This is a genomic window from Nocardiopsis trehalosi NBRC 14201 (assembly GCF_001552555.1).
Classification (GTDB): Bacteria; Actinomycetota; Actinomycetes; order Streptosporangiales; family Streptosporangiaceae; genus Nocardiopsis_B; species Nocardiopsis_B trehalosi.
Genome location: NZ_BCRK01000023.1, coordinates 1 through 49,508, shown reverse-complemented (window position 1 = coordinate 49,508; position 49,508 = coordinate 1). Strand labels below are relative to the sequence as shown.

The following is a 49,508-nucleotide window of genomic DNA, read 5'->3' as shown; positions in this document are numbered from 1 at the left end:
TCGGCGGCGGAGGACGCCGCCGGCGCCCGCCGCCGTGTGCGGCCCCGTCGCGGCTCAGCCGCCCGGCGCGGCCGCGGCCCGGCGCACCGCGCGGCGCAGCGCGGCGCCGCCGTCGGTGTCGGCGGCGTGCCGCCGCACCAGCGCGTCGACCTCGGCGAGCAGCGCCGCCTCGGCCGGGCCGGCGCCCCACCCCTCGGGGTCGCGCCGCACGGCCGGGGCCAGGGCGGTGAACAGCAGGGCGAACTCGTCGGCGCGCAGCCGGTCCTCGGTGAAGGCGCGCAGGACGTCGTGCAGGGACCTCACGGTGCCCGCCCTTCGAGCGCGTCGAGTTCGGCGGCGACCTCGGCGACGCCCGCGCGCAGCTCGTCGGCGCCGATGAGGCCGCCGCCGACCTGGTCGGGGCGGTCGGTGTAGCACTCGGCGAGGTGCATGCCGCGGTTCAGCAGCAGGTAGGGCTCGCGGGCCAGGCCGGAGGAGGTGCGGGCGAGGTCGAAGAACACCCGGGAGAACTCGCCGGGCTCCAGGCGGCCGTCGAGGAAGGCGCGCATGCACGCGCGGAACGGGGCGGTGCCCGCCGGGCCGGCCGGGTCGGCCATCAGAGCACCCCGTCCCGGAGCAGGTACTCCAGCTGGTCGGTTCCGGGGTCGCTCTTCCACGCGCCGAGGACCTTGCCGACCTCGGGGCCGTCGGCGGCGACCGAGACGTGCTGCCCGGTGTCGGGGTCGACGTAGTGGTGGGCCGGCTGCCCGCGGAACGTGCCGGTGATCTTGGTGTTGTTGGGGCTGCGCATGAAGTGTCCCAGGGCCTCGATGTACTCCTGCCTGGTCTGCTTACCCCATTTCCCGGTGACACCGAAGTCGGCGGCGTGCTTGAAGTGGTGCTCGACGCGGTGGGGGTCCATCCAGATGTCCCCGCACCCGGGACCCGCGTTGTGGGTCAGCAGCTCGGCGCCGCCGACCGCGACGTAGTAGGTGTGCGGGTCGCCGACCGACAGGTTGTGGACGGTCGTCGGCACGGTCACGGGCGAGGCGGCGGCCACGGTCGCCCGGCCGCCGTCGGGGGTGCGCAGCAGGTCGCCCGAGCGGAGGTCGCCCGCGGTGGTCCAGGCGCCCGCGCCCGCGTCCCAGAACGGGTGGTCGGCGGTGGCGGTGACCACGCCCGCCGTCCGGCCGCCGGCGTTGACGGTGAGGTGCACCAGGTCCTTGCGGCCGGTGCCGGTGATCAGCGCGGTGACCTCGCGGGGCCCGGTGGCGCCGGTGGCGGGGTCGGTGGCCAGGACGTCGTCGCCGATCTCGACCTCGGCGATGGGCAGCCGGGTGCCGTCGGCCATCAGCACCGGGGTGTCGGCGGTGAAGCTGTTGGCCTCGCACTGGCGGAGCAGGCGGCTGCGCGCGGCCGACGCGTTGTCGAGGCGCTCCTGGGCGGAGTCGAGCGTGGAGCCGGCGCGCCGCCACCGGTTCCACAGCCGCAGGATCTTGGGGCTCTTGGAGACGAGCTTGGCGCCCTTGCCCCAGGGGGCCAGGCCGACGACGGTCCACAGGCAGGCCATGAGGTCGCCCTCGGTGAGGCACTTGCGCGCGTCCTCGATGCCGAGGATCTCGCCGAGCAGGGACAGCAGCTCGTCGTCGAGGCCGTCGTAGTCGGCCTGCGCGGCGGCGTGGGCGTCCTCGGCGTCGCGGAACTCCTGGTCGGCGGCCGCGACGTCGGGGTCGATCATCGGGTCGTTGAAGACCGACTCCGGCTCCTCGGCGCCGTCGGACGCCGACGGGTCGGGCGAGGGGTCGGTTGCGCCCTCGGTGGCGCTGCCGGTGGCGCCGTCCGTGGGATCGGGGGCGGGGTCGGCGGGGTCGCCGGCCGGGCCGTCGTCGGCGCCGGTGGGGCAGTCGTCGTCGCCCGCCACCCGGCACAGCGCGGTGTCGTAGAGGGCGCTGACATCGGTGGGGATGCCCATGGTCACCACGGCCGCGGTGACCACGGCGACGAGCATCACGACGGCGGCGTACTCGGCCTTGAAGGCGCCGGAGTCCGCGCGCCACACCCATCGCACCGGTCCGCCCTCCGTCCGCCGCAGGGGTGATCGTTCACGGAGCGTCATGCACCCGCACCTCAACGTACGGTCCGGCCGGGCGGGTCGTCAGCGCTTTGGCCACATGCGGGCGTCGACCGGGGGATCTCCGGAGCGTAGGGTTCGCAATTGCGAAGACTTTGCAATAGGAGGAGCCGTGACGCGGACCCCGCCCCTGCCCGCTCTGGCCGCGTGCCTGGCCCTGGCGGCCGCCGCCGGCTGCGCCGGCCCCGCCGCGGGCGGCGCCGCCGACGCCACCCTCACCTACGCGATCGGCGACGAGCCCGAGGAGTTCAACCCCGCCCTGGTCGACGAGCACCTCGACCCGGTGACCGAACTCGTCTTCCGCGGCCTCACCGGCCACGACGCCGACAACGAGGTCGTCCCCGCCCTCGCCGAGGACTGGACGGTCAGCGAGGACGAGCGCACCTACACCTTCGACCTGCGCGAGGGCGTCACCTGGCACGACGGCGCACCGTTCACCGCCGACGACGTCGTGTTCACCGTGGAGGCCGTGCGCGACGGGGACTTCGCCACCAGCAACAAGTTCGCCGCCGTCGAGGAGGTGCGCGCCGAGGACGACCACACCGTCGTCATCGAACTCGCCACCCCCGTCCCCGCCCTGCTCGACACGCTGTCGAACGGCGTCCTGCCCGAGCACCTGCTGGCCGGCCCCGGCATCGACGACCCCGCGTTCGGCGCCGCCCCCGTGGGCACCGGCCCGTTCCGGCTGGACGAGTGGCGGCACGGTGAGTACGCCGCCCTCAGCGCCTTCCCCGACTACTACGGGGGCGCTCCCGGGCTCGACGGCATCACGGTCGCCTACGTGCCCGACGCCGCCACCCGCCTCATGCGGCTGCAGAACGGCGAGGTCGACGCCGCCGCCCTGGAACCCCGCCAGGTCCGCGACTTCCAGGGCGGCGACCGCCACCGCGTGGAGGTGGCGCCCACCGCCGACTACCGGGCGATCATGTTCAACACCGGGCCGGACCACTGCTACCTCGACGCCGACTGCGCCGACCCCGCACCGCGCATCGCCATGGGGTACGCCGTCGACCGCGAGGCCGTCATCAGCGCCGTCCTGAACGGCTACGGGACCCCCGCCGCCGGGCCGCTCGACCTCAGCCCCTACCGCGTGGACGCCGCCGACGCCGTCCACGACCCCGAGCGGGCCGAGCGCACCATGACCGAGGCCGGGTACCGCCGCGGCGAGGACGGCGTCTGGGCCAAGGACGGCGAACGCGTCGCCTTCGACCTCACCACCTTCGCCGAGGACGGCGTCCGCACCGCCATGGTGGAAGTGCTCGCCACCCAGCTCCGCGAGCAGGGGTTCGACGTCACGGCCGACCCCCGGCCGCGCGACGCCGTCGACTGGGCCGCCGTCGACGCCTTCCTGATCGGCTGGGGCACGCCCTACGACCCGGACGGCTCCCTCTACGGCCCCTTCCACTCCTCCGAGGCGCTCGCCGAGGGCGGGTCCAACTACGGGAGCTACGCCGACGACGCCGCCGACGACGCGCTCGACCGGGGGCGCTCCACCGCCGACCCCGCCGTCCGCGCCGACGCCTACGCCGACTTCCAGCGGGCCATCGCCGCGAACCCGCCGTACGTGTTCGTCGCCTACCTCGACGCCGTCAACGCGGTCCCCGCCGACCTGCGCGGCGTCGAGCGGCGCACACTGGCCCACCACGGGTACGGGTTCTTCTGGAACGCCGAGGAGTGGTCGTACGAGGGGTGACGGCCCCGCGCCCCCGCCCCGCTGCCGACCCCGCCCCACTGCCGCCCCGCCCCGCCGCCCCCGGGTGCCCCGCACCCGCCCGCTGAGAGGACCCCGCGCATGCACCTGGGACTCGTCGCCCTGCTCGTCCGCGACTACGACGAGGCGATCGACTTCTACGTCGGCCGGCTCGGCTTCGACCTGCGCGAGGACACCGACCTCGGCGGCGGCCGCCGCTGGGTCGTCGTCGCCCCGCCCGGCGCCGGGGACGCCGCCGTGCTGCTCGCCCGCGCCGCCACCCCCGGGCAGGGCGAACGGGTCGGCGACCAGACCGGCGGCCGTGTCGGCCTGTTCCTGCACACCGACGACTTCGCCCGCGACCACGCCCGCATGGCGGCCGCCGGGGTGGAGTTCGAGGAGGAGCCGCGCCGCGAGTCCTACGGCACCGTGGCGGTCTTCCGCGACCTCTACGGCAACCGGTGGGACCTGATCGAGCTGCGGGCGTGAGCGGGGCGGCCGCGCCCCGGGCGGGCGGGCCCGGGGGCGGGCGGCCGTGACCGCGCGCCCGCTCGTCCGCCGCCTGGTGTCGGCGGTGCTGGTCGCGGCCGGCCTGTCGGTGTTCTGCTTCCTCGCCCTGGACCTCGCCCCCGGCGACCCGGCGCGGGCCGTGCTGGAGGCCCGCTCCGGCGGGCGGCCGGTGCCCGAGGAGCTGGTCGCCGCCCGGCGCGCCGAGATGGGCCTCGACGCCCCGCTGCCGGTCCGCTACGCCGACTGGCTCGGCGGCGTCCTCCGCGGCGACCTCGGCGCCTCGTACCTGCACGGCCGCCCCGTGGCGGCCGAGATCGGCGCGGCGCTGCCGTGGACGCTGCTGCTCACGGCGGCGGCCACCGTCCTCGGCCTGGTCGGCGCGGTCGCGGTCGGCCTGGTCGCCGGGTCGACCCGCAGCGCGGCGCTGCGGCGCGGCATCGAGCTGGCGGTCTTCGTGCTCGGCGGCACCCCGGGGTTCGTCGGGGCGCTGCTGCTGCTCTACGTGTTCTCGGTCCGGCTGGGCTGGTTCCCGTCGGGCGGCCTCGGCCGCCCGGGGGCGCCGCCGACCGCCGCCGCCGTCGCGTCGTCGCTGGTGCTGCCCGCGGCCGCCCTCGCCTTCGGCCACCACTTCGGGGTGTACGTGCGGCTCGTGCAGACCGGGGTCGCGCGGGTGCGCGGGTCGCCGCACGTCGTCGCCGCCCGCGCGCGCGGCGTGGCGCCCTGGACCGTGGCGGTGCGGCACGTGCTGCGCCCCGGCCTGGTGCCGTTCGCGGCCCGGTTCGGGGTCGGCACGGCGCAGGCGCTGGCCGGGGCCTACGCGATCGAGGTCGTCTTCGCCTGGCCCGGTATGGGGCGGCTCGCCCTGGACGCGGCGCGCGCCCAGGACTACCCGGTCCTGCTGGGGGTGGTGCTGGTGACCGGCGCCGTCGTCATCGCGGCGAACCTGGCGGGCGAGGCCGCCACCGCCCGGCTCGACCCGCGCGCCGCCGCCGGCCGCCCCGGCGCGGTGCCCGGCTGACCGCCGCGTCCGGCCGCGCGGCGGTCAGCCGGTCCGGGCGTGCAGCACGGCCCAGCCTCCCGCCGGGACCCGCAGGCCCGTCGCGGGGCGGCCGGTCACCAGGTCGACCGCGTCCGGCGGCAGCCCCGCGTCCGCAGCCGCCACCGGGTGCGCCGCCTCGGTGTGGTTGAGCACGAACGCCCACGCCTCGCCGGGGGCGCGGCGCCGCACGACCTCCAGGCCGGGCGGCCGGCCCGGCCCCGGGCCGGCGGCGTCGGCCAGGAGCCGGGCCAGGCCCGCGTCGGACAGGCCGGTCGACAGGTACCAGGCGATGCCCGTCCCGAACCGGTGGCGGGTGACCGCCGGGCACCCCGCGAGCGGGCCGCCGGTGTAGCGGACCACGGCCTCGGCGCCGGTGGTGTGCACGTGCTCGCCCCACCGCCGCCCCGTGCCGTACCCGGGCTCCGACAGCGGGACCTCCTCTCCGGGCGCCGGCGGATGGAACCGCTCCACGCGCACGCCGAGCAGGCCGCGCAGCGCGCCCGGGTACCCGCCGGTGCGCACGGTGCCGCGCGGGTCGGCCAGGCCGCTGAGGTGGGTCACGACGAGGGTGCCGCCCGCCTCGGTGTGGGCGGCCAGCCGCTCCGCCGCCGTGTCGGAGGTGAGGTACAGCGCGGGCACCACCAGCAGCGGGACCCGCGGCGGCACGGCGTCCGGCGCGGTGAACTCGACCGTGCGCCCCGACCGCCACAGGACGCGGTGCGCCTGGGCGGCGGCACCGGTGTGGTCGAGACCGGGGGCCGGCAGCGAGGGCAGGCCCAGCGCCCACTGGCACTCCGGGTCCCACACCACGGCGGCGTCGGCCGCCACCTCGGCGTCGCGCGCCCCGCCCAGCCGGGCGAGCAGCGCCCCGAGGTCGCACACCTCCCGGAACACCGCGGAGCCGGGTCCGGCGTGCGGCACCATGCCGGAGATCCACTGCTCGGCGCCGCCCCGCGACTCCCGCCACTGGAAGAACAGGGCCCCCAGCGAACCGCGGGCGACGTGGCCGAGGCCGTGCCGGACCAGTTCGCCCGGCGCCTTCGGCACGACCCGGCCCCCGGTGTAGACGACGCCCGCGGCCTGCTCCATCACCACCCACGGGTGGGCGGGGCGGTCCGCAGCGGGGGCCGCGCCGTCCGGGGCGCGCGCCGCCGCGCCGGCGCGCGCCCAGGAGCGGGCGAGGTCGGCGGCGAACGCGGTCTGCTCGGCGGCGGCCCGGCCCGGCCGGTCGGGGTAGTGGTCGACCGCCACCAGGTCCAGGTGCGGGGCCCACCGCCACGGGTCGACCGGGACCCAGTCGCCGAACGCGAAGTTCGTGGTCACCGGGACGCCGGGGGTGCGGGCGCGCAGCACGTCGCGCTGGGCGCGGTAGGCGCCCAGCATCGCGTCGGACAGGAACCGGCGGAAGTCGAGCACGTGGCCCGGATCGGACCGGTACTGCGTGGTGCGCGGCGGGAGCACCTGCGCCCAGTCGGTGACGCGGCGGCCCCAGAACGCGGTGGTCCACGCGTCGTTGAGGGCGTCCAGCCCGCCGTAGCGGTCCCGCAGCCAGTCGCGGAAGGCGCGGGCGACGTGGTCGCAGTGGCACCAGGTGCCGTACTCGTTGTGGACGTGCCACAGGGCCAGGGCGGGGTGGTCCGCGTAGCGGTCGGCCAGGGCGGCGGCCACCCGGACCGACGCCTCGGCGTAGGCGGGGGCGCAGACGCAGTAGGCGTCGCGGCTGCCGGGGGTGATCCGGACGCCGTCGGCGGTGACCGGCAGGGTGTCGGGGTACGCGGCGGAGAACCACAGGGGCGGTGACGCGGTGGGGGTGGCGAGGGCGGCCCGCACCCCGTTGCGGTGCAGGCGGTCGAGCACCCCGTCGAGCCAGGCGAAGGTGTAGCGCCCTTCGGCGGGTTCGATCAGCGGCCAGGCGAACACGCCGACCGTGGCCAGGGTGACCCCGGCGCGGCGCATCAGTGCCGCGTCCTCCGCCTGCGCGTCCTCGGGCCACTGCTCGGGGGTGTAGTCGCCACCGAACCACAGGGGGCCGCCGCCGGACGCCGGCCCGGCGGCGCCCTCGGACCGGGGGCGGGGGGCGGGGCGCGGCGCTCCTTCGGGGCGCTGGGGGCCGGACGGCTCTGGACCTCGCATGCGCGGCTCCTTATTTTGGATGGACAACAAACTAATCGGACTCCCCGTGCGCCGGAAGCCCGCCGTCCTCGGCCGGGGCCGGGGCCGCCCGCCGGGCGGTCCGGGGAGCCCGAGGGAGCGGGGAGGCGGCGGCGTGGCCATCGACTGGAGCGGGGCGGCGACCCGGACGCCCGCCGCCGACTGGGAGGACGCGCTCGTCACCGGCAACGGGCGGCAGGGCGCGCTCGTCCACGGCGGGCCGACCGGGACGCGGACCACCCTCGGGCACGAGCGGCTGTTCCTGCCCGTCACGGAGGCGCTGCCCGCTCCCGGGACCGCCCGCATCCTGCCGGAGGTCCGCGCCCTCATCCGCAGCGGGCGGGGCCGGGCGGCCGCCCGGCGCATCTCCGCGTTCGCCGCCGCCGAGCACCCGGGGTACGCGGAGACCCGGTGGATCGACCCCCTCGTCCCCGCCGCCGTACTCACCTTCACCCCGCACCGGCCGCCCGGCGGGACGGCCGTCCGGCGGTGCGACTTCCGGACCGGCGTGGTCGAGGAGCGCTACGCCGACGGCACCCGGCACCGGGTGGTCGCCGCGCGCCCCGGCGACCTGGTCGCCACCGAGATCAGCGCCCCCTCCGCCGAGGGCGCCCCGATGGCCGGGGGCGGCCCACCGGTGCGGGGCGGCGGCGTCCCCGATCGGGCGGCCGGACGGCCCGCCGGGCTCAACGGGGTGCTGCGCCTGGAACCGCCGCCGGGGGAGCCGCCCGTCCGCGTCGCCACCGAGGTGCGGGCGGCGACCGGCCGGCTCGCGCTGCGCGCGGTCTTCCCCGACCGCCCACCGGGCACCCTCCCCGGGTACACCGTCGTCTGCGCGGTCGCCGCCGAGGGCGGGACGGCCCGTGCGGTCGCCGAGGGGATCGAGGTGCGCGGCGCCATCCGGCTGACCGTCCTCGCCCGGGTCCACGTCGCCCGCCCCGGCGACCCCGCCCCGCCGCCCATCGGCACCCCCGCGCCGCAGGCGCCCGGCGATCCGTCCGCGCCGGATCGGCCCCCGGCCGCCTCCGGACCGCCGCCCCGCGCCCGACCGGCACCGGGGGCGGCGGCCCGCCCGGCTCCGGACGGCCGGAACGGTCCGGAGAGTCCGGACGGTCCGGACGGCTTGAGCGGCCCGGACGCCCCGTCCACGGGGCCCGGCACGCCGGGCGGGCGTCCCCGCGACGCGGCCGGTCGGGCCGGAGGGGGAGGGGCGGGGGCGACGGGCGGCACGCACCAGGGTTCCGCCGTCCCGGCCGCCCCACCGGAGGGCGGGGCCGTGTTCGACCGGGTGGCGCGCCGCAACGGCGCCGTGCACGGCGAGCTGTTCGGGCGGTTCCGGCTCCGGCTCGGGCCGCCCGGACCCCGGCCGGGGCCGGCCGAGGGCACCGACCGCCTCCTCGCCGGCCCGCCCGGCCCGGCGCTGGTCGAGCGGCTGGTCGACGCCGGGCGCTACGCCGCCATCAGCGCGTGCGGCGACCTCCCGCCGACCCTCCAGGGCATCTGGAGCGGCGCCTACGACCCGCCCTGGCGGTCGGGGTTCACCCTCGACGGCAACCTGGCCGCCGCGGTCGCCGCCCTGCACACCACCGGCACCCCCGAGCTCATGACCGGCGTGTTCGACCTGGTCGACGGCCTGACCCCCGACTTCGCGGAGAACGCCCGCCGCCTCTACGGCTGCCGCGGAATCCTGGTGCCCGCGCACGTCTCCACCCACGGCCGGCACAACCACTTCACCGAGGAGTGGTGCCTGACCTGCTGGACCGCCGGCGCGGCCTGGCTCGGCCGCCTCTACTACGACCACTTCAGCCACACCGGCGACACCGTGTTCCTGCGCGACCGGGCGCTGCCGTTCCTGACCGCCGCCGCCGAGTTCCACGAGGACTTCCTCGCCGCCGACGGCTTCGTCCCGTCCTACTCGCCGGAGAACACGCCCGGCGGCACCGACGCGCAGGCCTGCGCCAACGCCACCATGGACGTCGCCGCGGTCCGCGACCTGGTCCGCAACCTGCTGCGCGCGCACCGGGTGCTGGGGCTGCCCGGCGCGCGGCGGTGGGCCCGCCTCGCCGCCCGACTGCCCGGCTACCGGGTGGGCGCCGACGGCGTCCTCGCCGAGTGGGCGGCCCCGGCGGGCCCGGTCGAGCAGCGCGACCGGCACGCGCACCGGCACGCCTCGCACCTGTTCCCGCTCTGGTACGAGCGCGACCCGGCGTTCGCCGACCCCCGGCTGCACGCCGCCGCGGTGCGCGCGGTGCGGGCCCGGCTCGCCTGGTGGCGCGGCCAGGGGTCCGACGAGATGGCGTTCGGCCTGGCCCAGCTCGGGCTCGCCGCGGCCCGGCTGGGCCTGGCCGGCGAGGCGCTGGCGGCCGTCGAGCTGATGGCGGCCCGCTACTGGCGGCCCACCCTGGTGTCGACGCACAACCGCGGGGCGCTGTTCAACGTGGACATCTGCGGCGGCCTCCCGGCCGTGGTGGCCGCGATGCTGCTCGGCTCGGCCGAGGGGCGGATCGACCTGCTCCCGGCGCTGCCCGCCGCCTGGCCGGAGGGCGAGGTGCGCGGGCTGCGCGCCCGGGGCGGCATCGCCGTGCACCGCCTGTCCTGGACGCCGGACGCGGTCACGGCGACCCTCGCGGCGGCCGCCCCGCGCCGCGTCCGGCTGACCGCCCCGGGCGGCGCGGTCCGCGTCCGCACCCTGACCCCCGACCCGGCCACCGTGGAGATCCCCCTCCCGGCCCGCCGGACGCGCGGGGAGAGCACCCGTTGACGTTCGTTGGTTGGGAGTCGAAACTAATTCGTGAGGCCGCGACAGCAGTATTCCGAGTGCCCTCACCGAGGAGTCTGATGTGACAACGGCACCCCATCCCCCTCTCCCGCGCCCACCGGGGCGCGGACGGCGCGCGGCGGCCGGTGCGGCCGCAGCGGCGCTGGCCGCCTCCCTCACCGTCGCGGCGTCCGCCCCCACCGCCGCCGCCGCCGACACCGCCTACACCTGGGACAACGTGGAGGTCGTCGGCGGCGGCTACGTCCCCGGCATCGTGTTCAACCAGTCCGAGCCCGACCTGGTGTACGCGCGCACCGACGTCGGCGGCGCCTACCGGTGGGACCCCGGCACCGAGCGGTGGACCCCGCTGCTGGACTGGGTGGGCTGGGACGACTGGGGCCTGACCGGCGTGGCCGGGCTCGCCACCGACGAGGTCGACCCCGACCGCGTCTACATCGCCGCCGGGTCCTACACCAACGACTGGGACCCCGACAACGGCGCCATCCTGCGCTCCACCGACCGCGGGGAGACCTGGGACGCCACCGAACTGCCGTTCAAGCTGGGCGGCAACATGCCCGGCCGCGGCATCGAGCGGCTGGCGATCGACCCCAACGACAACAGCGTGCTCTACCTCGGCGCCCCCAGCGGGCACGGCCTGTGGCGCAGCACCGACCACGGCGCCACCTGGTCGGAGGTCGCGTCGTTCCCCAACCCCGGCGACTGGGTGCAGGACCCGGGCGACGCCTCCGGGTACCTCAGCGACGAACTCGGCGTCACCTGGGTCGCCTTCGACAAGGGCAGCGGCTCGCCCGGGTCGCGGACACAGGACGTCTACGTGGGCGTCGGCGACACCGAGAACGGCGTCTACCGCAGCACCGACGCCGGCGCCACCTGGGAGCGGGTGCCCGGCCAGCCCACCGGCCACCTGCCGATCGAGGGCCTCGTCGACCACGAGAACGGGCGGCTCTACATCGCCACCAGCACCACCGGCGGCCCCTACGACGGGGAGAGCGGCGACGTGTGGCGGCTCGACACCGCCAGCGGCGAGTGGACCAACGTCAGCCCCGTCCCCTCCGACTCCGCCGACAACCACTTCGGCTACGGCGGCCTGACCATCGACCGGCAGGACCCCGACACCCTGATGGTGAGCACCCAGATCTCCTGGTGGCCGGACGCGCAGTTCTACCGCACCACCGACGGCGGGCAGACCTGGACGCAGGCGTGGGAGTACACCTCCTATCCCACGCGCGAGAACAGGTACGAAATGGATATCTCGGCCTCTCCGTGGCTCACGTTCGGCGCCAACCCGGCGCCCCCCGAGACCGCGCCCAAGCTCGGCTGGATGACCCAGGCCATGGAGATCGACCCGTTCGACTCCGACCGGCTCCTCTACGGCACCGGCGCCACCCTCTACGGCACCGACGACCTCACCGCGTGGGACCGCGACGAGGCGTTCACCATCGAGGTCAAGGCCCAGGGCATCGAGGAGACCGCCGTCAACGACCTCGCGGCGCCGCCGGGCGGCGTGCCCCTCGTCTCGGCCATGGCCGACATCGGCGGGTTCCGGCACGAGGACCTGGACACCGCCCCCGACCTCATGCACACCCAGCCGTTCCACGGCTCCACCGCTGCGCTCGACTTCGCCGAGCTCGCGCCGGACACCTTCGTCCGCGTCGGCACCGGCGAGGGCGTGTCCCGCATCGCGATCTCCACCAACGGGGGCGCGGACTGGTGGGCCGGCCAGGAGCCCGGCGGGGTCACCGGCCCCGGCACGGTCGCCGTCGCCGCCGACGCCTCCTCCATCGTGTGGAGCCCCGACGGCACCGGCGTGCACGTCTCCACCGACCACGGCTCCTCCTGGCGGGCCGCGACCGGGGTGCCCGCCGGGGCGCGGGTCGAGGCCGACCGGGCCGACCCCGACACCTTCTACGCCTTCTCCGGCGGCACGTTCTACACGAGCACCGACGGCGGGGCGTCGTTCACCGCGTCCCCGGCCGGCGGCCTGCCCGCCCAGGGGAACGTCCGGTTCGCCGCCGCCCCCGGGCACGCGGGCGACGTCTGGCTGGCCGGCGGCACCGGCGACGCCTACGGCATGTGGCGCTCCACCGACGCCGGGGCCACGTTCACCCCCGTCGCCGGGGTGGACGAGGGCGACTCCGTCGGGTTCGGCGCCCCCGCGCCCGGCGCCGACTACCCCGCGGTCTATACGAGTTCGCGCATCGACGGGGTGCGCGGCGTCTTCCGGTCCGACGACGCGGGTGCCACCTGGACCCGCGTCAACGACGACGAGCACCAGTGGGCGTGGACGGGCGCCGCCATCACCGGCGACCCCGATGTCTACGGCCGGGTCTACGTCAGCACGAACGGCCGCGGCATCGTCTACGGCGAGCCCGCGGCCTAGAGCCCGCCCGCCCGGGACGCGACCCCGACCCGGGCGGGCGCCCCGTCACGGGATGCGGGGGCCGGGGCGCGCCGCCCCGGCCCCCGCACCGGTGTCCGTGCCGCCCGCGCCCGCCGACGCGGGCGGCACGGGGGCCTACCCCTTCACCGCGCCGATGACGACGCCCTTGGTGAAGTGCCGCTGCACCAGCGGGTAGACGAAGGTGACCGGCACCAGCGCCACCACCACGATCGCCATCTGGATGGCGAGGTTGGGCGGCAGCGCCGCGCTCGCCGACGTGTCGACCACCGACGCGCTGGTCAGCGATCCGCCCTGCTGCACGTACTGGCGGAGGATGAGCTGCAGCGGCCACATCCGGTTGTCGTTGATGTAGAGGATCGCGTTGAAGAACGCGTTCCAGTAGCCGACCGCGTAGAACAGGCCGATGACCGCGGTGACGCCCTTGGACATCGGCAGCACCAGCCGGGCGAGGATGGTCCACTCGCCGGCGCCGTCGGCGCGCGCGCTGTCGCCGATCTCGGCCGGGATGCTCATGAAGAACGCGCGCATCACCACGAGGTTGAACGCGCTGACCGCCGTGGGCAGGATCAGCGCCCAGTAGCTGTCGATCAGCCCGACCGAGCTGACCAGCAGGTACAGCGGGATCATCCCGGGGGTGAACAGGAAGGTGAGCAGCACCGCGAACAGCAGCGGGCGGTGCCACAGCGACGTCGGGCGCGACAGCCCGTACGCCGCCAGCACCGTCGCCGCCAGGCTGACCAGGGTGCCGACCGCGGTCACGCCGAGGCTGACGAGCACCGCCCGGGTCACCACCCCGCCGGCGAACAGCTCGGCGTAGGCGGCGAAGGAGATGCCGCGCGGCACCACCACCAGCCCTCCGGCGGCGGTGACGGCCGACGCCGGGGACAGGCTGGTGAGGACGACGACGTAGATGGGCAGCAGGACGACGGCCGCGATCGCGGTCAGCGCGGCGGCCTTGCCGGCGCGGCCGGCCGGGCCGGGGGGTTCCGCCCACACGGGGCGCGGGTGCGGGGTGGTCATGTCCGTCGGTAGATCCCGTCCTCGCCCATGCGGTGGGCGACCTTGTTGGCCACGAGGATCAGCGCCAGCCCGACCGCGCCCTTGACCAGGCCGGCGGCGGCGCCGTAGCTGTAGGCGGCGGTGGTCAGCGTCCGGTGGTAGATGAAGGTGTCCAGCACCTCGGCGGCGTCGGCCCCGAACGCGTCCCGTTGCAGGAAGAACTGCTCGAAGCCGACGTTGAGCGCGTCGCCCAGGCGCATGATCAGCAGCAGGACGATCACCGGGCGCAGGCCGGGCAGGGTGATGTGCCAGAGGCGCCGCCACCGGCCCGCGCCGTCCACGGCCGCGGCCTCGTACAGGTTCTGGTTGATGGCGGCGAGCGCCGCGAGGAAGATGATGGTCCCCCACCCGGCGTCCTTCCAGACCACCTGCGAGGTCACGACCAGCAGGAACACGTCCGGGTTGGACATGACGTCCAGGGCCTCGTAGCCGTTGCGCCGCAGCAGCTGGGAGATGAGCCCGGCCCCGCCGACGATCTGCTGGAACAGCGTCACCACGAGCACCCACGAGAAGAAGTGCGGCATGTAGACGACGCTCTGCAGCAGCAGCCGGAGCCGGGGCGACAGCACGCTGTCGAGCAGCACCGCCAGGCCGATGGGGATGGGGAAGTAGAACACCAGCTGGAACGCCGTGATCAGCAGCGTGTTGCCGGTGGCGTGCCAGAACGACGCGTCGGAGAACAGCCAGAAGAAGTTGTCGAACCCCACCCACGGGCTGCCGAGGAACCCGTCGTAGACGTTGTAGTCCTGGAACGCGATGACGTTGCCCGCGGTGGGCACGTAGTGGAACACCGCGAGCAGCCCCAGCGCGGGCGCGGTCATCAGCAGCAGCGGCCAGTCGCGGCGCAGCCGGGCGCCCAGCGGTACGCGGCGGCGCGGGGCGCGGCGGGGCGGCCGGCGGCCGGGGCGCCGGGGGCGGTGCCCACCGCCGCCCGCGGCGTCCCCGCCGGGCAGCGGGGGCGCGGCGCCGCCGGGGCGGTGGCTAATCACGGCCGTGGTCCTGCAGGACCTGCTCGAAGAACGCCCGTCCCTCGTCGCCGCCGTCGCGCCGCCACTCGCCGACGACGTCCTCCAGTTCGCGCACCTCGCGCCGGCCGCGGATGATGTCCATGACCTTGTCGGTGGTGGGCGTCTCGACGGAGGCGTAGGCGTCGGGGCGCTGGATGCGGATGCCCTGGAACGGGTCCTCGCCGGAGTACCGGATCGCGTCGTTGAACCAGGCGGCGCGCGGCTCGACGTAGTCGGGGTACTGGCTCTCCACGATGGGGGAGGGGCGCCCGCTGAGGAACAGGTAGCCGTTGCCGACCTCCTGCTGGCCGAGCTCGGTGAGCTGCGGGGCGCCGTCGCGGAACTCGTAGTGCTCGCCCTCGGTGCCGTACCGGTAGTTCATGTACTCCTCGGTGCCGAACGGGGCGGCGCAGTAGTCGAGGACGGTCAGCAGCTCCCGCTGCGCGTCCTCGGCCAGGTCCTTGCGCAGGAACACGCAGTGCTCGGAGGGGCTGTTGCGGTGCATGTCGGGGGCGCCGCCGTCGTGGCCGAACACGGGGAGCAGGGCGAGCCGGAAGCCGGGGTCGTCCGCGAGGACCGCCTGGTAGGCCTCGGTGATCGCGCTGACGGCGTCCTGGTCGACCAGGATCCGCCCGGAGTTGAGCAGCTCCTTGTTGTTGGTGCCGCCGGCGGCGATGTCCGGGTGCACCAGCCCGGCGTCGTAGACCCGGCGCAGGAACTCCACGCTCGCGGCGAACTCGGGGGTCTCCACCTGGTGGACGAGCCGGCCCTCGGCGTAGCGCCATTCGCGCGGGGCGCCGAACACCTGCCGCATCACCCGGTAGAAGTCGCCGAACGCCCACCGGTTGCCGTCGGGGTCGTTGATCTCCTCGCCGACGGCGAGGAACTCGTCGGCGGTGGTGGGCAGCGGCAGGTCCAGTTCGGCGAACAGGTCGGCGCGGTACAGGAACCACTCGGCGAACGGGTTGGACGGCCACGGCACGCCCTGGAGCCGCTCGTTGAAGACGCCCCACTTCCAGGCGTCGCCCGCCAGGTTGGCGAGCATGGGGTAGGGCTCGACGGCGTCGCCCGCCAGCAGTGGGGTGAGGTCGGCGAACAGCCGGTCGGCGGCCCGGTCGAAGTTGGGGATCAGGCCGACGAGCCAGTCGGGGATCATCGTGACGTCGGCGACGTCGCCGCCCGCGATGACCGCGTTGAGCTTGTCGATGATGGTGTTGCCGTCCTGGAAGTTGAACTCGACGGTGGTGCCGAACTCCCGGTTCATCAGGTCGTAGTGGGAGTTGTCGCCGAGGCCCGGCGGCACCGGCCCCCACAGGGGGGTCATGGCGGTGTAGGAGCCGCCGGACCCGCGCGGCCCCCCGATCGCGTCGATCATCCGGGGGAAGGACGTGTAGGCGTCCGGCGCGCCGTCGACACCGGGGATGTCGGGGGCGGGGCCCTCGAACGGGATGTACCGCGGGATGAGGTCGTCGAGCCGGTCGGCGGCCGCGGCCGACCCCGCACCCGGGCGCGGCCCGTCGGGCGCGCAGCCGGCGAGCAGGCCGCCGGTGGCGGCGGCCGCGGTGCCGGCGCCGGCGAGGCCGAGGAACCGGCGGCGGTCGAGCAGGGGGCGGGGGCGGGGATCTCTCGGCATGGCACGTCCTTCGCTGAACGCGGACGGGGTCCGTCGGGGGGTAGGAAAGTCGCGGGCGGTGCGCCTAGAATTAGTTTGCCGTCTAGACAAACAAACTACTTCACGGTGACCTGGCCCACAAGACGTGCCGTGCGGCCCGGTCCCCGGAGCACCGGGAGCGGGGCGGATACGTGATCACACCCTCCAGGGACCCCCACCGCGTGGACGCGGCCGACGTCCGCAGCACCAACCTCGCGGTGGTGCTGCGCTGCGTGCGCGAGCAGGCCCCCTGCTCGCGCGCCGACGTCGCCGCCGCCACCGGCCTGAACAAGACCACCGTGTCCAGCCTCGTGTCGGAACTGCTCAAGCGGCGCCTGCTGCGCGAGGTCGGCACCGCGGGCAACCGCGTCGGCCGGCCCGCCGTCATGCTCGCCCTCGACGGCGCCTCCTACGCCGCCATCGGCGTCGAGGTCGGCGCCGACTACCTCACCGCCGTCGCCGTCGACATCGCCGGCCGCGTCGTGCTCTCCTGGCGGCGCGCCCTGCCCGGCGCCGCCTCCGCGCCGCCCCGGGCCGTCACCGCGGTGGCCGCCCTCACCCGCCGCGTCGTCGCCCGCGCCGAACGCGACGGCCGCCGCGTCCTCGGCCTGGCCGTCGCCCTGCCCGGCACCCTCGGCGCGGCCGCGGGCGCCCCGGCGCGGGCCTGGCGCGACGCCGACTTCGCCCGCGACCTCGCCGCCGCGCTGCGCATCGCCGGGCTGCACGTCGAGGTCGGCAACGACGCCGACTTCGGGGTGCTCGCCGAGTACCGGTTCGGCGCCCACGCCGGCACCGCCGACCTCGTCTACCTCACCGGCGGCGGCGACCTCGCCGCCGGGCTCGTCGTGGACGGCGCGCTGCGCCCCGGCGGCTCCGGCTACAGCGGGGAGATCGCGCACCTGCCCGTCGACCCCGGCGGCCCGCCCTGCCGCTGCGGGCGGCGCGGCTGCATGGAGGCGGTCGCCGGCATCGGCGCCGTCCTGCGCCGCGCCGGCGCCGACCCGCACACCCCCGACGCCGGCGGCCGGCCGCCGATCGCCGAGGTCGAACCCCTCATCGACGAGATCACCGCCCGCGCCCGCGCCGGCGACGCCGCCACCCTCGCCGCCCTGGGCGCGGCGGGCCGCGACCTCGGCGCGGGCGTCGCCGTCCTCGCCAACGTGCTCGACCCGCGCGTGGTCGTCCTCGGCGGCCACTACGCCCGGTTCGCCCCGTGGCTGCTGCCCGCGGCGACCGCCGAACTGCGCCACCGCGCCATCACCGCCGAGCACGGCGGCAGCCGGCTCGCCGCGTCGACCCTCGGCCTCGACGCCCCCGCCCTGGGCGCCACCGCCCGCATCCTCGACGCCGTCGAGTCCGGGCGGCTGCCCGGCGACCCCGACGGCGCGGCGCCCGCACGCGGCGGCCGCTCCCCCCTCGGCCTCACCGGGACGGCGCCCGCCGCCGCCCGCGCAGCGGAGCGCGCCGCGCTGCCGCCGTCCGTGACCACCGCGACAGACGGGACGCGTAGATGACCGACTCCGGGACCGCCCCCTTCCGCGACCCCGCCCGCCCGCTCGCCGAACGCGTGGCCGACCTGCTCGGCCGCCTCACCCTGGACGAGCGGATCGGGCTGCTGCACCAGTACCAGGCGCCCGTCGAGCGGCTCGGCGTGGGCCCCTTCCGCACCGGCACCGAGGCCCTGCACGGCGTCGCCTGGCTCGGCCCGGCGACCGTGTTCCCGCAGGCCGTCGGCCTGGCCAGTACCTGGGACCCCGACCTCGTCCGCCGGGTCGGCGCCGCCACCGCCGACGAGGTCCTCGCCTACCACGCCAAGGACCCCCGGGGCGCCGGCCGCAACGTGTGGGCGCCCGTCGTCAACCCGCTGCGCGACCCCCGCTGGGGCCGCAACGAGGAGGGCTACGCCGAGGACCCCTGGCTCACCGGGGTCATGGCCACCGCCTACGCCCGCGGCCTGGCCGGCGACGACCCCGACCGGCTCCGGACCGCCCCCACCCTCAAGCACTTCCTCGCCTACAACAACGAGACCGGGCGCTGCACCACCTCCAGCAACCTGCCGCCGCGGGTGCTGCGCGAGTACGAGCTGCCCGCCCACCTGCCCGCGCTGCGCTCGGGCGCCGCCGTCGCCGTCATGCCGGCCTACAACCTGGTCAACGGCCGGCCCGCCCACCTCAGCCCGCTCATCGAGGACGTCCTGCGCCCCGCCGCGCCCGGCGGCCTGCTCGTCGTCAGCGACGCCTACGCGCCCGCCAACCTCGTCAACGAGCAGCACTACCACCCCGACCTGCCCACGGCCTACGCCCACGCCGTCCGCGCCGGGCTCGACAGCTTCACGCAGGACGACGAGCGCGCCGCCGCCACCCTCGGCCACCTGCGCGCCGCCGTCGACCGCGGCCTGCTCGACCCGGCCGACATCGAGCGCGCCGCCGGCCACGTGCTCACCGTGCGGTTCCGCCTCGGCGAGTTCGACCCCGCCCCGCCGCCCGCCGCCGACCCCGACGCCGTCGACACCCCGGCGCACCGGGCGCTCGCCCGCGAGGCCGCCCGCCGCTCCCTGGTCCTGCTCAAGAACGACGGGCTGCTGCCGCTGGCCGCGCCCCGGCGGGTCGCCGTCGTCGGCCAGCTCGCCGACACCGTCCAGGAGGACTGGTACAGCGGCACGCTGCCCTACGCCGTCACCGCCCTCGACGGCATCGGCGCGCGCACCGCGACCGTGTTCTGCGAGGGCGTCGACCGCATCGCCCTGCGCAGCGGCGGCGGCCACGTCACCGCGGGCGCCGACGGCGCCCCGCTCCGGCTCACCGGGGCGCCCGCCACCGGGCCGTCCGGCGCCTCCGTCGCGTTCGACCTGTTCGACTGGGGCGGCGCCTACGCGCTGCGGGCCGCCGCCGACGGCCGCTACGTCTCCGAGGGGGCCGACGGCACCCTCGTCAACGACCAGCCCGGACCGAACGGGTGGGAGGTCCGCCAGACCTTCCGGTTCCAGGAGCGGCCCGACGGGTCCGTGGTGCTCTTCCACATCGCCACCGGCCACTACGTGGCGGTCGCGGACGACGGGGTGCTCCGGCTGGCCGAGGACGCCGACGCGGCGGCCGCGTTCACCGTCGACGTGCTGCGCAGCGGGGCCGCCGAGGCCGCTGCGGCGGCCGCGTCCGCCGACGTCGCGGTGGTCGTCGCCGGGGACCACCCGCTGGTCAACGGGCGCGAGACCGAGGACCGCCGCGACCTCGACCTGCCGGCCGCCCAGGAGGCGGTGCTGCGCGCCGTGCACGCCGCCAACCCGGCCACCGTGCTCGTGCTCACCAGCGGGTACCCGTTCGGCGTCACCTGGGCCGACGCGCACGTCCCCGCCGTCTGCTGGTCCGCCCACGGCGGCCAGGAGTACGGGCGGGCGCTCGCCGACGTCCTCTTCGGCGACGCCGAACCCGCCGGGCGGCTCACCCAGACCTGGTACCGGTCGGTCACCGAACTGCCCGACCTGCTCGACTACGACGTCATCGCCGCCGACGCCACCTACCTCTACTACCTGGGCGACCCGCTGTACCCCTTCGGGCACGGCCTGGGTTACACCGAGGTCAACTACGCCGACTGCGCGGTGGAGGTCGGCGGCGGCCGGGTCACGGTGCGCGTCACCGTCGCCAACACCGGCGACCGCCCCGCCGAGGAGGTCGTCCAGTGCTACACCCGGCAGCGGCGGTCGCGGGTCAAGCAGCCGCTGCGGCAGCTGCGCGGGTTCACCCGGGTCCGCCTGGAGCCGGGGGAGAGCCGGCGGGTGGCCGTCGCCTTCGACGTCGCCGACCTCGCCCACTGGGACGCCGCCCGCGAGCGGTTCGTCGTGGAGGACGCCCCCCGCAAGGTGCAGGTGGGGCGGTCCGCCAAGGACATCCGGGTGTGTGCCCCGCTCACCGTCCCCGGGGAGGCGGTGCCGCCGCGCGACCCGTTCACCCGGCCCTGGCCGGCGGCCACCCACGACGAGTACCACGGGGTGCTGCACTGCCCGGCGGCCCCGGACCGGGGCGACGCCGTCCGCTCCGCCGAACCCGCGGCGTGGGCGGCGTTCCGCGACACCGACCTCGGCGCCGGCGCCGCCCGCTGCCGGATCACCGCCAACGCCCCGGACGGCGGCACGGTGGTGCTCCGCCTGGACGACCCCATCAGCGGTCCGGTGGCCGGCTCCTGGGCCGTCCCGGCCGACCCGGACCGCTTCGCGTTCACCGGGGTGGCGGCGGACCTGACCGGCGCCACCGGGCTGCGCGACGTCTACCTGGTGTTCGAGACCCCCGACACGGCGGTGGCCACCCTGGCCTTCACCCCCGCCTGACCCGCACCCCGCCGGGCCGGTCTGCGGCGCCCTCCCCGTGCGGAAGGCGGCGCGGCCGGTGGGACCGGTACGGGTCGGCGGCGGACCGTCCCGGCGCCCCGGCCCCCGGCGGCGCGGACGCGCCGGGGTGGGGGTCCGCTGATGCGCGGGGTGCGGGTAGTCGGTGGTGCCCCGGGTCGTGGCGGCGGCAGGGGAACGGTCGGCGCGACGTCCGGCCCTTGGGGAAGGCGGCGCCGTCGGGGGGACCGGTACGGGTCGGCGGCGGGCCGCCCCGGCGCTCCGGGCCGGCGGCGCGGACATGCCGGGGTCGGGGCCCCGCCGATGAGCAGGGCGCCGATGAGCGGGGCGTGGGCGGTCAGGCGCGGGCGGGCTCGCGGTGAGGGGCGGGCAGGGGGAGGCGGCCGCTGTCCAGGGCGTGGATGAGGCCGACCGCGCCGCCCGTCGCGGCGGCGCTCAGCCCCAGCGCGGACGCCTCGATCCGGCACCCGCCGTCGGCGGCGAACGCGTCGGCGCCCGCCGCCGCCCGGCACTCCGGCAGCAGCCACGGCGCCAGCGGCACGAAGTACCCGCCCAGCACCACCGCCTTCGGATCGAGCAGGTTGACCAGGACGGCCACGCCCCGGCCCAGCCAGCCCCCGGCGTCGCGCAGCGCGGCCACGGCGGTGGGGTCGTCGGCCTCGGCGCGTTCGACCGCGGTCCGCACCAGCTCCCCGATCTCGGTCCCCGACAGCGGGCCCTCGGGCGCCCGGTCCGGGACCGCCCGCCGCAGCACCGCCTCGACCCCCGCGACCGCCTCCAGGCAGCCGCGCCGCCCGCACGCGCACTCCGGGCCGTCGGGGGCGACGCGGACGTGCCCGATCTCCCCGGCGAACCCCGTGGACCCCCGCACCAGCTCCCCGTTGAGCAGCACCCCGGCGCCGATCCCGACCTCGCCCGTGAGGTACACCAGGTCGGGCGTGCGCGCCAGGTGCCCGGCCCGGAACTCCGCGACCGCGCCCAGGTTGGCGTCGTTGTCGACGCGCACCGGCACCTCGGCCGCACCCGTCCCGGCCAGCCGCGCCACCAGCCGCTCGCGCAGCGGGTAGGCGTGCCAGCCCAGGTTGGGCGCCCGGGTGACCGTCCCCGACGGCGCGTCGACCAGCCCCGGGACGGCGACGCTCGCCCCGATGACCGCGCGCCCCGCCAGCGCGGGGTCGGCGACGGCCGCGGTGACCGCCTCGGCGATGCGTCCCGCGCACGCGTCGGGCCCGGCCGCCCGCGCGTCGAAGTCGATGTGCGCGCCGAGGAGTTCGCGTTCGAGCAGGTCGACCGCCACCACCGACAGGTAGTCGACGTTCACCTCCACGCCCACCGCGGCGATCGTCGCCGGGTCGAGCGCGAGCATCACCCCCGGGCGGCCGACGCGGCGCTCGGCGGCCTCCTCGCCGGTCTCGCGGACCAGGCCGCGCGCCATCAGGTCGGTGACCAGGCTGGAGACCGTGGTCTTGTTCAGCCCCGTCGCCGCCGCCACAGCGGCGCGCGAGCATGGCGCCAGCGCGCGGACCGCGCGCAGCACCACCCCCAGGTTGGTCTCCCGCACCGCCTGGAACCCGCTGGGCCCCGAACCCCCGCTCACCACGCCGCCCCTCCCCGTCGTCCGCCCGGTCCTGCGCGCCGCGCCGGACGGGCGCGGCCGGCGCGGCGGGGCCGGGAGACCGCGCCGCACGGGGACCGTATCCGGGCGATATCCCTGGTATCCCCCTGTTTCCTCCGTGCGACAACAGTAGGTGATCCCCGCCCCGCCGCACGCCGCTGCGCCGGTTCCGGTCCGCCGCTCCGCGCGGCGGCGTCCGGCCCGGAACCGGGCGCGCGGCCGCCCCCGCGTTAGAGTCGGCGGCGTGCCGGGGGTGCGGAACGGGGGTGCCATGGGTGACGACACCGGCGGCCGGACCGCCGCCCCGGCGGCGCCCCGCGCCGACCGCCCCCGCGGCCTCGCCGTCCTGCGCCGGTCCGGGTGGCGGCCGCCTCCGGTCGGCGGGTCCCGGCGGGGCGCCGCGGCCGGGACCGCCGTGCTGCTCGCCCTGGCCGCGGCCGCCGTGCTGGCGCCCTGGCTCGCCGGGCACGACCCGCTGGCCACCGACACCGGGGCGGTGGGGCTGCCGCCCGGCTCGCCCGGCCACCCGCTGGGCACCGACGCCCTCGGCCGCGACCTGCTCGCCCGCCTGCTGCACGGCGCCCGGGTGTCGCTGGCGATCGGGTTCGCCGCCGGCGCGCTGACCGTCGCCGGCGGGACCGCGCTGGGCGCCCTCGCCGCCGTGGGGCCGCGCTGGTTCGACGCCGCCGTCACCCGCACCGCCGACGCCCTGCTGGCGCTGCCCATGGTGCTGGTCGCCCTCGCGCTGGCCGCGGTCGCCGGGCCCTCCCCGGGCACCGTGGTGGCCGCGATCGCGCTCACCGCCTGGATGCCCGTCGCGCTGGTCGCCCGCGCCGAGGTGAGCGCGCTGCGCGGGCGCCCGTTCGTGCGCGCCGCGACCTCGCTGGGCCTGTCGCGCACGCGGGTGCTGCTGCGCCACCTCGTGCCCAACGCGCTGCCGCCGATCGCGGCCATAGCGGCGTTCGAGGTCGGGCACGCCATCCTCACCGAGTCGACGCTGAGCTTCCTCGGCGTGGGCGTCCCCCCGAACCGGCCCAGCTGGGGCAACCTGCTCACCGACGCCCGCGCGCACCTGCTCACCGGGCAGTGGTACGCCGTCGCGCTGCCCGCCGCCGCCATCGTCGCCACCATCCTCGCCATGAACCTGGTCGCCACCGGCCTGGACCGGCGGGGTGCGGCCGAGGGGCGGACCTGGTGAGCCCCCCGGTGCTCGACGTCCGCGGGCTGGTCGTGGCGGCCGGGGGCCGGCGCGTGGTCGACGGGCTCGACCTGCGGCTGGCGGCCGGTGAGGTGACGGCCCTGGTGGGGCGGAGCGGCAGCGGCAAGAGCCTCACCGCGCGGGCGCTGGCCGGGCTGCCGCCCGAGGGCGTGCGCGCCGCCGGCTCCGCGGTGCTCGACACCGGCGACGGCCGCCCCCGCGACCTGCTGGCGCTGCCCGAACCCGAGCTGCGGCGGCTGCGCGGCCGCCGGATCGGCTACGTCCTCCAGGAGGCGGGGGCGTCGCTCAACCCCACGGTCACCGTGGGGGTCCACCTGCGCGAGACGCTGCGCGCGCACGGGACGCCCCGGTCCGGGTGGCGCGCCCGCGCGGTCGACGCGCTGCGCCGGGCCGGCCTGCCCGCACCCGAGGAGCTGCTCGCCGCCCGCCCCTTCGAGCTGTCCGGCGGGCAGGCGCAGCGGGTGGCGATCGCGCTGGCGTGCGTGCTCGACCCCCCGCTGCTCATCGCCGACGAGGTCACCTCGGCGCTCGACCCGGTGGCCCAGGCCCGGGTGCTCGACCTGCTGCGCGCCCGCGCCGGCGCGGGCGGCGCGGTCCTGGTCATCACCCACGACCTCGCGGTCGCCGGGCGGTGGGCCGACCGGGTGGCCGTGCTCGACGGCGGCCGGATCGCCGAGGAGGGGCCGGCCGCGGCCGTCCTGGCGCGGCCGCGGCACCCGTTCACCGCGGCGCTGGTGCGCGCGAGCGGGATCGGGGGGTCGCGGTGACCCCGCCGCCGGTACCCCCGCCGCTGGTGGCGTGCCGCGGGGTCGAGCGGACGCTCGGCCGCCGGGGGCGGCGGGTGACCGCGCTGCGCGGCGTGGACCTGGACCTCGCCGCCGGGGAGGCGGTGGCCGTGCTCGGCGCCAGCGGGGCGGGCAAGTCGACCTTGATCGGGGTCCTGGCGGCCCTGGACCGGCCGCAGGCGGGCGTGGTCACCGTGGCCGGGACCGACGTGTGGGCGGCGCCCGAACGCGAACGCAGGGCCGTCCGCAGGCGGTTCGGCTGGATCCCGCAGGACGCGCTCGCCTCGTTCGACCCGCGCTACCGGGTGGCCGACGTCGTGGCCGAGGCGCTGCCCGCCGGGGAGCGCGACCGCGCAACGGCGGTGGCCGGCCTGCTGGCGGCGGTGGGGCTGCCCGAGGCGATGGCCGGGCGCCGGCCGGTGACCCTGTCGGGCGGGGAGCGGCAGCGGGTGGCGGTCGCCCGCGCCCTGGCGGTCGGGCCGGACGTCCTGCTGGCCGACGAGCCCGCCACCGGGCTGGACGTGCTGGCCCGGGAACGGGTGCTCGACGTGCTGGCGGCGGCCGCCGGGCGGCGCGCCCTGGTGGTGGTGACCCACGACCCGCGGGTGGCGCGCCGGGTGGCCGACCGGGTGGTGGTGCTCGACGGGGGCCGGGTGGTGGACGACCTGCCCGCCGACCGGATGGGGGAGGGCGGGCCGGAGCTGCGCCGGCTGCTCGCGGCCGCGCCCGGGGCCCGGGGACTCTAGGCGGCCCGAGGGCGGGCCGCCCGAGCAGGCGGCCCGCCCTCGTGGAACGGGGTGGAGTGCTCCCCCGGTCGATCCCCCCGGATACGGCACGTGCCGGGAGGAATCACTCCGCGCGCTGGTTGGGGATACCGGCCAGCAGGGCGCGGACCTCGGTCTCGCGGTAGCGGCGGTGGCCGCCCAACGTCCGGATCGAGGTCAGCTTGCCCGCCTTCGCCCAGCGCGTCACGGTCTTGGGGTCCACGCGGAACATGGTGGCGACCTCGGCAGGGGTCAACAGGGGCTCCGCCTCGGGCGTGCGAGTTGACATGTGTACGGCCTCTCCTCCTGGATCTGTGTACCGATCCTGAGCCTTATCCTGGCACTTGGCCCGGATGTCCAATATTGCCCTCTAGGTCTATATTGGCATCACCCGAGGTGATTACGCGACCACTTAACGCGACTTTGTCGGATGGGAGGTCGCAAAGTCGCCCATGGTGCGCGTCACGCTGAGTGATTCTAGCGACACGTTTAGTGGCATGTGGCGTATTCGGTCAAAACTTCGTTCTCCGGCCCTGTTTTTCTCGATGCGGCGGGCCGAAAGTGCTACGGGCTCCCGGGTGGAAAAGCGTCCGGCGCTCCTGCGGGCACCCGGCCGGTAACGCGCCGACCAGGTCTTTCGCGGGCGGGGAGGGCGCGGCGGCGGTGCCGGTCGTTGCTCATCGGCTGTCCTCCTGCGCCACGTGCAGCGGCGGCGTGGCACGGGGTTCCGGTTACTCAGAGTGCACTCTGTGACGGGTCGGTCACAGTCTACGCCGTTCTCTATCGGTCGGTATGCCCAACTTTGGCAAAGTAAATGCCGACTGTGACACTAGTCCTGACCTATCCGCCTCTGACATGCGCGGAAACCCGGACGCCGCCCAAGAAACCTGGTACACCAGGTTGGTCGTCGGCGTGGCGCGCACCGTTCCCGGGCGCCCCGGGGGACCCGCCGGGCGACCGGGGGCCGGGCGGCGCCGTCACCGTCAGTTGGCGTGCTCCAGCGCGCGGATGGCCTTCCACCGCTCGGTCACCCGCCGGTACATCGCCACCGCCAGCTCCTCCTGGCCCGTCTCCAGCCCCGTGACGACCGCCGCCACCTCCGCGACCGAGTCGTCCGACCGCAGCTCCTCGTCGCCCAGCAGCCGCACCAGGCCCCCGTAGTCGAGCTCCAGCAGCGCCCCCGGGTGCGCCACCCCGGTCAGCCAGTCGTCCAGCCGCTCCGCGGCGGCCGGCGCCGCACCGTCGCCCAGGTGCTCGCGCAGCACCGCTATGGCGCGGTCGAGCCGCTCGCGCGCCAGTGCCATCTCGGTCACATACAGAAGGGCGCGGGGCGACGGCGCCGGCCGGCCCGGCGGCCGCGCCGCCCCCCCGGTGTCCGGACCGGCGCCGCCGTCCAGGACCAGGCAGCGCTCCTTGGCCTCGAACGGGGCGAACCACGGCAGCGGGACGGTCCAGGTGCTCGTCAGGATCTGGGTGCGCAGCGGCTCGCCCCGGTCGCGCCACGCCTCGAACGCGCGCTCGGCCTCGGCGGACACGGCCTCGGGCACGTAGGCCCCGGCCAGCGCGGCCGGGGTCTCGGTGCGGAAGTCGCGCAGCGCCAGCCACGAGCGCAGCCGGGTCTGCCACGGGCACACGTAGAGGTCGCCCCCCATGCGGCGCACGTAGGCGTCGCCGCTCTCCAGCCGGGGCGCGGCGATGGGCGGGGTGGCCACGAGCCGCCGCAGGCTCTCGTCGTGCTCGGCCGCCACCGCGCCGACCCGGCGCGGCCGGTCGGCCGACTCCGCGTAGGCTGTCCAGTAGGCGCGATCGCGGTGCGAAAACGCGGCGATCGGTTGGTAAACCCGGAGATAGGCGGTGTAGGGCAGCACGCCCGCATCGTGGCACATATCGCGGCGCGCGGCACCCACCGCGCGCCCGTGCCGCCCTGGCGTGACACGCCCGGGCCCCGGGTGCGGCCCGCGGTTACCCACGGGCGGCGTAGGCAGGTCGGGTCCAAACCGGGTACGGTTGTATCCGTACGTAAGCTGGCGCCTGTCGTCAGTTCGGTGACGGCCGTCAGCCCGGTAGTGCGGTTTCGCTAGTCATCTGGGGTTTCTCCAAACCCAATCGTTGAGGGGGTCGAGCCAATGGGGCGCGGCCGAGCCAAGGCCAAGCAGCAGAAGGTCGCTCGGAGGCTGAAGTACAGCTCCGGCGGTACCGACCTTGAACGGCTGCGGGCAGAGCTGGGTGTCGCTGAGGAAGACGTGTCGTCGACGGGTCCGTCCGACGACACCTATGAAGACCCTTACGACGACCTGGTCGACCGATATGCGGATCTCGCCGACAAGTATCCCGGCGGCGACGATCCGGCCGACGACTCCGGTCGTCCGGACGGGGTTCGCTGAACCCACGTGGCGAGCCGCCGCCGGCGGCGCGCGACATCCGCATAACCGGGACCGATGACAGACACAGAGCCGGTGCGAACCGTGTACGCGGCGCGGACCGGCTCTGTCTGTGTGTCGAACGGGTGGGATCCGGGGCCGTCACCTCGCGACGGCCCCCACTCCCCCCGTCCTCAGGCGTGCTCACCATCGAGCCGCACCGTTCCGGCGCCCTCGGTCACCACCCCGGCCGTCCACGCCGGCACCCCGCGTTCGGCCAGCAGCGCCAGCGCGCGGTCGGCCGTTCCGGCCGCCACCACCGCCGCCATGCCCACGCCCATGTTGAACGTGGCCTCCATGTCGGCGCGCGACAGCCCGCCGCGGTCGGCCAGGAACGCGAACACGGGCCCGGGGCTCCAGGTGGCGCGGTCGAGCACCGCGTCGAGCCCGGCGGGCAGTGAGCGCGCCAGGTTGGCGGCCAGCCCGCCCCCGGTGATGTGCGCGAACGCGTGCACCTCCACCCCGGGGTCGGCGGTCAGCGCCAGGCAGTCCTTGGCGTAGATCCGGGTGGGCTCCAGCAGCGCCGCGCCCAGTTCGCCGCCCAGTTCCGCGACGTGGTCCTCCAGCTCCAGGCCGGCCTGGTCGACCACCCGGCGCACCAGCGAGTACCCGTTGGAGTGCAGGCCGGACGACGCCATGGCGATGACCGTGTCGCCCGCGCGCACCCGGTCGGGGCCGAGGATCGCGTCGCCCTCCACGATGCCGGTGCCCGCGCCCGCCAGGTCGTACTCGTCGGGCCGCATGGCGCCGGGGTGCTCGGCGGTCTCGCCGCCGATGAGCGTGCAGCCGGCCTGCGCGCACCCCTCGGCGATGCCGCCGACGATCTCGGCGATCCGCTCGGGCACCACCCGGCCGCAGGCGATGTAGTCGGTCATGAACAGCGGCTCGGCGCCGCTGACGACGAGGTCGTCCACGACCATGCCGACCAGGTCGACGCCGATGGTGGCGTGCCGGTCCAGCCGCTGGGCGAGGAGCACCTTGGTGCCCACGCCGTCGGTGGAGGTGGCCAGCACCGGCGCCCGGTACTTCGCGACGTCGAGCCGGAACAGCCCGGCGAACCCGCTGGCGTCGGTCACCTGCTCGGGCCGGCGGGTGCGCGCGACGTGCCGCTTCATCAGGTCGACGGCGCGCTCGCCGGCGGCGATGTCGACGCCGGCGGCGGCGTACGCCGGGGTGCGGCCGGTACCCTGGTTGCCCTCTGGCACGGGGAGACCTCTCAGATGTTCGTGCCCGCGCCGCGGAACGCGGTGCCGCGGCGGCGCGGGGCGCGGGAGGGTCCCGGGGCGGTGCCCCGGGACCGGCGGGCTACTTCCGTCCGGAGACGAGCGGCGGGGTGCGGGGGGTGCCGCAGTTCTTCTCCAGCAGGTACTTGCCGCGGGCGCCCTCGTCGACCTCGATCGGGTACTCGCCGTCGAAGCAGGCGCGGCACAACCGGTCCTTGGGCACGGTCGTGGCCTCGACCAGCTCGCCGAGGGAGATGTAGGCCAGCGAGTCGGCGTCGATGGACGCGCGGATCTCGTCGACCGACAGGTTGCCGGCGATCAGCTCCTGCTTGGTGGCGAAGTCGATGCCGTAGTAGCACGGCCACAGGACCGGCGGGCTGGAGATGCGCACGTGCACCTCGGCGGCGCCGGCGTCGCGCAGCATGCGCACCAGCGCCCGCTGGGTGTTGCCGCGGACGATGGAGTCGTCCACCACGACCAGGCGCTTGCCGGCGATGACGTCGCGCAGCGGGTTGAGCTTGAGCCGGATGCCGAGCTGGCGCAGGGTCTGGCTGGGCTGGATGAACGTGCGCCCGACGTAGGAGTTCTTCACGAGCCCCTGGGCGAACGGGATGCCGCTGCCCTCGGCGTAGCCGACCGCGGCGGGGGTGCCGGACTCCGGCACCGGGATGACCAGGTCGGCCTCGACCGGGGCCTCGCGGGCCAGCCGGCGGCCGACCTCGACCCGCGTGGTGTTGACGTTGCGGCCCGCGATGGTGGTGTCCGGGCGGGCGAGGTAGACGTACTCGAACAGGCAGCCCTTGGGGGCGGCCGGCGCGAAGCGGCTGGAGCGCACGCCGCGCTCGTCGATGGTGAGCAGCTCGCCGGGCTCGATCTCGCGGACCATGGTGGCGCCGACGATGTCGAGGGCGGCGGTCTCGCTGGCGACCACCCAGCCGTCGCCCAGGGCGCCCAGGACGAGCGGGCGGATGCCCTGCGGGTCGCGGGCGGCGTAGAGGGTGGTCTCGTCCATGAAGACGAGGGAGAACGCGCCCTGCACCTGGGGCAGCAGCTCCATGGCCGCCTCTTCGGTGCTGCGGTCGGGGTTGTCGGCCAGCAGGCTGGTGAGGACCTCGGTGTCGGTGGTGGCGCCGCGCCGTTCGCTGGGCAGCATGGCCGCGAGTTCGGGCGTGTTGATCAGGTTGCCGTTGTGGCCGAGCGCCAGCCCGCCCTCGCGCGCCGTGTAGAAGGTCGGCTGCGCGTTCTCCCAGACCGGGGAGCCGGTGGTGGAGTAGCGGCAGTGGCCGATGGCGAGGTGCCCGCGCAGGGAGTCGAGGATGCCCTCGTTGAAGACCTGGGAGACGAGCCCCATGTCCTTGTAGACGACGATGCGCTCGCCGTCGCTGAGGGCGATGCCCGCGGACTCCTGCCCGCGGTGCTGCAGCGCGTAGAGGCCGAAGTAGGTGAGCTTGCTGACTTCTTCGCCGGGAGCCCAGACCCCGAACACCCCGCAGGCGTCCTGCGGACCGCGTTCGAGAGGATCGATGTCCATGGTGAGCCGGCCGTCGGGATGCGACACGCTGCCCAGCTTAGTGCCTGATCTCAGGGAACGGGTCACGGGGACGGCCACAGGGGCAGCAGCGGGCCCAGATCGGCGCGGACGCCGCTGGCCGTGACGGCGTGCCCGGCGACGGCCTCGGACCAGGGCGTCCGGCCCATGGCGAGGGCGAGCCAGGTTGCCGGGTCGGTCTCGACCACCCCGGGCGGGGTGCCGCGCGTGTGCCGCGGCCCTTCGACCACCTGCACGGCCCCGAACGGGGGCACGCGCACCTCCAGGCTGTGGCCCGGGGCGCGCGCGGCGAGCTCGTCCAGGGTGCCCCGGACGGCGGCGCGGACGGCGGCGCGCTCGGGCGCGTGCCCGGCGGCGCGGGCGCGCAGCACCGCGTCGGCGCAGGCGATCAGGACGGCGGAGGGGCGGTCGGGGCCCGCGTAGGGCGGCTCGCCCAGGGCGGCGAGCTGGGCGTCGAGCGCGGTGCGCAGCGCCGCGCGGCGGCGCTGGGCGGCGGTGGTCCTGGCCGGCATGCCCCGAACCCTACCGAGCGCGCCGGTCCGGGGCGGGGCGCGGCGGGGATCGGCCGGGGGTCCGGTGCGGGACCGGTGGATCGGCCTGTTCTCGGCGCGGAGCTTGCCCGCGCCGCCCCGGACGAGGACACTGGCGCTGGGAACGAACAGACGAACATGTCGGTGCGCCGAGGTGAACCTCTGGTGTCGCCGCGGGGAGAGGGGGGCCGCGTCGGTCCAGGGGACGGTTGTTCCGCTGTGATTTACGTCCCGTTCGCGAACTTCCCGCGCGGGTAGGCGTGCCGCCGGTGCCGACGGCGCCACCGGTGGACCTGGGGTGGAACGGTTAGGATGATTGCTCCGCTACGTCGGTTTTCGCTGCCGTTGGCGCAGTCCATGTGAACAAGGAGTGAAACACCCCCGGGGCACGGCGGCGGGGTACCGCCCGGGCGCGCTCGTGCCGAAGTCGTGACCTTTTTGCCCGATTAGTGCCCATAGCATCCTCACGGACGATCACCGCACTTCGGGAGATGGATGTGCGTCTGCGCCTGACTCCGCGTGATGACACCTACTACGAGATGTTCGCCGACTCGGCGAACAACCTCGTCATTGCCGCCCGACTGCTGGTGGAGCTGATCAGCGACGGCGCCGACCGCGACGCCATTTCCGAGAAGATGCGCGCCTGCGAGCACGCCGGCGACGAACGCACCCACGCCATCATGCGGCGGCTCAACGAGAGCTTCGTGACGCCCTTCGACCGCGAGGACATCTACCGGCTCGCCTCCTGCCTGGACGACGTGATGGACTCCATGGAGGCCGCCGTCGACCTCATCGGCCTGTACCGGCTCGACCGGCTGCCGAAGGGGATCATCGACCAGGTCGAGGTGCTGGAGCGTGCCGCCGAGCTGACCTCCGAGGCCATGCCCCGGCTGCGCTCGATGAAGGACCTCACCCGCTACTGGATCGAGATCAACCAGCTGGAGAACCAGGCCGACCAGATCTACCGGCGCCTCCTCGCCCACCTGTTCAGCGGCGAGTACGACGCCCTGACCGTGCTCAAACTCAAGGACGTCATCGAGGAGCTGGAGGCCGCCGCCGACGCCTTCGAGCACGTGGCCAACACCGTGGAGAGCATCGCGGTGAAGGAATCCTGACCCGCACCCCGCCCCCGATCGCGAAGCCTGGCTGACCCGTGCCCCCTGAGACCGCCGTCCTCGCCGCCGTCGTCGCGGCGGCGCTGGTGTTCGCGTTCACCAACGGCTTCCACGACGCCGCGAACTCCCTGGCGACGTCCGTCTCCACCCGCGCCCTCGGGCCGCGGGCCGCCGTGATCATGGCGGCGGTCATGAACATGATCGGGGCGTTCCTCGGCGAGGGCGTCGCCCGCACGATCGGCCGCGACATCATCGCCCCGCCCGCCGGGACGGACGGCCTGGCCGTCCTGTTCGCCGCCCTGGCCGGCGCGATCGCCTGGAACATCGCCACCTGGTACAAGGGCATGCCGTCGTCCTCGTCGCACGCCCTGGTCGGCGGCATGCTGGGCGCGGCCCTGGCCTCGTCCACCACCGTGGAGTGGGCCGGGGTGGCCACCAACGTCGCCATCCCGATGGTGGTGTCCCCGCTGATCGGCGGGGTGCTCGGCTACCTGGTGATGCTCGCCATCCTGTGGACGTTCCGCTCCACGAGCCCGCGCCGGGTCGGCCGCAAGTTCAAGATCGCGCAGAGCGTGTCGGCGGCGGCCATGGCGCTCGCCAACGGCCTCCAGGACGCGCAGAAGACCATGGGCGTCGTCGTCCTCGCGCTCATCACCACCGGCTACCAGAGCGCCTACGACGTCCCCCCGTGGGTGGTCGTGGCCGCCGCCGGGGCGATGTCCCTGGGCACGCTCAGCGGCGGCTGGCGGATCATGCGGACGCTCGGCCGCCGGGTCATCCAGCTCGACCCGCCGAAGGGGTTCGCGGCGGAGAGCACCGTGGCGGCCGTCTCGGCCGTCACGTCGTTCGTCTGGCAGGTGCCGATCTCCAGCACCCACACGGTCACCTCGGCCATCATCGGCGCCGGCGCCACCCGCCGCCTCTCGGCCGTCCGCTGGGGCGTCGCCGGCAGCATCCTCGCCGTCTGGCTCCTCACCCTCCCCGGGGCCGCCGCCGTCGCCGCCCTCGCCTACGCCCTCCTGGCCCTCACCTTCTCCTGATCCCCGAGAATTGGATATCCACTTCCGCGCGCATTGGATATACAATCCAAGGGATCCTGGATATCCTTAGTCGGTGGAGGTGGAGCTCATGGCAAAGACGACGGTCGACATCGATCAGGAGCAGCTTGAGCGCGTGCGCGAGATCCTCGGTACCGAGACTCTCAGAGACACCATTTCCACGGCCTTCGGCAAGATCATCCGGGTGGCCGCGGTGCGCGACCTGGTGAGCTCCGCCGAGGACGGGTCGTTCGCCGACCTCCTTGAGCCCGGGGCCGAGGAGCGCATGTGGGGGTGACGGCCTACCTCGCCGACAAGAGCGCTCTGGCCCGCCTGCACCTGCTGGCGGTTCAGGAGGTGCTCGTCCCTCTCATGGACCGGGGCCTCGTCTCCATGTGCGGCGTCACCCAGGCCGAGATGCTCTATTCGGCCCGGAATCCGGACGACCGCCGTCGGCTCCGAAGCCAGCTCGCCTCGGCGCTGTGCTGGGCGGAGACCCCGCACGACCTGTGGACCCGGGTCGACGAGCTCCAAGAGGCCCTCACCGAGAAGGCCCAGCACCGCTCGGCGTCGGTTCCCGACCTCATCGTCGCCGCGACTGCGGAGGCCTCAGGGCTGACGGTGCTCCACTACGACGGTGATTTCGACACCATCGCCGCGTGCACCGGTCAACCCGTCCGGTGGGTCGTGGACCCGGGGACCGTCTGATCCGGATACGCCGACGGCGGCGGAGGGGGTCCGCCGCCGTTCGTCGTGGTGGGGTCAGCCGAAGCGGCCGGTGATGTAGTTCTCGGTCTCCTTCTTCTCCGGCTTGGTGAAGATCTTGTTGGTCTCGCCCATCTCGATGAGGCGGCCGGGCTTGCCGGTGCCCGCCAGGTTGAAGAACGCCGTCTGGTCGCTCACCCGCGCCGCCTGCTGCATGTTGTGGGTGACGATGACGATCGTGTAGTTCTCCTTGAGCTTGGCGATCAGGTCCTCGATCGCCAGGGTGGAGATGGGGTCGAGCGCGGAGCACGGCTCGTCCATGAGCAGCACCGCGGGCTCGACCGCGATGGCGCGGGCGATGCACAGGCGCTGCTGCTGGCCGCCGGAGAGGCCCGCTCCCGGCTTGTTCAGCCGGTCCTTGACCTCCTCCCACAGGTTGGCGCCGCGCAGCGACCGCTCCACGACCTCGTCGGCCTGGCGCTTGGCCATGCGCTGGTTGTTCAGCTTGGCGCCGGCGATGACGTTGTCGTAGATCGACATGGTCGGGAACGGGTTCGGGCGCTGGAAGACCATGCCGATCTCGCGGCGGACCGCGACCGGGTCGACGTCGGGACCGTAGATGTCGAGGTCGTCGAGCTGCACCTTGCCCTGGACGCGGGCACCCGGGGTGACCTCGTGCATCCGGTTCAGGGTGCGCAGGAACGTCGACTTGCCGCAGCCGGAGGAGCCGATGAAGGCGGTCACCGAACGCGGCTCGATGGTCATCGAGACGTCCTCGACGGCCAGGAAGTCGCCGTAGTAGACGTGCAGTCCGGAGACGTCAATGCGTTTGGCCACTGGATGTCCTCAGGGAAGTCGGTGGTGTGCGGGGTGTCGGCGGGCGGTCATCGCCCGAGCTTGGGCGCGAAGAAGCGCGAGATCAGCCGGGCGGCCAGGAACAGCAGCATGACCAGCAGGATCAGGGTGAGTGCGGCGGCCCAGGCGCGCTCCTCGGCGTAGACGCCGGCGTCGCCCGACGAGCCCATGGCCCGCACCTGCTGGTAGATGAACACCGGGAGGCTCATCATCTGGCCCTCGAAGAGGTTGCCGTTGATCCGGGTCGAGGCGATGCCCGCGGTCAGGATCAACGGAGCGGTCTCCCCGATAACGCGCGCGAGGGCCAGCATGATTCCCGTGGTGATCCCGGCGATGGCGGTCGGCAGCACCACCTTGACGATGGTCAGCCACTTGGGCACGCCCAGCGCGTAGGCGGCCTCGCGCAGCTCGTTGGGCACCAGCCGGAGCATCTCCTCGCTGGAGCGGACCACGACCGGGATCATCAGCACCGACAGGGAGATGGCGCCCGCCGCGCCGTTGGTCTTGCCGGGGCCGAACAGCATCATCCACAGCGCGACCACGAACAGGCCGGCCACGATCGAGGGGATGCCCGTCATGACGTCCACGAAGAACGTGATGGCCTGCTTGAGCCGGCCCTTGCCGTACTCCACCAGGTAGATGGCCGTCATCAGGCCGATGGGCACCGAGATGACCGCGGCCATGCCGGTGATCGCCAGGGTGCCGACGATGGCGTGGTAGACGCCGCCGGCGTCCATGCTCGGGATGACGCCGTTCATGGAGACGGTGAGGAAGTACCCGTCGAACCGGCGCATGCCGTAGACCGCCACCGTGTACAGCAGCGACACCAGCGGCACCATGGCCACCGCGAAGCAGCAGTAGACGATGCCGGTGACGAGGCGGTCGGCGGCCTTGCGGCGGTTCTCGATCACCGCGGAGGACACGGTGATCGCCACCAGGTACAGCAGCGCGGTCAGCACCGCCAGCGAGGCCGGGTGGAAGGAGCCCAGCGCGTACAGGGCGGCGGCCACCACGGCGGCCGACACGACCAGCAGCGCCGGCGCGAAGAAGCGCGGCAGCGACCCGGTGAGCAGCGCCGCCGAGTCGAGCTTCGGGCCGTCGCCGGGGGACCCGGTCGACGTGGGGGTGGTCGTGGTGGTCATCAGGAGAACTCCTTGCGCCGCGCGACGATGAAGCGCGCACCCATGTTGACGGCCAGCGTGATCGCGAACAGCACGAGGCCGGCCGCGATGAGGGCGGACACGCCGTAGCCGGTGGCCTCCGGGTACTGCAGGGCGATGTGCGCCGCGATGGTCTGGTTGCCGCTCTGGAGCAGGAACGGGGAGATGACCAGCGCGGGGGAGAGGATCATCGCGACCGCCATGGTCTCGCCGAGGGCGCGGCCCAGGCCGAGCATGGCCCCGCCGATCACACCGGGGCGGCCGAACGGCAGCACGGCCATGCGGATCATCTCCCAGCGGGTCGCGCCCAGCGCCAGCGCCGCCTCGCGGTTGGCCTGCGGCACCTGCTGGAACACGTCGCGCGACATCGCGGTGATGATGGGCAGGATCATGACCGCCAGGACGATTCCGGCGCTCAGCATGGTGCGCCCGGTGGCCGACACCGGGCCCTCGAACAGCGGGATCCAGCCGAGGTAGGTCTCCAGCATCCCGTAGAACGGGCGCAGCTCGCCGACGAGGTAGACGACGCCCCACAGGCCGTAGACGACGCTGGGGATGGCCGCCAGCAGGTCGACGACGTAGCCGAGCAGCGCCGCCACCCGCCGGGGGGCGTAGTAGACGATGAACAGCGCGATGCCGATGGCGACCGGCGTCGCCAGGACCAGGGCGATCGCGGCGGCCAGCACGGTGCCGAACGCCAGGGCGGCGACGCCGAAGGCGGGGGCCTCCCGGGTGCTCGCGTTCCAGTCGGTGGTGGTGAAGAAGTTGACCGTGTTGGCGCCCAGCGAGTCCAGCGACTGGGCGATGAGGAACGCGGCCACGCCCGCCAGGATCAGCAGGATGACGATGCCTGCCCCGCGAGCGGTGTTGGCGAAGACGACGTCGCCCAGACGGCGCCTGCCCTTGGGTATGTGGGCCGTCGCGGACGGGTCCGTGGTGGTCATGTGCGACTCCGGTCGAGATCGGTCATGGTTCGCCCCGGGCGAAGGCGCCGGATTCCGGGCATGCCTGACATGCGGCGACGACGCCCCGTACATTGTGGAGCCTGCCCGAGGGCGGTTCGGCCGCGCCGGGCCGGGGACCGGCGGGAACGCGGCAGAACGCCGCTAAGGGCGGGGCTCGCACCTTGCGGTGTGAACCCCACCCCTGCGGAGGACGGCGGTGCGGCGATCAGGCGGCCGCCGTGATCTGGTCGATGGTGCCCTGGATGGCGTCGCGGGTCTCCTGCGACAGCGGGGCGGAGCCGGCCTCGTCGGCCGCGGCCTGCTGGCCCTCCTCGCTGTTCACGTAGGAGAGGAAGCTGCGGACGAGGTCGGCCTCGGCCTGGTCCTCGTACTCCATGCAGGCGACCTCGTAGGAGACCAGGACGATCGGGTAGACGCCGGCCTCGTCGGTGGTGTAGTCGAGCTCGATCGCGTGGTCGTTCTCGGTGTTGCCCTCACGGGCGGGGGAGGCGTCCACGATGGAGGCGGCGGCCTCGGGGCTGTACTCGACGAAGTCGTCGCCGACGCCCACGGCCGCGGTGCCCAGCTCGCCGACGTGCGAGGCGTCGACGTAGCCGATGGTGCCCTCGCCGCCCTGGAGGGCGTTGACGACGCCGGAGGAGCCCTGAGCGGCCTCGACCGGGTCGATCGGCCAGTCGCCGCTGACCTCGTGCGGCCAGTCCTCGGGGGCGGCCGCCGCCAGGTAGGCGGCGAAGTTCTCGGTGGTGCCGGACTCGTCGGAGCGGTTGACCGGGACGATGTCGGTGGAGGGCAGGTCGGCGTCCGGGTTGTCCGCGGCGATGGCCTCGTCGTCCCAGGTGGTGATCTCCTGGTTGAAGATGCCGGCGATGACCTCGGGGCGCAGGTTGAGGGTGTCGACGCCCTCCAGGTTGAACGCGACGGCGATCGGCGCGACGTACCCGGGCAGGTTCACGACCTCGGCGCCGGCGCAGCGCTCCGTGGCCTGCGCGGTCTCCTCCTCGTCCAGGGCGGCGTCGGAGCCCGCGAAGGCCACCGCGCCGTCGATGAACTGGGAGCGGCCCGAACCGGACCCGACGGAGTCGTACTCCAGCGTGGTGCCCTCGCAGGCACCCTCCCAGGCGGCCTTCCAGGCGGCCATGGCGTTCTCCTGGGAGCTGGCACCCGCGCCCGAGAGGGTCCCGCCGCCCTCGACGCACTCGGCGTCGGCCGCGACGGCGCTCTCCTCGGGGTCGACCGCCTGGTCACTGCCGCAGGCCGTGAGCGCCAGGGCGCCGACGATGGCCAGTCCCGCGAACTGGCCGTACTTGGGAAGCTTCACAGCCCCGGTGTCCTTCCTCTGGACTCTGTCACCTTTGGGCGAGCCCGTTCGATGACCTCGCCAAATGTGAAGGTAGGGAGGCGAAGTGACCAGATGTCCCAAGCAGGGTGAACGCGCGGTGAACGGGAGTGCGAGAACGGCGGAAGGGTAAAGGGCTCTTTCATGGATGTGAGGTGAACCACGGCAAAGTCACGCCGACACGCCGTACCCCACCTGGGCCCGTGACAGGCCATTCGCACCCGGTCACCCTGCGTGGGCATCGTCGCAGGTCGGAGGCTATGCGGCCGCGGCTGTCGCATACATCACGTCGGCGTCCCACAGGGTGAAGCCCAGGGACTCGTAGAGGCGGACCGCCGACCGGTTCTCCTCGTCGACGTACAGCAGCACCCACGGCAGGCCGCGGTCGCGCAGATGGCGCAGCCCGGTGAGGGTGAGCAGGCGGCCCAGGCCGGTGCCCTGCCACGCGGGGTCGACCCCGACGACGTACACCTCGCCCACCGGCTCGCCGCCGGTCAGCCCCGCCCCGTCGGCGTGCGTCTTGGTCCAGTGGAACCCGGCCAGGGCGCCGGTGCCGGCGTCCTCGGCCACGAAGAACCCGGCGGGGTCGAACCAGTCCTCCGCCATCCGCTCGCGCAGGTCGGCGGCCGTCAGCGCGCCCTGTTCGGGGTGGTCGGCGAACGCGGCGGCGTTCACCCGCAGCCACGCGGCGTCGTCGGCGCCCGGGGAGAACGTCCGAACGGTGACGCGGTCGCGCAGCTCCGGGCGCGGCGCGGGGGCGGGCAGGTCGGCGGCCGGCGCCCCGTCGGCCGCGCGCAGCCGCAGCCGCATCCGGAGCAGCCCGCGCACCTGGCGCAGCCCGGCGGCCCCGGCCAGCGCGACCGCGCCCGGCAGCCGGCCGTGCGCCCATACGCGCAGCCCGGCCGGGCCCGCGTCGCGGGTCAGGGAGTCGAGGAGGGCGGCGCCGTGGCCGCGCCGCCGCGCGGCGGGGTCGACCACGAACTCGCCCGCGTCGGGTGCGCCGGGGGACCGCTCGGCGTAGCCGAACCCGGCGAGCGCCCCGTCGGCGGCGCCGCGCACCAGGTGGAAGCGGCCGGTGCCGGCGGGCGCGCCGTGGCGCACCCGCAGCAGGGTCTGCTCCGACAGCGGGGCGACGCCGTCGTGCTCCCGCGCCCGTTCGGCCAGTGCGGCCACCGCCGCGGCCGTGTCGTCGTCCAGCCCTGCCGTGGTGCGCACGTCGCTCATGGGCCGAGCCTAGCCGCCGGGCGCCGCCGGCCCGCGGCCGCCCGGCCGGGTTCAGCGGCGGCGGCGCCGCCCGATGTAGCCGCCGCCGATGCGCACCCGGCGGGCCGGGGCGAGCGGCGCGGACAGCAGCAGGAGCAGCATCAGGAACAGCAGCAGCACGGCCGGGGTCATGCCGGTGGGCACGTCCTGCTCGGCGGAGGCGGCCGCGGTGGTGTCCTCGGGCGCGCCCTCGCCGGGCTCGACGGTGGGCAGGTCGGCCAGGCCGTCGCCGGCGGCGGGCGGGTCGAGCGGCGGCAGCACCGGCGCGTCGGTGGGCAGCGCGGGGCGGTCGGGCGCGACGGTGTCGGGGCGGGTGGTGCTGACCGGGCTGTGCGGCGGGGCGGAGCGCTCGGAGTCGGACGCCGACGACGAGGGGCGGTCGCGGTCGCCGCGGTCACCGTCGCCCGTGCCGCCCGGGGCGGAGGAGGACGGCGGGTCGCTGGGCGGCGGCGTGCTCGGGGGCGGGCTGCTCGGCGGCGGGCTGGAGGGCGGCGGGGTGCTCGGCGGCGGCGTGGTGGGCGGGGGCGTGGTGGGCGCCGGGGTGACGGTCACGGCGACGGCGGCCGAGGAGGCCGTCAGACGCTCCGAAACGTCTGCGCACTCCGTCGTCGCGTCGGCCGGGACGGCGTAGGTGACCGTTGCGGTGACCTCGACGCTCTCCTCGGGGGTGCCCGACACGGTGGCGACTGCGGGGGCCTGCCCGTTGTCGGGGGTGAACGCGCCGACGGTGAACCCGTTGTCGGCGGAGGCGCCGTACAGGCAGACGCGGGACCCGGTGGTGCCGACGCTCAGCGTGAGCGTGGCGGTGTCGCCCGCGTCGATGTCGGTGCTGTGCGGGATCAGCGTGACCGGGGGCGCGGTGTCGGCGGCGGCCGGCCCGCCGAGGCCCACGAGGGTGGAGCCGATGAACAGGGTGCCGATGGGGAGCGCGGCGAGCAGCCGCAGCGACGTGCGCGCGGACACCGCCTCCGTGCCGGAGAGCATGGGCGTGGCCTCCTCGGGGTCGCCGCCGTGGTCGTGCGCACCGGCCGGTGACCGAGAGCGGGGGCGCGGTCACGTACAGCCGACTGGTGCGCCATCCTAAACGGTTATGCCGAATATCACGAGACCTTCGGATGGCGCCCGGGGATCGGGCCGGGTCCCGGCGGGGACCCGGCCGGAATCGGTCAGCGCGCGGTGGGGGTCCGCTCCGGCCGCGCCGCGGCCCCCGGCGCGCCGCCGGGCGCGGGGTCGTCGGCCGGCCTGGTGACCGGGTCGGGCACGAACCGGTAGCCGACGTTGCGCACGGTGCCGATGAGCGACTCGTGCTCGCTGCCGAGCTTGGCGCGCAGCCGCCGCACGTGCACGTCGATGGTGCGGGTGCCGCCGAAGTAGTCGTAGCCCCAGACCTCTTGCAGCAGCTGGGCCCGGGTGAACACCCGGCCCGGGTGCTGGGCCAGGAACTTCAGCAGCTCGAACTCCTTGAAGGTGAGGTCGAGGATGCGCCCGCGCAGCCGCGCGATGTAGGTGGCCTCGTCGATGACGAGGTCGCCCCGGCGGATCTCGTCGGGGTCGTCGCCGCCGGCGTCGGCCTGCCCGATGGCCAGGCGCAGCCGCGCCTCGACCTCGGCCGGCCCGGCGGTGGTGAGCAGGAAGTCGTCGACCTGCCAGTCGGGGGTGAGCGCCGCCACCCCGCCCTCGGTGAGGACGGCCAGCATCGGGCAGTCCAGGCCGGTGGTGTCGAGCAGCCGGCAGAAGTTGCGCGCCGTCGCGAGGTCGGTGCGGGCGTCGACCAGGACGGCGTCGACGGGCATGCTGGACGCGCGGTCGGCGCCCGAGGCGAGGAGCGCCCCGGCCTCGGCCGGGGAGACCCGCACCGAGTGCAGCAGCAGGCCGAGGGCGGGCAGGATGTGATCGGACGGTTGGTTGGAGTTCGTCAGCAGCAGCAGGTGGCTCATGCGTCTCTTCCCGTCACCCCGCATGAAGCGGTCGAGCGAAGGCGCCGTTGCCCCCGGTGAGATTATTTCGAGTAGATGCCTCCGACGTGTCCAAGGATAGACAATCGATGGTGAGCGGAACCATCCGGTACTGGGCGGCGGCCAAGGACGCGGCCGGTACCGGCGAAGAGGAGTTCGAGGGCACGACCCTCGCCGACGTGCTGGAACGCCTGCGCGCCCGGCGCGGCGCCGACCACGCCCTGGTGCGCGTGCTGGAGCGCTCGTCGTTCCTCGTCGACGAGCGCCCCGTGGGCCGGCGGGCGCACGCCGACGTCCGGCTGGAGCAGGGCAGCGTCATCGAGGTGCTGCCGCCGTTCGCCGGTGGGTGAGCGCGCGGCGGCCGGAACGGGAAGGGACCACCGGACCATGAGCGGTGCGGACGCGGCCGGGGTGCCGCGCATCACCATGCTGGGCAAGGCGGGCTGCCATCTGTGCGACGACGCCCTGGCGGTGATCGCGCGGGTGGCCGCCGACACCGGGGCGGGCTACGCCGTGCGCGACCTCGCCGACGCGGCGCCGGAGGAGCGCGAGGAGTACTGGGACAAGATCCCCGTCACGTTCGTCGACGGCCGCCGCCACGACTTCTGGCGGGTGAGCGAGGACCGCCTGCGGGCGGCGCTGGCGCGGTAGCGGGGCCGCCCCGCGAGGCCGCTCCCGGCGGCCCGCGGGGCCCGCGCCCGGCGGTGCCCGCGCTTCGGCCACCCCACTTTGTGCGTGCTTTCACAAGGGCGTAATGTAAGGATCGAATTCCATTCCGGCCGGGGTCTTGACAGGTGGGAAGCGAACTCCTGGGGAGGCAGCGGACCTGCGTCGGCCCGGAACCCGCCGCCGATCCCGCCAGGAGCGCACGCCTGTGACCCCTCGTACCCCACGGCCCCGCGAACGGGGGATCCCCGAGGCGACGGTCGCCCGGCTCCCGGTCTACCTCCGCGCCCTCCAGGGCCTCAACGAGCGCGGCACCCCCACCGTGTCGTCGGAGGACCTGGCCGCCGTCGCCGGGGTCAACTCCGCGAAGCTCCGCAAGGACCTGTCGCACCTGGGGTCGTACGGCACGCGCGGGGTGGGCTACGACGTCGACTACCTGATCTACCAGATCTCCCGTGAACTTGGTCTCACCCAGGACTGGTCGGTGGCCATCGTCGGCATCGGCAACCTGGGCCGCGCCCTGGCCAACTACGGGGGTTTCGGCACCCGGGGGTTCCGGATAGCGGCCCTGCTGGACGCCGACGCGGCCGTGGTCGGCGACCGGGTCGCGGGCCTGGCGGTCCGGCATATCGACACACTGGAGGATGTTGTGCGTGGCGAGGACGTCGCGATCGGGGTCATCGCCACCCCCGCCGCGGCCGCCCAGGGCGTGTGCGACCGGTTCGTCGAGGCGGGGGTCACCAGCGTGCTGAACTTCGCGCCCGTGGTGCTCAATGTGCCACCGGGCGTGGATGTGCGTAAGGTCGATCTGTCCATCGAACTGCAGATCCTGGCCTTCCACGAGCAGCGCAAGTCCGACGGCCACGCCGCCGACCGGGCCGAGCGCACGGGGAGCCCCACGTGACCGGGGGCCGCGCCCCGGCGCGCCGGGACCGCCGCGTGCGCGCGGCGGACGCAGGAGAGGTACGGAGCATCGCGATGCCGCCCGCATTGGAGTGCAGATGAGTGTCCTCGCCGTGGGGCTGAGCCACCGCAGCTCGCCCGTGGCGCTCCTGGAGCGCGTCGCCCTGGACGGGCAGGCGCGCCTCAAGGTCATGTCGGAGATGGTGAACACCCCGGCCGTCAACGAGGTGCTGATGGTCTCCACGTGCAACCGCACGGAGGTCTACGCCGACGTCGACAAGTTCCACCCGGCCGTGTCCGCCATCACCGAGCTGCTCTCCTGGCGCACCGGCGTGCCGCTGAGCGAGCTGTCGCAGCACTGCTACGTCCACTTCGAGGACCGCGCGGTGCAGCACCTGTTCTCCGTCACCTGCGGCCTGGACTCCATGGTCGTCGGCGAGGGGCAGATCCTCGGCCAGGTCCGCAACGCCCTCAAGGACGCGCAGACCGGCGGCACCCTGGGCCGGGTCCTCAACGACCTCGGCCAGCGGGCGCTGCGCGTGGGCAAGCGCGCCCACACCGAGACCCACCTCGACCACGCGGGCGCCGACATGGTCGGCCTCGGCCTGGCCGTCGCGGGCCGCCACCTGGACACCGCCCCCGGTACCGCGGCCGCCGCCCCCGACGCCGCGGCGCGCTGCCCCGTCGCCGCCGACACCGGTCCCGCGGCCGACGTCGCCGCCGCCCTGCCGCAGCCGCAGGCGCTCACCGGCGTCCGCGTGCTGGTGCTCGGCGCCGGGTCGATGAGCGCGCTCGCCGCCAACACGGTCGCCCGCCAGGGCGCGTCCACCGTGATCGTCGCCAACCGCACCCACGAGCGCGCCGCCCGCCTCGCCGAATGCCTCACCGAGGGCTACGAGCCCATCAACGGCCGCGCCGTGCCCTTCGCCGACGCGGCCGGCGTGCTCGGCGAGGTGGACCTCGTCGTGTCCTGCACCGGCGCCCAGGGCCTGGTCCTCACCCGCGACGCCGTCGCCGCGGGCGCCGCCGGCCGCACCCGCCCCCTCGTCTTCCTCGACCTCGCGCTGCCCCGCGACATCGACCCCGAGGTGCGCGACCTGCCCGGCGTCCACCTGGTCGACATCGAGGACCTCCGCCAGGCCGCCGCCCGCGGCGCCGACGACACCACCGGGCGGGCCGGCGCCATCGCCGTCGCCCGCGGCATCGTGGAGGAGGAGGTCGACGGCTACCGCCAGGTGCGCCGCGCCGAACTCGTCGCCCCCACCGTCGTCGCTCTGCGCAGCAAGGCGCGGCTGGTGGTCGACACCGAACTCCAGCGGCTCAACGGGCGGCTGCCCGACCTCGACGACCGCACCCGCGGCGAGGTCACCCACGCCATGCGGCGCGTGGTCGACAAGCTGCTCCACCAGCCCACCGTGCGGGTGAAGGAACTCGCCGCCCGCCCCGACGGCGACGCCTACGAGGCGGCGCTGCGCGAACTCTTCGACCTCGACCCGGCCGCGCCCGAGGCCGTCGCCCGCACCCGGCCCGCCCCCGGCGGGCCCGCGGACGGCGCCGACGGCGACGCCCAGGAGACCCGACCATGACCTCCGCACCGGCCCGGCTCGGCACCCGCCGCAGCACCATGGCCACGACCCAGTCGCGCCAGGTCGGCGACCGCATCACCGCGCTCACCGGCGTCCCCGTCGAACTGGAGCTGATCACCAGCTTCGGCGACGTCACCAAGGCCCACCTGACCCAGCTCGGCGGCACCGGCGTGTTCGTCAACGCCCTGCGCGACGAGCTGCTGGCCGACACCGTCGACTTCGCGGTCCACTCGCTCAAGGACCTGCCCACCGGCCCCGCCGAAGGGCTCACCCTCGCCGCGATCACCGAACGCGACGACCCCCGCGACGCGCTCTGCGCCCGCGACGGCCTGAAGTTCGCCGACCTGCCGCCCGGCGCGGTCGTCGGCACCGGGTCGCCCCGCAGGGTCGCCCAGCTGGCCGCGCTCCGCCCCGACCTCGTGTTCGTGCCCATCCGCGGCAACGCCGAGACCCGGCTGGGCAAGGTCGCCTCCGGCGAACTCGACGCCGTGGTCCTCGCCTACGCCGGCCTGGTGCGCGTGGACCGGCTCGACGACGTCACCGACGTGTTCGAACCCGAGCAGGTGCTGCCCGCCCCCGGCCAGGGCGCGCTCGCCGTCGAGTGCCGCGCCGACCGCGCCGCCGCCGACCTCGCCTACCTGGCGGCGGTCGACCACGCGGACACGCGTGCCGCCGTCACCGCCGAGCGCACCGTCCTGGCCGAACTGGAGGCCGGGTGCGCCGCACCCGTCGGCGCCTACGCCGAGGTCCACGAGGGCCGGCTGCGGCTGCGGGCGGCCGTGGTCGCCACCGACGGCACCGAGCAGGTCCGGCGCGAACGCGTGGTGGAGTGCGGGGACGACCCCGCCGCCGCGGTCGCCGCCGCGGCGCGTCTCGGCCGCGACCTGGCACGCGAGATGATCGGGGAGGGCGCCGACCGGATCGTGGCCGGCGCCGCTTCCGGAGGCGGGACCCCGCGCCCGTGACGTGCGCCGGCCGCGCGGGCGCGGCGCGGTGGGTGCACCGGGGCAACCGGGGGGAGCGGCGTCCGACCACCGTCATCGGGGGACGCCGGAGCAGAGCGAGCAAGGAGCGAGCGCACAGTGGATACGCGGACTGACACCCAGGAGGCCGGGCCGGCGGCGCCGGACGGACCGCCGGCCGGCCACATCGCGCTGGTCGGGGCCGGGCCGGGCGCGCCCGAGCTGCTGACGCTGCGCGGCGCGGAGCTGCTGGCGCGGGCCGACGTGGTCATCACGCTCCGCGAACCCGGCCCCGAACTCGCCAAGTACCGTGCGGCGCTGCTCGCCCACTGCCGCCCCGACGTGCAGGTGGTCGAGCCGGCCGAGTGCGGCGGCGAGATCGACGGCTTCGCGCTCGCCCGCGCCGGCGAGGGCCGGCGCGTCGTCCGCCTCTACAGCGGCGACCCGCTGCTGGGCTGCCGGGGCGCCGACCTCGCGGCCGCGGCCCGCCGCGCCGGGCTGGACGTCGAGATCGTCCCCGGCCTGTCGTCGGTGTCCGCCGTGCCCGCGTTCGCCGGCATCCCGCTGATGCCCGAGGGCACCCCCGAACTCCGGGTGGTCAACGCCAAGGAGCCCGGCCTCGACTGGGAGCGGCTCGCCGAGGGCGACGCCACCCTCGTCGTGATGTTCCCCGACATCCCCGACGACGCCGAGGCCGGCCGCCGCACCGGCCCCGGGTTCGACCGGCTGTGCAAGGCGCTGGTCGCCGCCGGCCGCCCCGGCACCACCCCGGTGGCGGTCACCCGCATGGGCAGCACCACCGAGCAGAGCACCGTGGTGTCGACGCTGGCCCGGCTCACCGCCGACCTCAAGGCCGCCGACGCCAAGGGCAACAACGTCACCGCGCCCGCCATGTTCGTCATGGGCCCCGGTGTCGCCGGGCAGCGTGATCTGTCCTGGTTCGAAGGCCGCCCGCTGTTCGGGTGGCGGGTCCTCGTACCCCGCACCAAGGAGCAGGCGGCGTCGCTGTCGGACCAGCTCCGCGGCTACGGCGCGGTGCCCGAGGAGGTGCCCACCATCTCGGTCGAGCCGCCGCGCACCCCGCAGCAGATGGAGCGGGCCGTCCGCGGCCTTGTCACCGGCCGCTACCAGTGGGTGGCGTTCACCTCGGTCAACGCGGTGAAGGCCATCCGCGAGCGGTTCGAGGAGTACGGCCTGGACGCCCGCGCGTTCGCCGGGGTCAAGGTCGCCGCCGTCGGCGAGCAGACCGCCGCGTCGCTGCGCGAGTTCGGCATCCAGCCCGACCTCACCCCGCCGCCCGACCGGCAGTCGGGCGCGGGCCTGGTCGAGGTGTGGCCGCCCTACGACGCCGAACTCGACCCCATCGAGCGGGTGCTGCTGCCGCGCGCCGACATCGCCACCGAGACCCTGGCGGCCGGCCTGGCCGACCTCGGCTGGGAGGTCGACGACGTCACCGCCTACCGGACCGTGCGCGCCGCCCCGCCGCCCGCCCCGATCCGCGAGGCCATCAAGGGCGGCGGGTTCGACGCGGTGCTGTTCACGTCGTCCTCCACGGTGCGCAACCTCGTCGGCATCGCCGGCAAGCCGCACAACACCACGGTCATCGCCGTCATCGGCCCGGAGACCGCCAAGACCGCCGAGGAGTTCGGGCTGCGCGTCGACGTCGTCGCCCCCAGAACCTCCGTTTCCGCCCTCGCGGAGGCCCTTTCGCAGTACGGTGCGGCTCAGCGGGCCGAGGCCGTCGCCGCGGGCAAGCCGGCGCTCAAGCCGAGCCAGAAGCGGCGCGGCCGGCGGCGCAAGACCGTCTGACCGGCGGCGCCCCCGCACCCCCCATCCACGCCGAGACCCGAGGAGCACGATGAGCGCCCGATTCCCCGTCGCGCGGCCGCGGCGGCTCCGCCGCACCCCCGCCCTGCGCCGGCTGGTCGCCGAGACCCGGGTGCACCCCGAGGACCTGATCCTGCCGATGTTCGTCAAGGAGGGCCTCGACCGGCCCAACCCGGTCCGGTCGATGCCCGGCGTGGTGCAGCACACCCGCGACAGCCTGCGCGCGGCGGCGCAGGAGGCCGCCGAGGCCGGCGTGGGCGCGCTCATGCTGTTCGGCATCCCCGAGGTCAAGGACGAGCGGGGGTCGGCCGCCGACGACCCCGGCGGCATCGTGCAGCGGGCGCTGCGCGACCTCTCCGCCGACCTCGGCGACGACATCGTGCTGATGGCCGACCTGTGCCTGGACGAGTACACCTCGCACGGCCACTGCGGCGTCCTCACCCCCTCCGGGGAGGTCGACAACGACGCCACCCTGGAGCGCTACGCCCAGATCGCGCGGGCGCAGGCCGCCGCCGGCGTCCACGTCGTCGGCCCCAGCGGCATGATGGACGGCCAGGTGGGCGCCATCCGCGCCGCGCTGGACGAGGCCGGCTACACCGACGTCGCCGTCCTGGCCTACGCCGTGAAGTACGCGTCGGCGTTCTACGGCCCGTTCCGCGAGGCCGCCGAGGGCGCGCCGCGCTTCGGCGACCGCAGCGGCTACCAGCAGGACCCGGCGAACGTCCGCGAGTCCCTGCGCGAGGTCGCCCTCGACCTCGCCGAGGGCGCCGACATGGTCATGGTCAAACCGGGGCTCGCCTACCTCGACGTGCTCGCCCGGGTCGCGGACACCGTCGACGTGCCCGTCTCGGCCTACCAGGTCAGCGGCGAGTACGCGATGGTCGAGGCCGCCGCCGAGAAGGGCTGGATCGACCGCGAGCGCGCGATCATGGAGACCCTGCTCGCCTTCCGCCGCGCGGGGGCGGGGCAGATCCTCACCTACTGGGCCACCGAGGCCGCGCGCATGCTGCGCTGACCGGGCGCACGACCTCCCGGTCCGGCTCCCAGGCCCCCGGGAGCCGGACCACATCCGACGGGAGAACGGGGGCCCTATGGCCGAGGTGATCTACCGGCGGCGCCGCCGCCGTCCCGAGGGCGGCATGCCCGAGGCCGCGCTCGCCTACGCCGAACTCGGCTGGCCGGTGGTGCGCGGGGCGGCGCCCGCCACCGCGGGCGGCCGCGCGTGCGCCTGCGACCGCCTCGGCTGCCCCGACCCCGCGGCGCACCCGGTGTCGGCGGCGTGGGGCATGGAGGCCACGACCGACCCCGACACCATCCGCCGGTGGTGGGCGGCCACCCCCGAGGCCAACGTGGTGCTGCCCACCGGCCGGGTGTTCGACGTGTTCGACGTCCCGGCCGACGCCGGGGTCATGGCGCTGGCGCGCATGGGCCGGTCGGGCGTGCACGCCGGGCCGGTGGCGGCGGTCGACGCGCGCCGCTACCTGTTCTTCGTGGCCACCCGCTCGCCCGCCGACGAGGACGAGTGGTGGTCGTGCCACCTCGACTGCGTCCCCGAGACCATCAGCGACACCCCGGGCCTGCGCTGGCACTGCCGCGACAGCTTCGTCCTGGCGGCGCCGTCGGTGCTCCCGTCGGGCGGCGGCGTGGCCTGGATTCGCGCCCCCCGCTCCGGCGGCGCGGCCACCCCCCTGCCCGACCCCATCCCGGTCCTCGACATCCTCGCCGACGCCTGCGAGGAGTTCGCGTAGCGGCGCCGCGCGGGCGGGTCAGGCCGGCGGGTCGAGGCGCCCGTCGGCGATGACGATGCCGTCCTCGTCGCTGTACAGCCACGCCTCGGGCGTGAACACCACGTTGCCGAACGCCACCGGCGCGTCGAGGACGCCCGCGCCCGTCTTGGCCGACTTGCGCGGGTTGGTGCCCAGGGCCTTGACGCCGATGTCGATGCCGGCCAGCGCGGCGGCGTCGCGCACGGCCCCGTGGACGACCACCCCGGCCCACCCGTTCTCGGCGGCCGCGGCGGCGATCCGGTCGCCCAGCAGCGCGGTGCGCAGCGACCCGCCACCGTCGACCACCAGCACCCAGCCGTCGCCGGGCTGGCTGAGCTGCTCCTTCACCAGGGCGTTGTCCTCGTGGCACTTCACGGTGGCGATCGGCCCGTGGAACGCGGCACGCCCCCCGAACAGGCGGAACTGCGTCTCGCAGCTGGCGAGCGCGTCGCCGTGCGCGTCGATCAGGTCGGCGGTGGCGAAGACCTCGGTCATCGGCTTCCTTCGCGGTCGGCGGTCGGAGGTCCCAACCTAGGCGACCCGCTCGCGGGCGCCCGCCGCGGGGG

General features: G+C 75.3%; 44 protein-coding genes. 23 read left to right on the top strand and 21 right to left on the bottom strand.

The features are described from left to right. Window positions 1-54: 54 nt before the first annotated feature. Genes NT8_RS06855 through NT8_RS06845 form a run of 3 tightly spaced genes read right to left on the bottom strand, consistent with a single transcriptional unit; the run spans window position 55 to window position 2,095 of the window. Window positions 55-303, bottom strand: coding sequence for a hypothetical protein (locus NT8_RS06855; RefSeq protein WP_067965421.1), 249 nt, complete (start codon window positions 301-303; stop codon window positions 55-57). Next, a complete protein-coding gene (locus NT8_RS06850; protein WP_067965412.1) occupies window positions 300-596 on the bottom strand; it encodes a hypothetical protein in 297 nt (98 codons plus the stop codon). Before NT8_RS06850 ends, NT8_RS06855 begins: the two co-directional genes overlap by 4 nt. Then, entirely contained in the window at window positions 596-2,095 is a 1,500-nt protein-coding gene (locus NT8_RS06845; RefSeq protein ID WP_169805192.1) for a polymorphic toxin-type HINT domain-containing protein, read from the bottom strand. The genes NT8_RS06850 and NT8_RS06845 overlap by 1 nt, the downstream gene beginning before the upstream one ends. Window positions 2,096-2,222: 127 nt before the next feature. Here NT8_RS06845 and NT8_RS06840 point away from each other — a divergent pair, with 127 nt between their 5' ends. The 3 genes from NT8_RS06840 to NT8_RS06830 all read left to right on the top strand — a co-directional run bounded on the left by NT8_RS06840 (window position 2,223) and on the right by NT8_RS06830 (window position 5,328). Then, complete coding sequence (locus NT8_RS06840) at window positions 2,223-3,803, top strand: ABC transporter substrate-binding protein (protein ID WP_067965408.1); 1,581 nt, start codon at window positions 2,223-2,225, stop codon at window positions 3,801-3,803. Between the two features lie 99 nt (window positions 3,804-3,902). Beyond that, window positions 3,903-4,289 (top strand): VOC family protein, encoded by a 387-nt coding sequence (locus tag NT8_RS06835; protein ID WP_067965404.1) that lies wholly within the window; start codon window positions 3,903-3,905, stop codon window positions 4,287-4,289. Window positions 4,290-4,335: 46 nt separating this feature from the next. Next, a complete protein-coding gene (locus NT8_RS06830; protein WP_245646064.1) occupies window positions 4,336-5,328 on the top strand; it encodes an ABC transporter permease in 993 nt (330 codons plus the stop codon). 24 nt (window positions 5,329-5,352) lie between these two features. On the opposite strand, the gene NT8_RS06825 is transcribed toward NT8_RS06830, so the two are convergent. Continuing rightward, complete coding sequence (locus NT8_RS06825; protein ID WP_084468702.1) at window positions 5,353-7,482, bottom strand: beta-galactosidase; 2,130 nt, start codon at window positions 7,480-7,482, stop codon at window positions 5,353-5,355. Between the two features lie 133 nt (window positions 7,483-7,615). On the opposite strand from NT8_RS06825, the gene NT8_RS30700 reads away from it, so the two are divergent. Together NT8_RS30700 and NT8_RS06815 are read left to right on the top strand one after the other, a co-directional pair. After that, the gene (locus NT8_RS30700; RefSeq protein ID WP_245646063.1) at window positions 7,616-10,261 is read left to right on the top strand and encodes a glycosyl hydrolase family 95 catalytic domain-containing protein; all 2,646 of its coding nucleotides are present in this window, start codon (window positions 7,616-7,618) and stop codon (window positions 10,259-10,261) included. Between the two features lie 79 nt (window positions 10,262-10,340). Further along, window positions 10,341-12,659, top strand: a complete 2,319-nt coding sequence (locus NT8_RS06815) for an exo-alpha-sialidase (protein ID WP_281203394.1) — start codon at window positions 10,341-10,343, stop codon at window positions 12,657-12,659. Window positions 12,660-12,794: 135 nt separating this feature from the next. On the opposite strand, the gene NT8_RS06810 is transcribed toward NT8_RS06815, so the two are convergent. The 3 genes from NT8_RS06810 to NT8_RS06800 are packed head-to-tail and all read right to left on the bottom strand — an operon-like array spanning window position 12,795 to window position 16,379. Next, the gene (locus NT8_RS06810; protein WP_067965403.1) at window positions 12,795-13,700 is read right to left on the bottom strand and encodes a carbohydrate ABC transporter permease; all 906 of its coding nucleotides are present in this window, start codon (window positions 13,698-13,700) and stop codon (window positions 12,795-12,797) included. Continuing rightward, the gene (locus NT8_RS06805; RefSeq protein WP_067965437.1) at window positions 13,697-14,725 is read right to left on the bottom strand and encodes an ABC transporter permease; all 1,029 of its coding nucleotides are present in this window, start codon (window positions 14,723-14,725) and stop codon (window positions 13,697-13,699) included. The genes NT8_RS06810 and NT8_RS06805 overlap by 4 nt, the downstream gene beginning before the upstream one ends. Beyond that, window positions 14,721-16,379: an extracellular solute-binding protein gene (locus NT8_RS06800; RefSeq protein WP_067965401.1), complete on the bottom strand. Its 1,659-nt coding sequence runs from the start codon at window positions 16,377-16,379 to the stop codon at window positions 14,721-14,723. Before NT8_RS06800 ends, NT8_RS06805 begins: the two co-directional genes overlap by 5 nt. 200 nt (window positions 16,380-16,579) lie before the next feature. Between NT8_RS06800 and NT8_RS06795 the strand changes: the two genes are divergently transcribed. Beyond that, entirely contained in the window at window positions 16,580-17,911 is a 1,332-nt protein-coding gene (locus NT8_RS06795) for an ROK family protein (protein ID WP_245646061.1), read from the top strand. Further along, window positions 17,908-20,718: a glycoside hydrolase family 3 protein gene (locus tag NT8_RS06790; RefSeq protein ID WP_067965400.1), complete on the top strand. Its 2,811-nt coding sequence runs from the start codon at window positions 17,908-17,910 to the stop codon at window positions 20,716-20,718. The genes NT8_RS06795 and NT8_RS06790 overlap by 4 nt, the downstream gene beginning before the upstream one ends. A 355-nt stretch (window positions 20,719-21,073) precedes the next feature. Here the strand turns inward: NT8_RS06790 and NT8_RS06785 are convergent, their stop codons facing one another. Then, window positions 21,074-22,333 carry an ROK family transcriptional regulator gene (locus NT8_RS06785; RefSeq protein WP_067965435.1) on the bottom strand — a complete coding sequence of 420 codons (1,260 nt, stop codon included), beginning with the start codon at window positions 22,331-22,333 and terminating at the stop codon, window positions 21,074-21,076. Between the two features lie 289 nt (window positions 22,334-22,622). On the opposite strand from NT8_RS06785, the gene NT8_RS06780 reads away from it, so the two are divergent. From NT8_RS06780 to NT8_RS06770, 3 genes are read left to right on the top strand one after another with little or no spacing between them, the layout of a single operon-like run. After that, window positions 22,623-23,549 carry an ABC transporter permease gene (locus NT8_RS06780; RefSeq protein ID WP_084468698.1) on the top strand — a complete coding sequence of 309 codons (927 nt, stop codon included), beginning with the start codon at window positions 22,623-22,625 and terminating at the stop codon, window positions 23,547-23,549. After that, the gene (locus tag NT8_RS06775) at window positions 23,546-24,337 is read left to right on the top strand and encodes an ATP-binding cassette domain-containing protein (RefSeq protein ID WP_157515567.1); all 792 of its coding nucleotides are present in this window, start codon (window positions 23,546-23,548) and stop codon (window positions 24,335-24,337) included. The genes NT8_RS06780 and NT8_RS06775 overlap by 4 nt, the downstream gene beginning before the upstream one ends. Continuing rightward, entirely contained in the window at window positions 24,334-25,101 is a 768-nt protein-coding gene (locus NT8_RS06770; protein WP_084468697.1) for an ATP-binding cassette domain-containing protein, read from the top strand. Before NT8_RS06775 ends, NT8_RS06770 begins: the two co-directional genes overlap by 4 nt. A 103-nt stretch (window positions 25,102-25,204) precedes the next feature. Here NT8_RS06770 and bldC read toward each other — a convergent pair whose 3' ends face one another. After that, the gene (gene bldC / locus NT8_RS06765) at window positions 25,205-25,408 is read right to left on the bottom strand and encodes a developmental transcriptional regulator BldC (RefSeq protein ID WP_067965399.1); all 204 of its coding nucleotides are present in this window, start codon (window positions 25,406-25,408) and stop codon (window positions 25,205-25,207) included. A 694-nt stretch (window positions 25,409-26,102) separates the two neighbouring features. Then, window positions 26,103-26,987 (bottom strand): hypothetical protein, encoded by an 885-nt coding sequence (locus NT8_RS06760; RefSeq protein ID WP_067965398.1) that lies wholly within the window; start codon window positions 26,985-26,987, stop codon window positions 26,103-26,105. Window positions 26,988-27,245: 258 nt separating this feature from the next. Here NT8_RS06760 and NT8_RS06755 point away from each other — a divergent pair, with 258 nt between their 5' ends. Next, window positions 27,246-27,503, top strand: coding sequence for a DUF3073 domain-containing protein (locus NT8_RS06755; protein ID WP_067965396.1), 258 nt, complete (start codon window positions 27,246-27,248; stop codon window positions 27,501-27,503). Between the two features lie 170 nt (window positions 27,504-27,673). Here the strand turns inward: NT8_RS06755 and purM are convergent, their stop codons facing one another. The 3 genes from purM to NT8_RS06740 all read right to left on the bottom strand — a co-directional run bounded on the left by purM (window position 27,674) and on the right by NT8_RS06740 (window position 30,823). After that, a complete protein-coding gene (gene purM / locus NT8_RS06750; protein WP_067965395.1) occupies window positions 27,674-28,744 on the bottom strand; it encodes a phosphoribosylformylglycinamidine cyclo-ligase in 1,071 nt (356 codons plus the stop codon). A 100-nt stretch (window positions 28,745-28,844) separates the two neighbouring features. Beyond that, complete coding sequence (gene purF / locus NT8_RS06745; RefSeq protein WP_067965427.1) at window positions 28,845-30,293, bottom strand: amidophosphoribosyltransferase; 1,449 nt, start codon at window positions 30,291-30,293, stop codon at window positions 28,845-28,847. 62 nt (window positions 30,294-30,355) lie between these two features. Beyond that, window positions 30,356-30,823 carry a sterol carrier family protein gene (locus NT8_RS06740; protein WP_067965394.1) on the bottom strand — a complete coding sequence of 156 codons (468 nt, stop codon included), beginning with the start codon at window positions 30,821-30,823 and terminating at the stop codon, window positions 30,356-30,358. Window positions 30,824-31,338: 515 nt separating this feature from the next. Between NT8_RS06740 and NT8_RS06735 the strand changes: the two genes are divergently transcribed. From NT8_RS06735 to NT8_RS06720, 4 genes are all read left to right on the top strand, one after another. Next, window positions 31,339-31,956 (top strand): DUF47 domain-containing protein, encoded by a 618-nt coding sequence (locus NT8_RS06735; RefSeq protein ID WP_067965426.1) that lies wholly within the window; start codon window positions 31,339-31,341, stop codon window positions 31,954-31,956. Between the two features lie 38 nt (window positions 31,957-31,994). Then, window positions 31,995-32,996: an inorganic phosphate transporter gene (locus NT8_RS06730; protein WP_067965391.1), complete on the top strand. Its 1,002-nt coding sequence runs from the start codon at window positions 31,995-31,997 to the stop codon at window positions 32,994-32,996. 73 nt (window positions 32,997-33,069) lie between these two features. Then, window positions 33,070-33,291: a hypothetical protein gene (locus NT8_RS06725; RefSeq protein ID WP_067965389.1), complete on the top strand. Its 222-nt coding sequence runs from the start codon at window positions 33,070-33,072 to the stop codon at window positions 33,289-33,291. Further along, the gene (locus NT8_RS06720; protein ID WP_245646060.1) at window positions 33,288-33,701 is read left to right on the top strand and encodes a PIN domain nuclease; all 414 of its coding nucleotides are present in this window, start codon (window positions 33,288-33,290) and stop codon (window positions 33,699-33,701) included. Before NT8_RS06725 ends, NT8_RS06720 begins: the two co-directional genes overlap by 4 nt. 54 nt (window positions 33,702-33,755) lie before the next feature. Here the strand turns inward: NT8_RS06720 and pstB are convergent, their stop codons facing one another. The 7 genes from pstB to NT8_RS06685 form a co-directional block, all read right to left on the bottom strand. Beyond that, on the bottom strand, window positions 33,756-34,535 hold the full coding sequence (pstB, locus tag NT8_RS06715) for a phosphate ABC transporter ATP-binding protein PstB (protein WP_067965384.1): 780 nt from the start codon (window positions 34,533-34,535) through the stop codon (window positions 33,756-33,758). Window positions 34,536-34,582: 47 nt separating this feature from the next. Then, window positions 34,583-35,695 (bottom strand): phosphate ABC transporter permease PstA, encoded by a 1,113-nt coding sequence (gene pstA / locus NT8_RS06710; protein WP_067965382.1) that lies wholly within the window; start codon window positions 35,693-35,695, stop codon window positions 34,583-34,585. After that, window positions 35,695-36,657: a phosphate ABC transporter permease subunit PstC gene (pstC, locus tag NT8_RS06705; protein ID WP_067965380.1), complete on the bottom strand. Its 963-nt coding sequence runs from the start codon at window positions 36,655-36,657 to the stop codon at window positions 35,695-35,697. The genes pstA and pstC overlap by 1 nt, the downstream gene beginning before the upstream one ends. 226 nt (window positions 36,658-36,883) lie before the next feature. Beyond that, window positions 36,884-37,996, bottom strand: a complete 1,113-nt coding sequence (pstS, locus tag NT8_RS06700) for a phosphate ABC transporter substrate-binding protein PstS (RefSeq protein ID WP_067965377.1) — start codon at window positions 37,994-37,996, stop codon at window positions 36,884-36,886. A gap of 276 nt (window positions 37,997-38,272) precedes the next feature. After that, window positions 38,273-39,238: a mycothiol synthase gene (gene mshD, locus NT8_RS06695; protein ID WP_067965372.1), complete on the bottom strand. Its 966-nt coding sequence runs from the start codon at window positions 39,236-39,238 to the stop codon at window positions 38,273-38,275. Between the two features lie 51 nt (window positions 39,239-39,289). Next, a complete protein-coding gene (locus tag NT8_RS06690; protein WP_067965370.1) occupies window positions 39,290-40,261 on the bottom strand; it encodes a hypothetical protein in 972 nt (323 codons plus the stop codon). Window positions 40,262-40,443: 182 nt separating this feature from the next. Then, entirely contained in the window at window positions 40,444-41,214 is a 771-nt protein-coding gene (locus NT8_RS06685; protein ID WP_067965368.1) for a winged helix-turn-helix transcriptional regulator, read from the bottom strand. 107 nt (window positions 41,215-41,321) lie between these two features. Between NT8_RS06685 and NT8_RS06680 the strand changes: the two genes are divergently transcribed. The 8 genes from NT8_RS06680 to NT8_RS06645 all read left to right on the top strand — a co-directional run bounded on the left by NT8_RS06680 (window position 41,322) and on the right by NT8_RS06645 (window position 48,924). Further along, window positions 41,322-41,582 carry a MoaD/ThiS family protein gene (locus NT8_RS06680; protein ID WP_067965364.1) on the top strand — a complete coding sequence of 87 codons (261 nt, stop codon included), beginning with the start codon at window positions 41,322-41,324 and terminating at the stop codon, window positions 41,580-41,582. 37 nt (window positions 41,583-41,619) lie between these two features. Then, complete coding sequence (locus tag NT8_RS06675; RefSeq protein ID WP_067965362.1) at window positions 41,620-41,883, top strand: glutaredoxin family protein; 264 nt, start codon at window positions 41,620-41,622, stop codon at window positions 41,881-41,883. A 223-nt stretch (window positions 41,884-42,106) separates the two neighbouring features. Continuing rightward, window positions 42,107-42,802 (top strand): redox-sensing transcriptional repressor Rex, encoded by a 696-nt coding sequence (locus NT8_RS06670; protein WP_067965360.1) that lies wholly within the window; start codon window positions 42,107-42,109, stop codon window positions 42,800-42,802. A gap of 97 nt (window positions 42,803-42,899) precedes the next feature. Continuing rightward, on the top strand, window positions 42,900-44,387 hold the full coding sequence (locus NT8_RS06665; protein WP_067965358.1) for a glutamyl-tRNA reductase: 1,488 nt from the start codon (window positions 42,900-42,902) through the stop codon (window positions 44,385-44,387). Further along, complete coding sequence (hemC, locus tag NT8_RS06660; protein ID WP_067965356.1) at window positions 44,384-45,352, top strand: hydroxymethylbilane synthase; 969 nt, start codon at window positions 44,384-44,386, stop codon at window positions 45,350-45,352. Before NT8_RS06665 ends, hemC begins: the two co-directional genes overlap by 4 nt. Before the next feature lie 117 nt (window positions 45,353-45,469). After that, complete coding sequence (locus NT8_RS06655) at window positions 45,470-47,158, top strand: bifunctional uroporphyrinogen-III C-methyltransferase/uroporphyrinogen-III synthase (RefSeq protein ID WP_067965354.1); 1,689 nt, start codon at window positions 45,470-45,472, stop codon at window positions 47,156-47,158. Window positions 47,159-47,207: 49 nt separating this feature from the next. Then, a complete protein-coding gene (gene hemB, locus NT8_RS06650) occupies window positions 47,208-48,191 on the top strand; it encodes a porphobilinogen synthase (protein ID WP_067965346.1) in 984 nt (327 codons plus the stop codon). A gap of 76 nt (window positions 48,192-48,267) precedes the next feature. Further along, complete coding sequence (locus NT8_RS06645; RefSeq protein ID WP_067965345.1) at window positions 48,268-48,924, top strand: bifunctional DNA primase/polymerase; 657 nt, start codon at window positions 48,268-48,270, stop codon at window positions 48,922-48,924. Window positions 48,925-48,942: 18 nt separating this feature from the next. On the opposite strand, the gene rraA is transcribed toward NT8_RS06645, so the two are convergent. Beyond that, entirely contained in the window at window positions 48,943-49,437 is a 495-nt protein-coding gene (gene rraA / locus NT8_RS06640; protein ID WP_067965344.1) for a ribonuclease E activity regulator RraA, read from the bottom strand. Between the last annotated feature and the right edge of the window lie 71 nt (window positions 49,438-49,508).

Bases quoted from the DNA above. Each gene is read 5' to 3' on its own strand.
- NT8_RS06850 (WP_067965412.1), bottom strand. From the start codon at position 596: ATGGCCGACCCGGCCGGCCCGGCGGGCACCGCCCCGTTCCGCGCGTGC.
- NT8_RS06845 (WP_169805192.1), bottom strand. From the start codon at position 2,095: ATGACGCTCCGTGAACGATCACCCCTGCGGCGGACGGAGGGCGGACCG.
- NT8_RS06835 (WP_067965404.1), top strand. From the start codon at position 3,903: ATGCACCTGGGACTCGTCGCCCTGCTCGTCCGCGACTACGACGAGGCG.
- NT8_RS06825 (WP_084468702.1), bottom strand. From the start codon at position 7,482: ATGCGAGGTCCAGAGCCGTCCGGCCCCCAGCGCCCCGAAGGAGCGCCG.
- NT8_RS06810 (WP_067965403.1), bottom strand. From the start codon at position 13,700: ATGACCACCCCGCACCCGCGCCCCGTGTGGGCGGAACCCCCCGGCCCG.
- NT8_RS06800 (WP_067965401.1), bottom strand. From the start codon at position 16,379: ATGCCGAGAGATCCCCGCCCCCGCCCCCTGCTCGACCGCCGCCGGTTC.
- NT8_RS06790 (WP_067965400.1), top strand. From the start codon at position 17,908: ATGACCGACTCCGGGACCGCCCCCTTCCGCGACCCCGCCCGCCCGCTC.
- NT8_RS06780 (WP_084468698.1), top strand. From the start codon at position 22,623: ATGGGTGACGACACCGGCGGCCGGACCGCCGCCCCGGCGGCGCCCCGC.
- bldC (WP_067965399.1), bottom strand. From the start codon at position 25,408: ATGTCAACTCGCACGCCCGAGGCGGAGCCCCTGTTGACCCCTGCCGAG.
- NT8_RS06755 (WP_067965396.1), top strand. From the start codon at position 27,246: ATGGGGCGCGGCCGAGCCAAGGCCAAGCAGCAGAAGGTCGCTCGGAGG.
- purF (WP_067965427.1), bottom strand. From the start codon at position 30,293: ATGGACATCGATCCTCTCGAACGCGGTCCGCAGGACGCCTGCGGGGTG.
- NT8_RS06740 (WP_067965394.1), bottom strand. From the start codon at position 30,823: ATGCCGGCCAGGACCACCGCCGCCCAGCGCCGCCGCGCGGCGCTGCGC.
- pstA (WP_067965382.1), bottom strand. From the start codon at position 35,695: ATGACCACCACGACCACCCCCACGTCGACCGGGTCCCCCGGCGACGGC.
- pstC (WP_067965380.1), bottom strand. From the start codon at position 36,657: ATGACCACCACGGACCCGTCCGCGACGGCCCACATACCCAAGGGCAGG.
- mshD (WP_067965372.1), bottom strand. From the start codon at position 39,238: ATGAGCGACGTGCGCACCACGGCAGGGCTGGACGACGACACGGCCGCG.
- NT8_RS06690 (WP_067965370.1), bottom strand. From the start codon at position 40,261: ATGCTCTCCGGCACGGAGGCGGTGTCCGCGCGCACGTCGCTGCGGCTG.
- NT8_RS06685 (WP_067965368.1), bottom strand. From the start codon at position 41,214: ATGAGCCACCTGCTGCTGCTGACGAACTCCAACCAACCGTCCGATCAC.
- NT8_RS06680 (WP_067965364.1), top strand. From the start codon at position 41,322: ATGGTGAGCGGAACCATCCGGTACTGGGCGGCGGCCAAGGACGCGGCC.
- NT8_RS06675 (WP_067965362.1), top strand. From the start codon at position 41,620: ATGAGCGGTGCGGACGCGGCCGGGGTGCCGCGCATCACCATGCTGGGC.
- NT8_RS06665 (WP_067965358.1), top strand. From the start codon at position 42,900: ATGAGTGTCCTCGCCGTGGGGCTGAGCCACCGCAGCTCGCCCGTGGCG.
- hemC (WP_067965356.1), top strand. From the start codon at position 44,384: ATGACCTCCGCACCGGCCCGGCTCGGCACCCGCCGCAGCACCATGGCC.
- hemB (WP_067965346.1), top strand. From the start codon at position 47,208: ATGAGCGCCCGATTCCCCGTCGCGCGGCCGCGGCGGCTCCGCCGCACC.
- NT8_RS06645 (WP_067965345.1), top strand. From the start codon at position 48,268: ATGGCCGAGGTGATCTACCGGCGGCGCCGCCGCCGTCCCGAGGGCGGC.
- rraA (WP_067965344.1), bottom strand. From the start codon at position 49,437: ATGACCGAGGTCTTCGCCACCGCCGACCTGATCGACGCGCACGGCGAC.